Raw genomic sequence first — 57,671 nt, forward strand, 5'->3', positions numbered from 1 at the left:
CCTTCCTGTTTAAACATGAAAAGCTCCCTTGAGACAAGGGAGCTTTTGTTTACAAAGTTCGACAGTCATGGTATACTGTTCCTGCTAGAGGGACGGCACGGTCAGCTCTCAAGGGAGGTGACCGTATGAGTACAAATGATGTTCTAACATTATTATTACTTATTGTTGCGGTTGTCGATCTTGTTTATAAAATAGCAAGAAAATAGCCGCCTCCTACTAGTGTGGAAACGGCAATTTTCAAGTAAACATTGAATTTAAGTTGGCCGTTTCCCGTTGCAGCGGGAAGCCGTCCTTCTGGTTTCTATTATACGCTAAAAGCTCGCTTGGTGTCAAGCGAGCTTTTTTTGTGAGCCTGTGCCAATTTGAGGATGGGCGTTGTTTTATGTATCAAAATTATCGAAACGTATATGAAAGAGAAGGAAGAATGTTCCTATAAAAGATAGAAAAAGATTGAATTTTTCATAATAATCTACAATCAGCGAAATAGAGCGTTGACAAACAACTTTATGGCATTTATAATAAAAACATGCTCGTAATAACGGGTAAATTTAGGCATATTGAACATATTGCGAAGTAAATGAACGATATGCGACAGAAAGAGAGGGGTTTGTCTATGATTAACAATGGATTTGAGGAGAGAAGCGAGGACAGAAGAATCCGCAAGACAAAAAAGGCACTGCGTGCGGCGCTGGTGAGGCTGCTGAGCAAGGAGAGCATTGCCGAAATTACCATCAAGGAACTGACCGATGAGGCAGACGTGCACAGAGGTACCTTTTACCATCATTACCGCGATGCTTTTGATCTGAAAGAGCAGGTGGAAGAGGAAATCGGGCAGGAGCTGGACGAGGTGCTGAGCAGTGTGCCGGAAAGTGACGGCGCATTTGAACTGCTTTTGCGTGTACTGAGATTTTTGGAGGAGAACCGCGACGTTGCCAAGATGCTGGCAAGCGAATCGGGATGCCCAAAACTGATGGAACAGCTTTGCGAAAAGATTAGTGCAAGATGTATGGGCAACGGGCTGTTTGGAGAGCAGCTGCGGTATGGAAGCCGGTTTTGTGCAGCGGGCATTCAGGGCATGATTGTTTCGTGGGTGGAAGATGGAATGCGCATGCCGCCAAAAGAGATGGCAAAGGTGATGGAAACCATGATGATGGGCAGCCAGCAGCAGATTTCCAGCAAGCAACCAGTAATAGTATAGTAGGAAAAAGCGAATCGAAAAATAGGGGGAGCAGAGCAACCGACGGGTATAGTCGGGACTCTGTATTTATTTTACTCTAAAATGAATAATTATAATTTTTAAGTGTATAGTAAAATACAAAATACAGGATAAAAAGACGGATAAGAGACATAGCAAATATAAAATGTTCAATAAATTTAAGGGCGAGAGCGAAAAATATGCGAAAAACCATTTTGTTTCCAATCAGAATTTCTTGTAACTATTATGTAACTTTTAAAGCTAAAAAAGGATGTTGAAACGGTTGAAAACCATAAGTTTTTAACCAAAATGTAAAAATTATCGAGAAGTGCGACAAAAAAGAAACGAAGTGTTGACTAAACTGTATTGCTAGTTTAACCGATTTGAGATACAATAGTGTCAGACGATGAGGGGTTGTGGAGAAGGTCAAACAACTGCAACGCAGTCATTTGCCCTGGAAGTTTTCCTTGTATATTTATAGAATAAATATACTTCGAAAAAACTTCCGAAAATGGGACTCTGATTTGTCAAAATAAAAAAGTTGATAAAAACATCAACAAAAATTTTTAGGAGGAAGAAAGACTATGAAAAAAGTACTTTCCGTAGCTATGGCTTCTGCTATGGTACTTGGCATGGGCGCTAACGCTTTCGCTATCCAGTACAGCACAGGAACCAATGACACAGCTGAATGGCCAAGCAACTTCAAATTTGAAGGTCAGCTGTTTGTAACAGACAAAGATGGCAACATTGTTAAAGAGGCTTCTACAGCTCTCAACACCCAGAAATCTGTAAACTTCGAGCCAGGTGACACAATCTGGATGCCTCTGTACGCTGACAACCAGAAAGTTTATGGCGTAGTTGGCGGCAACACCGACGAGCAGAAAGAAGTTGCAGCTACAACAATTTCCCTGAAAGCAACTGATAAAACTGCACTGGAAGGCGAAGTTGAACTGGATGCATCTGGTAATCCAAAAGCATTTAAGTACACAGACAATGTAAACAAAGTAGTTTACTACTACAACATGGCAGTTCCTTCTGTAGCTGAAGGCTGGAGAACCGCTCAGATTACAACAGCATATACCACTCTGAATGGTGTAAAGAACACTTCTGGTCTTGCTGCTCTGCAGGAAACCAAAAATGTTACTGCACCTGCAAGTGCAGATGTAAGTATTCAGGTAGTTAAAAATGCATCTGGTGTAATTGAATTCCATGTAGGTTCTGGTTATCGTACAGCTGTTCTGCAGAGAGGTCAGTCCTTTACAGGTGCAAACCTCTATTTTGATGCTACAACTGGATACTATGCAGCATCTGATGTAGTTCTGCCACTGACATATGAAATGTGTGAACAGGCAGTAGGTACTGCTAAACTGAACTCTGTTATGGCTGGCACACCAGACAGTGGTGCTAACTACACAATTGCTAATGCTGTTAACAAAACAACATATACCACAGCTCTGAAATCTGGCGTTGCTGTATATGCTGAACTGCCAAAAGTTGCAGGAAAAGATCTGTCTGAAGGTACTGTTGTTGATGGTAAACTGGAAGATTCTATCCAGAGCATCGTTAACACTGTTGCACACGGTCACTACACCGGCAACATCGACAAGAACTGGTCCATCAACCTGATCGAAAAATCCACTGGCGTTGCTGAACTGATCGAAAAAGCTGAGCTGTACAAAGCTACCGCTGCTGACGTTACTTCCTACGGTAAATACAGCAATGAAGTAGTTGCTAACGGCGTATACCTCAAGATCACTCTGGAAGATGAGTGGAAGACCACTTCTTCTGAAACTCTGAAATACTACGTATACATCGCTGACAACAAAGCAAAAGACCACAAGACAAACGAAGTTTGGGTTTCCGGTAAATACGAAAACACCGACTACGAATGGGTAAACTTTGATTGGACAAACGATGCTTCCAGATCTAAACTCTGGAAAGTTCATGACGATGAAAACGGCGTAGCAGTATTCGACTTCGCTGATAAAGCATTCTTCTCCGTTAAAATGTACGGCGGCGAAACAATGTACCTCGATCTCGAGACAGCTTACGACAAAGCTATCGCTGGCGAAATGGATGCAGAAGCTGATTCCTTCTACAAATTCACAGGTTCTAACGCTAACTTCGCAAGAACTGGCGAACTGATCATCGTTTCTGACGATTCTTCCCTGGTTCCATACCAGATTGATGAAGACGGCAACTTCGTTGCAGTTGATGCTGAATACGTTGAGAACTACGCAGTAGCTCACACCAACAAGAAAGTAAACGGTTTTGTATTCAACACAAAACAGCTCGGCAACTACGTTCTCTCCACTGAAGAACTCGGTGAAGAAGAAGAAGTAACTGAAGAACCAACAACAGAAGAACCAGTTGTTGAAGAACCAGTTGTTGAAGAACCAGTTGTTGAAGAAACCAACAAACCAAACCCAAACACTGGTGCTGAAGACTTCGTAGGTCTGGCAGTATCCCTGGCAGTAGTTTCCGTAGCAGCTGCTGGCGCTCTGGCTCTCAAAAAATAAGTTCTAAATGAACTTCATTAACTTGGGAAATCCTGAGTAACAATAATACCGTCGGGTGGAAACCCGACGGTATTTATATATCGGCGAATGGGGGGAGTACCCTTGTTGCCGTCCTAACAATTTTCTTTGTCCGCACACTTGAGGTCCGCACGCTTTAAGTCAGGGCGGGCAGAAATCCTCCGCGCTCCACCGCGGGGGATTTTTTTGTGGGGGCTTTTTGTTGTTTTAAGCTTGTGGGGGGTAAAACAAAAGCTCCCTTGACGCAAGGGAGCTTTCATTGTATAATAAATACCAGAAGGACGGCTTCCGTGGGCTAGACGGCGGTCATTCCGAAATAAAAGTTTTCTTGAGAAAGACCGCTCTGGCTTATGGGGCGGTTATTTCTTTATGTACATTAAAATACCAAAGATAACCGTTGCGAGCAAGTTTAAAAGTGCAATGACTTCTAAAATCGTCATAACAGTCACCCCCTTTTGGGGAATAACCGTGCCGCCCTTCCAGCGTCAAAATTATATCATATTAGTCGAATTTTGTAAACCAAAAGCCCCTTTGAAGAAAAGGGGCTTTTTTATTGGAATTTCTTTTAGGAATGCGAAATCTCTCTTGACCTGTACCCAGTGAACAGGTAAAATAAATGTAATAGATGTTGCAAAGGAGGTCGAGGTTATGGCAGACCCGATCCGCTGGCTGGCTCTGGGTTACAGTGTTCCGGTCAATCCGTCCAAAAACCGTGTTTATGTCTGGCGTAAACTGAAGGAGTACGGCGCAGAATATTTTAAGCAGGGTGTTGCGCTGCTCCCATATAATCGTCAGAGCTACACCAAGTTTAAGTATCTTTCTGCGAAAATTCTGGAGATGGGGGGAGAGGCTTCGATTGTTGAAATGAAGTTTTTGGACCCCAAGGACGAAAGAGAGGTCGTTTCGCGTTTTCGCACGCAGGCGCTGGAGGAATTGTCTCAGCTCAAGCAGGACTGTGCACAGGTGCTGTCCGAGCTAAAAAATGGCGGGGCAATCTTTACCGAGGATCAGTCCGAACAGGTGAAAAAGATGATCCGGCGCTATTCCAAGGCGCGCAGCCGCAACCATTTTGGGCTGAGTACAGCGCAGGATGTGGAGAAGGGCCTGTATGCGATCATCTCGACTGCGCGGCAGGCTTCCAGTGAGCTTTCTGCCCAGCTTGCCAAGGCGATGGACAAGGCGGTCAAATAGGTCTTTTTTCGCGGGCGCGCTCATAAAGATTGTGTAAGGTTACGGAGGTAATCCATGTACGAAAATAAGGAAAAACAACAGACCGCGCTGTTGGCGGCGGTCGACACCGGAGAGTTTGATGTGCAGCGTTCGGTGGATGAGCTGGAGGAACTGGCAAAGTCCGCAGGAGCTGTCGTCAAAGGCAGGGTGATCCAGCGAAAGGAGCGTCCGGACCCGGCTACTCTGATGGGCGCAGGACGTCTGGAAGAGGTCGCTGAATTTGTGCGGGCGAATGAAATCGATCTGGTGATCTTTGACCATGAGCTGGCACCAGCGCAGCAGAAGAATCTGGAAAACGCACTGGATGTTGCGGTCATCGACCGAACCACGCTGATTCTGGATATCTTTGCCCAGCGCGCAAAAACAAGTGAGGGACGCTTACAGGTCGAACTTGCACAGCTTAAATATCGTCTGCCGCGTTTAAGCGGTCTTGGTACCAGCCTTTCCCGTTTGGGCGGCGGTATCGGTACCAGAGGACCTGGTGAGAGCAAACTGGAAAGCGACCGCAGACATATCCGAAGAAGGATTCATTCCCTCGAGGAGGAGCTCAAGGAGCTGGAAAAACGCCGCGGACTTCTGCGTCAGCGCAGAAAGAAAGATGATGTCATCAGCGTAGCGATCGTAGGATATACCAACGTGGGAAAATCCACCCTGCTCAATACCCTGACTGATGCAGGGGTGCTGGCAAAGGATATGCTGTTTGCAACGCTGGACCCGACTTCCCGCGCACTCACTTTGCCGGATGGACGCAAGGTCATGCTGATTGATACGGTAGGTTTGGTTAGCAGGCTTCCACATCAGCTGGTACAGGCGTTCCACTCCACTCTGGAAGAAGCGGTGGATGCTGATTTGATTCTCAACGTGTGCGATGTTTCGTCGCCAGAGTTTGATCAGCAGCTGGAAGTAACCACAGGACTGCTCAGGGAGTTGGGCGCAGAGAATGTTCCGATTCTGACAGTGCTCAACAAGTGTGATAAACTGCCGGAGCTGCCGATGACCCTCAACAAGAGCACAGCTGCGATTTCGGCAAAGACCGGAATGGGTCTGGAAAAGCTGCTGGAGAAGATTGTGCTGAATCTGCCGGAAACACACCGACATCTGCATCTGTTGATCCCATACGACAAGAGCGGATTGATCGGGGAGATTCGCCAAAGCGGCAAGGTGTATACCGAAGAATATCGCGAGGATGGAACCTTCCTGGATGCAAATGTTGATTTGAAAATCTGTCACAGGATACAGGACTATATTCTGTTAAACGAGGAATAGAATCGGAGGAATGCCGATGGAGTTTGAGCGAAAAAGAGCAAAAACGCGAGAGGAACGGCTGAGAGAACGAAGATTAAGCAAGCTAGAGAGAAAAGAAGAGCGCCTTTTGGAAGAAAAACAGCCGTCTTTTCTTTCACGCAAGGCAGCTGAAATGGCATCTCCGGTGATTCATAAAGTAAAGGAAAAACTCCCTTCAAAAGCAGAGCAAACCGCACAAAAGTCAGCAGAGCTTCTGCAAAAAGCCTTTGAAAAGAGCTTTGACGTTGTACTGGAAAAGGGCAGCAGCTGGATTGGGAAAATATGCGGAGAAGAGAAAAAATTGCAGCGGTATGAGGTGTTTTCGCAAAAACCGCTTTCCGGCTGGGAACTTTCCAAGCTAGGATGTGAGGTTGCAGCAAGAGCATCGGCAAACATGGTGTTCTCCTCGGTACAGGGCGGCATGATGGGAGCTTTAGGGATAGGACTGCCGGATGTTCCAATCTTTTTAGCAGCAGTATTTAAGACTCTGTTTGAGATTTCGCTCAGCTTTGGCTATCCCTATGACACCAAGCAGGAACAGACCTATCAGATGCTGTTGATTTGTGCAGCAGTGGGGGAGGAAGCAGAACGAAAACAGGCGGCTGTGGATGCAAATATTGTGGCACAGCAAATCCGAATGGGTACAGGAATTTGTTCTGTGAGCTTTGAAGAAGCGAAACAGCGGGCCTCCACGGCACTTTGCAGTGCCGCTTTGATGGGAAAGATGGTGCAGGGAGCACCGATTATCGGAGTGTATGGCGGTTTTCGGAACGGTGTTTTGCTCAAACAAATTGGCACTGTTGCAGCAGTTAAGTATCAGCAGAGAATGCTGAGAGAACGATAAACAATACAAAATGGATAAAAGAGATGGATTATGACAAAATCCATCTCTTTTTTTAACCTTTGCAGCAATATGCTGAAAAAAGAAGAGATATATTTAGATACAATATATGTTGTATTATAGAATAACAAGTGATATGATATATACAACAACAAAAGATAAGGAGGTCAGACAGAATGAACACACAGTTTAAAAAAGGCGCGCTGGAACTGTGCGTACTATCTCAATTAAAAAACGCGGATAAATATGGTTACGAGCTGACAGAAACTATTTCCCAGGAAATGGAGCTTGCCACTGGAACCTTATATTTGATCCTGAAAAGGCTGAAAGACGAAGATTATGTTGATGTTTATTCGGTAGAGTCGGAAGGAAGGCCGGCAAGAAAGTATTATCATTTGACACAGAAAGGCTTGGAGTATCAACAGGCACTGTGCAAGGAATGGAAGGATTTTACCGCAGCGGTGGACAGATTGATTTGGTAAGGAGGAAAGAATCATGACAAAGGCAGAATATATGCAGCACTTAAAAGAAGCATTACAGGGATATGATCGCAGTTTTGCAGAAGAAATCCTAGAAAGTTATGAAGAGCATTTTGCAGATGGAATCAAAAACGGAAGAACAGAAGAAGAAATCTGTGATGAACTTGGCAAGATTGAAAACTTCATGAAGGATATTGAAGACATGATGGGTGACAAAGACATCCATACTCATGAAGTAGATCACTTTACTGCGATTGAAGAAGCGAAGGAACGCTATTCCGGCATCAACAAAATTGAGCTTGCATTGGTATCCATGAATGTAAAAGTTCGTCCATCTGAGGACAACGAACTGCATGTATATCTGGAAAATGGAAGAGAAAAAAGCAAATACTTGCAGGAGAGTATATCGGGAGACAGCTATTATGCAAGAGAAATTGTAGATAAGAACCATAAAAAAGGTTCTGCACTGAAAGGATTGGGATTTATTTTCCTGATGGGTATTTCCTGCGAAGAAGATCAGACCCTGGTTGTAGAAGTGCCAAGCAGACTGAATTCTCTGAAAATTAAGACCATGAGCGGTGACCTGAAGCTGCAGGAAGTTTGGAGTAAGGCTTTGACACTGGAAACCATGAGCGGCGATATTGAGCAGAATAAAATCTACGCAGAAGAAGCAATCCTGAAAACAGCCAGTGGTGATATTCAGCTTAGAGATGGTAAAGGAAAAGATGCTGTTCTCCAGACCACAAGTGGAGATATCAGCTGGAGAGAAGGAAATGTAGAAGAAGCGCAGATCACAACAATCAGCGGTGACGTTGACTTTATGGGCAGCAAGGCAAGCAGATTAAAGATTAAAACAACCAGTGGAGAAGTGGAACTGCGCAACAGTGAGATAGCAGACCTGAATGCAGCTACCACCAGCGGTGATATTGAGGGAACTTTCTTTGCAGAAAAATTGTCGGTACAGAGCATCAGCGGTGATATTGATATGACATTGGACCGCAGAGGAAGAGAACTTATCGCTAAAACCAAGAGCGTTTCGGGCGATTGTGATGTTTACGGCAGAATCCATTATGATGGTACACCAGATCCAACTCGACATATTGTAGGCTATTTCTCGACAATCTCAGGGGATATTGAAATCCGATAATTAGGGGACGACGAGAAGAAAAAAGAGCGGTCAGATTGGCCGCTCTTTTTCTGTTATATGAAAAGATGTAGATTTTTGGGATTCAGCGAAATAGGCAATAACTTAGATGATAAAAATAAAAAAATTATATAATACATCAATCAATTGATTTTACAAAAATAAATAGAAGGAAATGAAGTTGTATAATATGAATATATATATCCTGCATAATTCTTTTAAAATAGGTAATATAGAATAGTTTTAAACAGGATAGTAGATATTAGAAAAAAGTTTCTTTTCCGAAAAGAAAGGGTTAAAATAAAAAACGGAAAAGTTTAAGATTTGGGAGGAATGAAAATGGCAGTGCCAAAGGTAGCAGCGATCAATGATCTTTCCGGTTTAGGAAAATGTTCGCTGACGGCGGCAATACCAATTTTATCGGTATGCGGAGTGCAGGCGGTTCCAATGCCTACCGCAGTTTTAAGCAATCAAACCGCTTTTGAAAGTTATACAGGGATTGACCTGTCGATGGATATGCCGATGATCGCGGCAGAATGGAAAAAGAGAAAGGTTTCTTTTGATGGAATCTACACAGGATATCTCAGCGGAGTCAGCCAGGTGGAATGGGTTGAACAGTTTATGCAGGAGTTTGCAAATCCGCAGACCAAGATTTTTGTTGACCCGGTGCTTGGCGATGAAGGGGTATATTACCGGGGATTTGGCGACGAGATGTGTCAGGCAATGAAAAAACTGTGTGGGAAAGCGGATGTGATTACGCCGAATCTCACAGAGGTTTTGTTCCTGCTTGGAAAAAAAGCAGATCTTAAGGCGGAAAGTCAGAACCTGGAACAAATCAGAAACTATGCAAAGCAGCTTTCTAAGCTTGGACCGAAAACGGTCATTATTACGGGAGTAAGCCAGGGAGAAAAAATCTGGAATATTGGATATTCTGCAAAGGAAGACAGCTTTTTTGAGGTGAGCACACAAAAAACGGGAGAAGGTTATTCCGGGACAGGAGATATTCTGACTTCGGTGATTTGCGGGTGTATGATAAAAGGAGAAAGCCCGCAAAAAGCATTGAAGAAAGCAGCAGCATTTTTGCAGGCATCGATTGAGGAAGCCGTAGAAGACAAAACAGATCCAAACGAGGGTGTTGCTTTTGAACATCATCTTTCGTTATTATTTGATTGATGGGGGAATGAGCAATGAGAGAACAGTCACATGAGAAGATGAAAAACCTGACCTTAAGCGCAATGTTCGCAGCCGTTATTATGCTGATGATCTTATACCTGTTTCACATTCCGGTAGGTTCGAACGGGGGATATATTCATTTTGGAGATGCCTTTATTTATCTGGCAGGATGTTTTTTGCCAATGCCGTATGCCTGTGCAGCAGCCGCAATCGGCGGTGGTCTGGCAGATATTATGTCCGGGTCAGCGATATGGGCAATTCCAACCATGATTATTAAGCCGCTCACCGTAATCTGGTTTACGAGCAAGGAAGATAAGCTGTTTAACAAAAGAAATATTGTTGCAGTTATACTTGCTGGAGTAGTGTCGATTGTTGGGTATTATCTGGCACAGGTGATTTTAACCGGAAATTGGGTTGCTTCTTTGTTGGGCATCTGGGGAAATATTGTGCAGGCGATTGGAAGCGGAGTTATCTTTTTGATTATGGCAGTGGCAATTGATAAGGTATCGCTCAAAAAAAGATTGAAAGAAATCTAGTGCTATATAATAGGAAAGAAGAAAGAAATATGTCGGATATTTTATATACCTATCATGGTCAGCTCTATGTTAATCTGACAAACCGTTGTCCTTGTGCCTGCACATTTTGTGTGCGTTCTCAGACTAGGTCGGTGGGTTCGGCAGAGGACTTATGGCTGGAGCACGAACCGAGTGTTGAAGAAGTAAAACAGGCATTGGAAAATTACTGTTTGGATGACTTTGATGAGATTGTTTTCTGTGGATATGGAGAACCAATTTGCGCCTTGGATCGTTTAATCGAAGTGGCGGATTATATCCATGGAATCAGAAAAATCTCCATTCGGGTGAATACCAACGGATTGGGTGATCTGATTTATCACAAGAGGGTTGCTCCTTTATTGAAAGGCCATGTGGATGTGGTTTCTATTAGTTTGAATGCACCGGATGCACAGGAATACTATAAAGTGACCCGTCCTAAATTTGGAATAGAGTCTTTTGATGCGATGCTCCAGTTTGCCACAGATTGTAAAGAACAGGGAATAGAGACCCGTTTTACCGTGGTGGATGTAATTGGAGAAGAGGCAATTGCTCGGTCAAAAGCGCTTGCAGAACAAGTTGGAATTCCTCTGAGAGTCAGAGAATATACAGAAGAATAAAAAAATCCCAGGCAGAAAATGCCTGGGATTTTTTATGTGGGTGAAAAGAATGGGTAAGAATAACAAAAGTAAAATCACATAAAATATTGTGAAATATGATAAAATCTAACCTTATAACAAATAAAAAATAGTAAAAATGTAAAATCCTTGAAACGGTTAAAAATTTAGGACAAAATAAACAGAAAAAATATAAAAATTAAGCGATAAAAAGAAATAGTGCACAATTTTTTACAAAAAGTTTTTAAATTCAATGAGGATTTGACAGGATTTTTACAGAGGGGATTTTCTTGACACCTTGCAGGGGGATGAATATAATGGCAAAAGAGTTGCTAAAATACAGAGTGTGGCAGCACATTCATGCAAAAGATTTTTGCAAATCAGAACAAAGGAGAACTTTATGCAAAACTTCAGAAAAAAAGTCCGCAGTTTGGTGGAGACAATTCCAGCAGTTAAAATTGCGGCCTGTATGCTTTCTGTTGCGATGGCAGCGGTAATCTTTTGGGGATTCACCCTCACAGGCAATACAGACACAACAGTACAGGAACTGACGGTAGCAGAATCCATCCGTGCAGCGGGGGATACTTTGACTGCATCGGCAGATCCAACTAAATTTACAGGTGTTAGCAAAAAGGCAGTGCTCAGCAACATTTTCCTGAGTGCATCCGGACAGTCTCCAATTATGAACGAGGCTGAAAATAAAATGGTGCCAGAAGAAGTTTTGGAGGAACCTCAGACAGAGGAAGAAGAACAGCCGCTGGAACAAAACAATGAGGAGCCATCTAGCCAGAGAAAATTTTTGGGATCGACAAAGGAATTTTTAGAGATAGAAAAAGAGACTGTCACAAAAGAAGAAGTGATTGCTCATTCGGTAGAGGAGAGAGAAACTTCTCTGTTAAAGCCGGGAAAGAAAAAGGTGATCCAAGCCGGAGCAGATGGCAAAAAAATGGTAACCTATGAGCAAAAATTTGTGAATGGACAGCTGGAGAGCGAAAAGATTGTCTCAGAGGAAATGACTCAGCAGCCAGTGACAGAGATTGTTCTGGTTGGTGTAAATGGAAAGTCGGCAGCAGTTTCTCCGCTGGATTTTGGCGTTGAGCTGGATGAACAGGGAGTTCCGGTATCATACAGTCAGGTGCTGACCAATCAGGTAGCAACAGGATATCATGTTGGAGATGGTGCGTGGGGAGCTTCCGGACAGAGCCTTTCGGCAGGATATGTCGCAGTACATCCGGGAGAAATTCCATATGGAACTAAGATGTATATTACCAGTCCAGACAATAGTTTTGTTTACGGATTTGCGATTGCAGCCGATACAGGATTGAGCCTGTTGGGAGATCAGATTGATGTGGATTTGTATTATGACACCTATCTGGAAAGCTGTCTGAATGGACGAAGAAATGTAAATATCTATATCTTATAAAAAAGAGCCGCTTTTTTAAGCGGCTTTTTTTATAAGCTTTTTAAGCAGGAAACTCCAAAAAAGAGCCCTGCTTTTTTTATTTTTTTAAAAGAGAGTAATTGTTGCATTTTACAATGCAATTTTTGGGCCCAAAACAGGTATAGGTGAAAAGCATAAGATGCTGAATGCAGAAAGGAGGAATTGATCGCGGGAGTATCGAAGGAAAAGATATTCGCTTACTGGTACTTTTGGAGCAGAGACGTCGATATTGCGGCGAGAAAAGCCGGAGTAGAAAGTATTTGGGAACTGAGTCTGAGAAAAGTACGAACAGAATGGAAAAAGCTTTCCAATCTGTTTGCGCAGCAGTCACCGGTCGAGCTTGCAAAACTGGGACTTTATCAAATTTTGTTTTCAAGGGTATCGCTTGATCCGGAAGGCAGGATTTCTCCAGACAGTTTTCTGACAACGAAGTACAGTGAAGGAAAGGGAGTGGAGTATCAGTTTTATGATAAGCTCAAGGCATGTGAACTACTGATGAGGCTGGAGGAACAGAGCAAATCAGAAAGGAAAGAGGATGGATTTTACAGCATCCTGGAGGCACTGCGTTGTGGTGAAAAAGAGGAGGGCGAACGCAAGGAAGAGTTGACAGAAGGTGAAGATATTTGAACAGGTTTAGTTCAAAGCAGAAAAAGGTACTTAGCTGGTGGTATCCACAGAGCAGCTATGACGGAATTATCTGTGACGGAGCGGTGAGAAGCGGAAAAACGCTTTGCATGACCCTGTCATTTCTGATTTGGAGTATGGCCTGTTTTGACAGGAAAAATTTTGCGATCTGCGGGAAAACAATTTCTTCAGTGCGCAGAAATGTGATTGTTCCGGTACGGGAACTGCTATCGGAAATGGGATTTGAGTGCAGGGAAAAAATATCGCAGAATTATCTGGAATTAAGCTGTGGAGGAAGAACAAACCGGTACTATCTATTTTCGGGAAAAGACAGTGCGAGTGCGGCGTCCATTCAGGGAATAACTCTGGCAGGTGTATTTTTCGATGAGGTTGCACTGCAAAACCGGGATTTTGTGGAACAGGCGGTAGCCAGATGTTCCATAGAAGGAAGTAAGTTCTGGTTTAACTGTAATCCGGAACATCCGGGACACTGGTTTTATACGGATTGGATCTGCAGGAGAAAGGAAAAAAATCTGTGTTATCTTCATTTTCGGATGGAGGATAATCCTTCTCTTTCCGTCAGGATGCGCAGACGATACGAAAATCTTTACAGCGGAAACTTTTATGAGCGCTTCGTGCTGGGGAAATGGGTACAGCCGCAGGGGCTTGTTTATCCGATGTTTTCCAAAGAAAGGCACGTGTTGGACTGTTGTCCGGAGTGTAGGCGATTTTTGGTTTCCTGCGACTATGGAACGGTCAATCCATGTTCGATGGGGCTGTGGGGCGAGGCTGATGGAGTGTGGTATCGTCTGGATGAATACTATTATGATTCCAGAAAAGAAGGAGTCTGTCGGACCGATGAGGAGCATTATGCTCAGCTGGAACATTTGTGTACAGGGAAACAGGTGGAGGCAGTTATTGTAGACCCGAGTGCAGCAAGTTTTATCGAGTGCATCCGCAGACATGGAAAGTTTCGGGTTATCCCCGCAAAAAATCAGGTACTGGAAGGAATTGAATTGGTGTCCATGCTGCTTAATTCAGGGAAGATATTCTTTTGGCAAAATTGCAGGGACAGTATCCGGGAGTTTTCTCTTTATCGGTGGAGCGAAAAGGCGCAGAAAGATCAGCCTGTAAAAGAAAATGATCATGCAATGGATGAGATTCGTTATTTTGCAATGGAAGTATTTCGCCCAAAAAGAAGTGGATTTTGTGCCATTGCACAGGAAAGGGAAAACAGGTCATAACAGAAAGGAGAAGGATTGATTGCAGAGGTGGAAATGGAGCTGGAAAAAGAAAAAAGATTCTGAAGAGATGGGGAGAGGATACACCGCAGCAGTCCAGACGGGACCGATCAAGGGTAGACCATTTTATCAGCTGGAACAAGCAGGCATGATGGATGCAGGAGAAAACCAGCTGTTTGATCAGATCCGGCAGGCGGTACCTTTGGTGGATGCATCGATCAATAAGATTATCCGTCTGGTAGGTGGATTTGAGGTTATCTGTTCCAATAAGGAAGGGCAGCGGGAACTAGATGAGTTTTGTGCGCAAGTTCCGGTGGGAGCTTCTTCTGTGGGGTTGACACAGTTTTTGTATTGCTATCTGGACAATCTGCTGACCTATGGAAATGCGGCGGGAGAAATGATTCCTCTGCGCAATGGAGAGGGAATTGGGGCGTTATACAATGTTCCGCTTTCCTGTCTGAAGGTGAAACAGGGGGAAACACCGGTGGGAGTCGATTTCTTCACCTGTACAGATGGTGTAAAGGAATATCCGATTGCCCATCCGGAGCGAATTTTGTTTACGGCATTAAATCCAAAAGCCGGAGAGATAAAGGGACGTTCTCTGTTGTCAGGACTGCCGTTTATATCGTCCATTTTGCTCAATATCTATCAGGCGATAGGACAGAACTTTGAAAGGATGGGGAATCTGCGATTTGCGGTGACCTACAATCCGCAGGGGAATATTGACGGAGCCTATGCCAGAGAGATTGCGCAGGATATGGCGCGTCAGTGGGCAGACACCATGCATGACAGCGGCAGAGTCAAGGATTTTATCGCTGTTGGGGATGTCAACATCCGGGTGATTGGTGCAGATAATCAAATCATCGATACACAGGTGCCAGTCAGACAGATGCTGGAGCAGATTGTAGCAAAGTTGGGGCTGCCGCCGTTTATCCTGGGACTAAGTTGGTCCACCACCGAGCGAATGAGCCAGCAGCAAGCAGAAATTCTGGCAAGTGAACTGGAAAGCTATCGGGAACTGCTCAATTCGGTGATTCTGCGGATCTGTCGGTATCATCTCAATCAAAAAGGGATTGGCGGAACGATACGGGTGAACTGGAAGCATGTCAGCATTACTGATGAAGTGGAACAGGCAAGGGCACAGCTTTTGAGGATGCAGGCAAAGGAAATTGAGAAAAAACTGGAAAAAGAATACGGAGAAAAGGCAGAAGAGGAGGAACATCACGGTGAACTGTAGTAAGTCGGGAAATTTAATCTGCAATGGCCTTTACATTGGTGAGGAAGATTTGCAGAAAATCAACACACTGACAAGAAGGGAATTTTCAGCAGAAGAACTGTACTGCTTTCGGGTCCTGTTATGTGATAATGACATTGATAGGGATATGGAACAGTTTGATGTCCAGACGCTGACACAGCTTTCCAACCTGTTTTTAGGCAAGACGGGAATCTGCGATCATGAGCCCAAAAGTCAAAACCAGATGGCAAGGATTTATGATGTGAGCGTAGAAAATTTCCCGGGAAAAGTGAATGCCTTAGGAGAACCATATTATGCGCTGATTGCAAAGGCCTATATGGTTCGTACCGAAGCAAACCGCGATCAGATCCTGGAGATCGAGGCGGGAATCAAAAAGGAGGTGAGTGTAGGATGCAGCGTGCGTGAAAGTATCTGCTCGGTGTGCGGAAAAAACAGAAATGTTTTGGAATGCGGGCATGTTCCTGGTCAGGTATATGATGGGAAATTATGCTACACCATTCTGCATGATGCTCAGGATGCCTATGAATGGTCATTTGTTGCAGTACCGGCACAGCGTCAGGCAGGGATTATCAAACAGGCAGGCTGCAGTCGAGAAAAAAACGGAGTACAGAAGCTGTGGGAGGCAGCCAGAACACAAAATGGAGTGTGGATTGACAGGGAAGAGACAGGCCAGCTCAAAGAGCTAATTCAGAATCTTCTGGAGGACTGTGAGCAGGTGCGAAAAGCGGCAAGAAGAGAGCTGATGCAGGAGGTCGTTTCCAGAAAAGGTTTTGATGAGAGAACAAATCAGGAATTTGGTCAGATGCTTGACCATCTTTCTGTGGGACAGATGAAGATGCTGAAAGAGATATTTTGCCCACAGCAGATTTTGGAGGATGCACAGTTTTCACAGGCAGAACCTGCATCAGAACAGCACGACGAAATGTCGAACAGACAATTTATGATTTAAGGAGGACAATCGGATGAAAGATATTTGTTTACAGGGTTACAACAGTCGTTATATCACAATGCTTTGTGATGGGGAAGCAGCACCGGGTGATCTGGTCGTAATGAGTGCAAACAATACCGTAAAGAAGGCAACTTCGGGTAAATTTATGGGTGTGATTCACTCGATGAGAGGAGAATATGCCCTGATTCAGACCGGAGGTTTTACGGTACTGCATTATTCCGGTGAGGATCCGACAGTGGGATTTGTCGGTCTGATGGCGGACAGCAATGCAGATGCGGTCAAAGGAGAAGGCGGCAGAGAGGTGCTGGTGACAGAGGTAGACACTGCTGCAAAAAATGTGGGTATCTTATTTTAAGAAAAACAGGAGGATTTTACTATGAAGTACAATTATCAGAACATTTCTATTTCGAAGGATTTTTATAAAACAGCAGAAGGCTTTTCCAAGTGTCTGGAGCGACTGGACCCGTCCGAGCAGTATCGCGGTACTGAGCTTGCAGGATATGATGCATTCCAGCGTCAGCTCAAGCGTTTTGATATCAAGGTGTCCGGTCACGACAGCGACAGACTTCAGAAATTCTTTGCAACATCGGACAGTGCAGCACTTTTCCCAGAATATGTTTCCAGAGCAGTAAAGCAGGGTGTGGATGACAATCACATTCTGGAAGAGATCTGTGCGGCGCAGACACAGATTGAGGGAATGGATTATCGTGCTATTGTGTCTGATGCAAACTGGGAAGAACAGTCGCCAGCGGTTATTGAGGAGGGCGGTTTTATTCCGGAAACATCCATCCATCTCAAAGACAGCCTGATTAAGCTGAGAAAAAGGGGCCGCATGATGGTGGCTTCTTATGAAGCAATCAAGTTCCAGCGACTGGATCTGTTTACCGTGGCGCTTAAACAGATCGGTTCCTGCATCGGCAAGGCACAGCTTGAAGATGCGGTCAATGTCCTGATTCATGGTGACGGAAATGACAATGCGGCGGAAAAGGTATCGCTATCCAGCGGTGACAGTCTGACCTATCAGGATCTGCTCAATCTGTGGGGCAGCTTTGGAGAATACCAGATGAATGTGATGCTGGCATCTCCTGATATGATGCTCAAGCTTCTGCAGGTTCCAGAGTTGCAGAATCCGGAGACTGGACTGAATTTCCAGGCGACCGGCTGCCTGTCCACCCCTCTGGGCGCAAAGCTGTTTGTTTCCTCCGCAGTTCCGGAAGGAACTATCATCGGTTTGGACAAGCGTTATGCACTGGAAATGGTGACTGCCGGCGGCATTAATGTTGAGTATGACAAACTGATTGACTGTCAGATGGAGCGTGCAGCGGTTACCTCGATTGCAGGATTTTCCAAGATCTTCCCGGATACAGTGAAGATTCTTGCAAAATAAGGAAAGGGACAATATGGATGAAATTTTGTTAATGCAGAATTTCTGCCTCATCAGCGGTTTATCCGCTGATGAGGCAGAGCAATGGGAACCGTTAGTATTGGCATGCTGGGAGGAGTTAAAAGGGAAACTGCGTGCAGGAGTGGACGTAAAAAATCACGAACAGCGTTTAGCTCTTGCATGCGCAGTACTTGCGAACCATCGATTCCAGAGTATTCAGGGAACGGTGTGTGCCAGTGTGAAGGTGGGGGATCTTTCTTTTACCCAGAGCGATGGTCAGGCTGCCCGCAAGGAACTGATGGAGATGGTGGGAGATCTGATCGATTCACAAGGGGTCTGCCTGAAAGGAGTGGAGATATGTCCTGCCAGATAATTGCAAAACGGCTGATTTATCAGTGTGGGAGAAAAGTATATTTTCCGTATGAGCAAGGGGAAAAATGTTTTACTGCTTACTTAAATCCGATTCGGGAACGGACAGAAAAAATTGTGCCCACAGAATCAGGTGTTTTGCACCAGGGAAAATGGTTGATGTTGGCAGCGGCTCAGGATGCAGACTTGGTACAAAGCGGAGCAATTTTCCGTACAGGAGAGGATCGATTCATCGTTGAGCGGGCAGAGAAAGTATTTTTCGGGGAAGAGACTGCCTATCTCTGGGCAATCGTACAGAAGGCGGAAGGAGTGGAATAGATGGGGGAGTTTTCGCAGGTCATGCAGATTGTGGCAGAACAAATTAAGAGTGCCAGTCCGCAGATGGAAGTAGTGAATGCATTTCCCAATGCACCCCGGAATAATCCGCAGAAAGAAAACCTTGCGGTGGTTGGGATTCAAAAAGTTTCCTTGCAGCCAATTAGTTTTGAGGATTTTTGTGGTGAGAGCTTTCAGGTACGAGGCAAAAAAGCTGAAGTCTGGGTCAAGGTCTCCTTTTGCTGCAAGAGTGCCCAGCAGTGCTTGGAAAGCTGGGAGAGCGTACTAAACTCTATGATGTTTTCTAAAAAGCTGAAGGTGGGTCAGGCGGAATGTGGAGAGGCAGTATGGCAGAAGGACTGGGGAGGAATTGTTCTGCCGGTACGGTTTTGTCTGGACTTTATCATCAGCGGAGAAAAAGACCAAGAGGAAACGGAACTCCATCCGGAACAGTTCAGGATTATCAGGAAAGGAGAAAAGATATGAAAAAAAGCTATCGCCCGGGAGTGTATTCCCAGTACGATATTATCAGCAAACCGAAAAGCTATGAGCAGCGGTATGCCTTTTTCTGCGGTGGGGCAAAGGTGAAGGAAGAAAAGAGCATTCCAGCAAATACGGTGGTTCAGCTTCGTTCGGTGGAAGAGCTGAAGGAATACTTTTTGGAAGAAGGTTCCGGAAAGGTTTTTTGCAGTATTGCAAGGATGCTGCTGGAGAGTGGAATCAGCGGACTATATGTGGTGCCGATTACGACGGACGGTTCTGTACCAGCAGCAGAAGATTATGCAGCTGCCATTCAAAAGCTGTGTGAGATAAAAAAGAACGGCGTAATCCTTTGTGACAGCAGTGAGCAGAGTGTTTTGCAGGTGCTCAAAGACAAGACACAGGAAGCATCACAGAATCAGAGGGAAAGGGTTGCGGTTGCGGCAGTACCTAAAAGTAATGCGAAAAGTGTTGCTCAGAGTTTAAACAGTGAGAGAATGGTGCTGTGCTGTCAGGAGAGTGGAAGCAGTTTTGCAGGGGAAGAAAAGTCAGTTTTATTCTCAGCGGCAGCGGTGGCAGCAATGCTGGCAGTGTCCCAGCCAGATGATCGCTTTTATTCCAGAAAGATGGAGGGTTTGGTTTCGACTGAGCAGCTGGAAGAAAGTGAGATTGAGACACTGCTGCAAAGTGGCGTGACCGTTTTAGAGGAAGTAGAGTCAGAAGTTGTATGTATTCGGTGTGTAACAACCAGAACACAGACGGGTGGAGAAGAAGACAGAACTTTTGTTTCGATCAATACAGTGCTGATGATCGATGACATTATTCGGGCAGTGAGAGTGCAGCTGAGTGCGTTGCTGAAAGATAGCAGGATTGGATTTTCCGAGGACAGCATTGCTTCCCAGGTGGCAGTGATTCTGGATGAAAAAGTGCAGCAGGGCTTTGTAACAGAATTTGAACCGCCGGTTGTGTATGAATCGGAGGAAGACCCTACTGCATGTGTTGTGGAGCTGGAGTTCCATCTTGCATCGGTACCAAGTCAGATCTACCTGACTGCCCATATTTCGATTTAAGGGGGGAGAAAAATGGCATTTGTATCGATTCCGACCAGTGCGGATATTTATATTGAAGTCAATGGGAGAAAGATTGCAGCAGCGCAAAGCTACAAGGTCAAATCTTCCAGAGAAAGCAAATATATCGAAGCGTTTGGCAGTCAGGAGCCGGTGGGAACAGTGGGAGGCAGAGTACAGCACTGGATTGAGTTGTCCAGAGTATGTCTGTACCAGACCGAAGGGATTGATTTTTATGATTTGAGCGGATTTAATCTGGTGGTGGTTCGACCGGACTGCAAGATTATCTACTCAGGATGTGAGTGGGCGGACATTACACAGTCGGCCTCTGTAGGTGATGTAATTTTGGAGAAGGTCAGCCTTGTCGCCAGCCGAAGAATGAAGATCTAAGGAGGGAAAGAGGGTGGAGTACAGAAAACTGTCAGCGGTGGAAGAACTTTGCTTGGAAGAGCAGGCAAGAAAAGGATATGATTATCTTTGCTTTCGGGTAGGGCAAGGATTGTCGGCACAGAAAAAGGAAAACTTTTGGGCAATTGCAAATAATGCTGCGCTGATTTTCTTTTTGGAAAGGTCAGAACGAAAATTTTATTCTGTGGAAGAAGTGCTGGAGAAATATAGCTTAGAGGAAATCGCGCAGAAAGCAGAGAGGTATCAGCAAAGGGAATGTGGTGACAAAACAGAGGAAAAAGATGAGGATCGAAGAAAAGATTAAAAAGAACAGGGAAGTTTTTCAGGATAGTCCATTTTTCTCCCACCCAAGAGAAAGTATTTCCAGGGAAATAGCAGAACCTTTTTTAGACTCATACAAAGTAAGCAAAGTGCGGGAAGAGAGCGATGAAATGCTACAGGAACAAAAGAGCGTTTCGGTGGGAAATGCGGTTATGCGGGAAGCGGAAACTGAAAAAACAGAACTTGTTTTTACGGAAGAACCGTTTGTACAAAAGGAGACACCTGTTTTTGAAAGCCTTCCGCTAAGGGAAATGTCAGACGAACTAGAACGGCTCTCCCAGCGATATGGAAGAGGAATGGAGGAATGGCTGGATGACCAATCTCCGATTTAAGGATTATACCTTCCGGCACAATCCGCGGAAAATTGTTGTGGGGTATCTGAAAGAAACAGCACAAAGCCGATGTTATGGATTTGGAGCATCATTACAGGAATTGGGAAGTGGATTAACGATTGTGGAAGGGGAAGGAGAGCTGTTTGGCTCCGATGCACTGGAACAGTTCCTTTCTTTAAAAAAGATGATGGAACAGCAAGGGAGCGGAATTTTAAGTGGTGCAGGAATAGAGCCAATGTATGCTGTGTTTGACAGCTTGCAGATGGTTGGAAAAGGCGGAGACAACACTATCAGCTATACCTTTCGGTTTGTACAGGAAAGGAAGATGGAAGAATGAAGCTGGAACTTTTTGTGGAAACATTAGAAGGAAGTCGAAGAAGAAAGATGTTTCCAGTCCATTTTTCCTGTGTTTCCTCGGTTGATACACCAGCGGACAGCATAAAGGCGACATTTTTGATTTCTCATCCAAAGGAATGGATGAAGGAAATTAAGACATTGGAGTTGCAGGGAGATGGGAACAGGTTGTTTCATGGAATCTGTGACAGACAGATTGTGAGTTTGCAGCAGGATGGATGCAGGATGACTGTGTGGGGAAGATCGGATGCGGCACTCCTGCTCGATAATGAAGCAATTCCGCAGGAATATGTCAGGGTTTCTCTGGATGAGATGTTTGACAAGCATATAAAACCTTATGGCTTTCAAAACGAGCTGGGACTTACAGGAAGCTTGAGCAATTATCGGGTGGGAAAAGGTATAAGTGAGTGGGAGGCTTTTTCTACCTTTTGCAGGAGAACGGTTGGAAGAACACCTCATATTCACTTTGGTAAGGTTTCTTTTTTTCTGCCGGGAAAAGGAAATCATATCATATCCGAAAAAGCACCAGTGATTTCTGTCAGGTGGATCAACCGCCGAAGTGAGATTATCAGTGAAACATTGATTCGGGATGAGATGGGAAGCTATCGGAACTGTGTTCGAAATGAAAAAGCAGAAGGATTGGAGATTGTTCGCCGACGCTGCTTGATCCCTTCTGCACAGTGGGCAAATCCGGCAGTGGACGCAAAATTGCAGATGGAAGAATCAGCTAGAGGGAAAGTTTGCCTGGAAGTGGAAATGCCGCAGATTTTAAGCTGGGAGCTGGGAGAAGAGGTAATAGTGTCTATACCGGAATTTTATTTCCGGGGAAATATTGTAAAACGGGAACTGGAGTTTTCACAGAGTGGGGCAGTCAGCCGTTTTGTTTTGGAATAGAGGTGGGAATATGTGGCTTGCAAAAAATGCGGCAGGAAAAAGAAAGGAAAGTACAGAATACAGCGGAAATGCACCAGCCAGCAGCATCTGTGCCAGAAGCGGGGAGCATTTTGCAGTGGGTGCATGTGAATATCGCAGACTTCCCCACTGCGCCCCGTATGGAATCTATACCAGACCTGCACAGGGAGAAGATTTGATGATTTTATCTGCCCAGAGCGGTGACGTTTGCCTTGGGGTTGTGTCCCAGCAGCAGGAGGAGCTTTTGCCCGGAGAGATTCTGTTGAAGTCGTCGGGTGGAGCAAGTATTCGCCTGTGCAACGATGGGACCATTTTGTTAAACGGGAAAAAGGTGGAGTAGGGAGGTAAGATATGGATACCTGGTTATATCGGGGCGACCACAAGAAAAATGAACAGGGGTTTGTTGAGAAAATCAGTGGTGGAATGGAGAAAATTCAGCGGGCAATCATCCGCTTATCCGTTCCAAAGGGGAGCTTTGCTCTGGACGAAGAGCTGGGGAGCAAACTGAGCATGCTGGGGAAAGTGCCGGGGAATCAGCGGGAAGAACTGGCACTTGAGTATGCAAGAGAAGCCATTTTACCAGTGGAAGGGGTAGAGGTAACATCGGTGCAATGCAGACAGGCTGACTTTGAAAAACTAGTGCTGGAAATGATACTGGAGTATAGCGGCGAAGATGCACCAAAAGAACAGGCAATGTTTTTGTGGCAGCTGAATTTTTAAAAAGGAGGTGGAGAGTGTGACAGATTATGCAAACTTTTTGGAGCAGATGCAGCAAAGCTATGAGCAGCTTGCAGGGATGCGTGCGGATGACGCTTCGGATGTTGGCATCCGATTCAAGATTTTGGCAGAGCAGTTAAGCAAGATAAAAGAAGAGCTGGAGTTTGCAAAACAGCAGTCTTTTCCACAGACAGCGACAGGTGAAAATTTGGAAATGCACGCGTTGGAACGTGGAATTTTTCGCAAGAAGGCAACCTATGCAAAAGGAACGGTTCGATTTTCCCGGGAGTCAGCTGCATCGGAGGATATTTTGATCCCAAAGGGTGTATTCCTGACGTGTTCCCAGACAGAGGGAAATCATGGAACGGATATTCGTTTTGTTACAAGCAGTGAAGTGACTTTGCGGCAGGGCCAAACCAGTGTAGACGCACCGGTAGAGTGTCAGACAGAAGGAAGCAGGGGCAATCTGGCTGCTGGGATACTCAATGTGATGATTACACCGGTGCAGGGCATCACGGCGGTAAGCAATCCGGGGCCAATTCTTTCCGGAGAGGACGCGGAAAGCGATGAAATGCTGCGGCAGAGACTGCTGGACAGCTATCGCATGGTGACTAATGGAAGCAATACAGCGTTTTATTACAATAAGGCAATGAGTTACGAAGGAGTTTCTTCTGTAAAGGTTCTGCCAAGGGTAAATGGAGTTGGAACAGTTGGGATTGTGGTGTATGGACCAGGTGTAGACGAGGATCTGCTGGCAAGAATGAAGGAAGAAATCGGACAGATCAAAGAGATCAATGTGGAACTGACGCTGGAGCAGGCAACGGAAAAACAGACGGAAGTCTCAGTTGAGATTGCGGTCAGTGACGGATACAGTTATGAGGACGTGAGCACTGTTTGCAAAAAAGCGGTGGAGGAGTATATGAAAACACAGAAAATTGGCAAAGCACTTTACCTTGCACTGCTGATGCGAGAAGTTTTAAACTGTGAAGGTGTAGCAAATTGTCGGATTAAGCTGCCGCAGGCCGATGTATACCCATTGGAAAAAGAAATTCTGGTTTTGTCTGAGTGTACTATTTCCCAGATGGAGCGTCAGTAAGGGGGAAAAGCGGATGAATTTGAGAGAGCTGTTCTATTCGAGAATGCGCTCTTTGGGAATTTATGATCTGTCAAAGGGAACTCAGTCTTTGGTATGTTGTGAGATTGAGAGTTATCTGCGTGTACTGGAACCTTTATTTGATGAGATAGAATGGCTGAGAAAAAATGCAGTGGTATCAAGCTGCAGTCCGGAGCGTTTGGCACAGTACGAGAGGATGCTGGCGATTCCGGTAAAACAGCAAATTCCAGAAGAAAAGCGCAGAGAGATTGTACAGAGTAAAATGGCAATTGGCCCCAGTGATTTTCATCGGGAAGGGATTGAACAATCTTTGAGCGCACTGGGAATCAGGGCTAAGGTGGAGGAAATGCCGGAAAAAGGAAGCATTCTGGTGACAGCGTTGGAAATAGCGGACAGTTCCATGACGCTGGATCAGGCAAAGGATGCCTTTCAGGCACTGATGCCGGCACACCTTTTGGCAGAGTTTGTAACAGGGGGCATTAGCTTTATAGAGTTTGATCAGCTGGATAAAAGCTTTGCTCAGCTGGATCAGATGGAGAAAAGCTGGTCACAGCTTGAAATGATGGGAATAGAGGAATGGCAAAAAGGAGGAAAGTAGAATGGCCAGCACATATAAGACCAACTATCTGGGGCTTAACAAGTTTGTGGGAAGCGATAAGCCCAAGATGGACGATTTTAATTTTGACAACGAAACGCTCGATCAGAAGTTTCAGGAGCATGTACAGTCAAGCCTTCATATCACGGAAGAAGAACGGCAGATGCTGGGGAAATCAAATTATGTGATCGGAACCTATACGGGAAATGGAGAATCACCTAGAACAATTGATGTCGGATTTAATGTGGAGTTTGGAATCATTTTTGCACTGGAAGAGCCAATTTCAATGCTGCATGCTTCAGCAGGTGTAACAGGGATTTATGCAGCATTCATCACTCAGCAGGGATGCAGTAAGGGAGTGTACACAACAGAAAACGGTTTTATCGTCCAGCAAACTAGTATTAATCCGCCGGATGGGAAAAAATGCATGCTCAATCAGAGTGGCAGTACCTATATTTACTGGCTTTTTCCAAAGAAGGCATAAAAAAGGTCTGTGGCAATTTGCCACAGACCTTTTTTAGTAGTTTCTTCGGTTGTCTTCTGCACGGGCAGCTGCAATCATTTTCATTTCAATCCAGCGTTCCTTGGTGATTAGAACCTGTCTGGGTTTGCTGCCTTCAAACGGACCAATGATGCCTTTTTCTTCCATGGCATCCATCAATCTGGCTGCACGGGCATAGCCTAATTTGAGCTTTCTCTGCAGCATGGAGGTGGAAGCCTGTCCGGTTTCCACAACAATCTCGATGGCACTTGGGAGCATTTCGTCTTCATCCTCAAAGCCACCACCATCATCCTTGGAGCCTTTTTTCTTATTATCCGAAACAGCGTGTCGGTCGATTTCGGCGAGGATCTGTTCATCGTAGGTCATCTTCTGGGAAGACTGCTTGATAAATTCAATGATGCGCTCTACCTCACCGTCAGTGACAAAACATCCCTGAACACGGGTCGGTTTGGAGGAACCGATTGGAGAGAAGAGCATATCGCCGCGTCCCAACAGTTTTTCAGCGCCGCTGGAATCCAGAATGGTGCGCGAATCGACTTGAGAGGAAACAGCAAAGGCGATACGGGAAGGAATATTTGCCTTGATAACACCGGTGATGACATCGACAGATGGACGCTGGGTCGCGATAACAAGGTGCATTCCGGCAGCACGAGCCATCTGCGCCAGTCGGCAGATAGAATCTTCAACTTCACCTGGAGCTGCCATCATCAGGTCAGCTAGCTCATCGATGATAATAACGATCTGCGGCATTGGCTTAAGTCCGTTTTTCTCGGCAGCCCGGTTAAAGCCTGCCATATCACGCACGCTGTAATCCTTAAACATCTGGTAGCGGTTGAGCATCTCATTTACCGCCCAGGAGAGCGCACCTGCGGCCTTTTTGGGGTCGGTGACAACTGGAATCAGCAGGTGTGGAATGCCGTTATAAATGCCAAGCTCGACCATTTTCGGGTCGATGAGCAGCAGTTTTACTTCCTGTGGGGTGGAGTGATAAAGAATGCTGACAATCAGGGAGTTGATGCAGACCGATTTACCGGAACCGGTGGAACCGGCAATCAGAGTATGCGGCATCTTTGCCAGATCGGCAACCGTGATTTTGCCGGCAATATCGCGCCCCAAAGCAACAGCCAAAGGGCTTTTTGCCTGCTGAAATTCCGGAGAATCAATGATTTCGCGGATGGAGACAGTGCTGACCACCTTGTTTGGAACCTCAATGCCAACGGCAGGTTTGTTTGGAATTGGAGCTTCGATGCGGACACCGGAAGCAGCAAGATTGAGCGCAATGTCGTCGGCAAGGTTGGTGATCTTGCTGATTTTCACACCAGCAGAAGGCTGAAGCTCGTACCGTGTAACAGCCGGGCCGCGGGCAATGTCGATAATCCTAGTCTGAACTCCGAAACTTTGCAGGGTGGAAACCAGTTTTTCTGCGTTGGAACGAAGTTCTTCCTGAAGGTTTTCCTCACTCGGCTTGTCCACTTCATTTAAGATGGAAATTGGAGGTTTGATATATTCCGGCTCTTCCGGTTCTGGTTCCGGTGCATCCATCGAATGAGAAGCTCCCTGTAAATCCATGCCCTGAGCACGAATTTCGTCAGGGGAAACCTCGATGATCTCATGAGAAGAGTCTTTGCGAGTATTTGGCTGCGGTGTAAGGTCGATATTTTCTGTATGGAAAACAGGAATATCTTCCGGTTCCTCAGCTTCTTCTGGCTGCGGCTGAGGGAAATCCAGAGAAAGGTCATCCACAACTGGCTGGAAGAATTCTGCCGGTTCTGCAGACTCTGGCTCTGATACATCATGGTCGGTATCAACATGGTTTTGAGCAGTATAATCCGAAGTATCTTCATCCGGCAGATGAAAGGTAAAGTTTTCGGGCAAAATAAAATCGTCACCAAGTTCTGAGTCATCCGATTCATCAGGGGTGTCTTCCCAGGAAAGGCCGGTTTGCTGTACATTGCCAAGTTCTTCTTCAAAGATACGCATTGCTTTTTGCGCATCTGATGAATCGACAACCGGACGAACCTTTGGATCAACCATATTAGATTTTAAGGTATTGAGTACATCCTGATCTTCCCGGGCAAGGGTAGTTTTTCCGCCGGAGGTGACACGATGAATTAGATCGTCCAGATAAGGAGAAGTGACCGGCTCATCCTCCTGATCCGAAATTGCAGAAGGGTCCCAGAGATCATCCACCTGCTCATTTTGTTCTTCCAGCAAAGCTTCCCGTTCATTGCGCGGCATCGAGAGCAGCTGGGCGCGCTCCATTTCCTGCTGCTTTTGCTGGGCGCGTTCCAGAGAAAGTTTTTCTTTCCAGGCAGCACGATCCTTTTGTGTTTGTTCCTGTGCCTGGCGAAGCTGCTGGAGTTCTTCTTCTTTTTTCTGCTTTGCATTAAAAAAGCTGGAAGCATGTGGAGCAGTATCGTCATAGCCATCCTCGTCAACGGGAAGTTCCTTGTCGGCAACGGGAATATTGATGTTAAAGTGAGGTTTTCGTCCGGAAGTTTCTCCCTCCGATTCCATCTGTTCCTGTCGAAGCAGCCGCTGCTGATTTCGGATTTCGGAGTGAGCAACATAGACTTCCTCCATCTTCTGCATCGGTTTTTTAGCCGACTGGTAAAGACCAATAAGGGTGCCTCCGGTAAGTACCATGATGACCACAAAGATCAGGAGAATCATGGTGACCTTGGCGCCGGTAGAACCAAACCAGTACAGAAGCGGAAGTCCGAAAATACCAGACACAGCGCCGCCGCCATGCCCATCAATTCCGTTTTGGAACAGGAAAAGGAACTTTTCAATCAGATTTCCGTTCGGGATGCCGGTGCCGAACACCTGAGTGGCACCGCTGAGCAAACAGATGAGCAGCATGGTCTGCCATACCTTGTGGCCGACCAGACCGATAGGCTTGTCCAGTGTGGTCATGATGGAGATATAGAAAAGAAGCGGAGCGATCAAATATGCACTCCAGCCAAACATACCCAAAAAGAAGTTATGTATCCAGTTCCAGACATTCTGCCCCTCAATCAGGGTGGTTGCCATGATAAAGATGGCGACAGCAAACACAACAATTGCCCAGAATTGCTGACGGGAATGAAGCTCCCGTTTTTGTCGTTCTTTTTCGCTTGCCGCAGCGCTGGTCTTTGCTTTGCTGCGGGTGGAAGTTTTCTTGGTTGCCATGAGTGTCCTCCTGTCTGTATCAATATGTAATGCGGCAAAATGCCGCGAAGAATCAAAGAAGATGGGGATAATGGAAGAGGTAGTTTTGTCCTTCTTGTTGGTTGGAAGAATATGGGATATTTGCTCCAAGAGACAGCTTGAGGTAATCGCCTGGATTGGTGGAAAGGATACGGTTTATGGTAAACTGACCACCCTGCGCGACACCTTCTACCATGCTGGTGGGGGAAAGACTCAGCACAGACTGAGCTTTTGGGAGCGGAAGGTCTGCCTGATCGGCAAACATCTGCTGCATGATGGGAACGGGCACAATGGAGTGAAGGATCATTTTTTCTTCTTCCCTCCTGCCTTGGAGTGGGTTTTGGACTTTTCGTTTGGCTTGGAAGAACCTTCGATCATCTCATAAAGACAGGCGATTGCTTCGTTTAAACCGCCCAGATGGTCGATCAGTCCGGTTTCTACCGCTTTTTCACCGTCAAGCACAGTGCCCACATCCATCACAAGCTCACCGGTATTCATCATCAGCTGGCGAAAATCCTTGGAAGAAATCTGGGAATTTTCAGTGACAAAGCGCACAATTCGTTCCTGCATCCGGTCAAAGTAAGAAAGGGTCTGCGGAACACCTAAAACCAAACCATTCATGCGGACCGGATGGACGGTCATGGTAGCGGATGGGGCGATGAAGGATTGTTTTGCACTGCATGCAAGCGGTACACCGATGGAATGACCGCCGCCCAGTACCAAGGAAACGGTCGGCTTTTTCATCCCAGAAATCAGCTCAGCAATGGCAAGTCCCGCTTCCACATCACCGCCGACCGTATTGAGAATAATCATCAGTCCCTCGATGGAAGGGTCCTGTTCGATTGCCACCAGCTGTGGAATGACATGTTCATATTTTGTGGTTTTGTTCTGCGGCGGAAGGATATAATGACCCTCGATCTGACCAACAATGGTCAGGCAGTGGATCACATGCTTTGCCTTTGTCATGGTAACAGAACCGCTTTGCAGAATCTGTTCGGACTGGTCGTTTTCTTCTGTTTCTTCATCGGGAGCTTCGGTGCCGTTTGCAGGCTGAGCAGGGGAAGGCATCTCGATGAGGGTGATTTTTTGTCTTTGGCTTTTTTTATTTTTCTGACCCAAGCGTCACACCTCCGAAAATAGTTTTTCAAAGTTAGTGTGCGCATGAGAAAACAGAATATACCCGATTGCCTACTCTTTATTATAGCGTGATTTGATCGCGCAGGCAACCGAAGAAAGGCGGATGGATTCTGCTGGGAAAGAACAGATTTTTGCCGAAATCTTTGAGTTTTACAGGGAAAAGATCATCCAGTGTTTTTGGATATCAGAGAAAAAGTATAGCACAAAAAAAGGCAGTGACTCAAGCAAGGATTGTAAAAAAATAAAAAAGAAAGAGCATCCCGCAATTTTGCAGGATGCTCTGTTTATTGAGCAAAATGAAAAGAATTTTGTTTAGCTGCACGAGAGTAACTAGGAACCATCGCGAAGCAAACACTTTTCTTTTGGTTTTGTCGACAGAATCGAATTTTACTCTTGCTCAAAAGAGCGAGTGTGTTAACACGAGCGAGCGCCGTGTACTGAAACTATCGCCTTACACAAAACCAAAGCGCGATATTGGGACCAGGCTCAGCCAGGTCTAGCTTCAAGCTGGCTTTTCTTTTAGCAAAGAGCAGGCAGAGGAAAGAAAACTTGCCGTATCGCACAAACCAGCGATAGAACTGTGCGAAGCGAACACTTTTCTTTTGGGTCTACCTTTTCTTTTAGCAAAGAAAAGGTAGATTAAGCTTTGTCGATGGAGCCGAACAGTTCCATTTTTTCTTTTACTTTTGCTTTGATTGCTTCAAAACCAGGTTTGAGAACTTTTCTTGGGTCGAAGCCTTTCTTCTGCTGATCGAGATTTTCTTCGAAGTATTTGCGAGTAGCTTCAGTAAATACGATCTGGCATTCGGTGTTTACGTTGATCTTGGAAACACCCTTGGAGATAGCGTCTTTTACCATCTCATCCGGGATACCTGTTCCGCCATGCAGAACCAGTGGCATTTTACCGGTCTTTTCCTGGATCTTAGCCAGAACGTCCAGACGCAGACCAGCCCAGTTTTCTGGATATACGCCATGGATGTTGCCGATACCAGCAGCCAGCATATCAACGCCCAGTTCGCAGATGCTTGCGCATTCGTTTGGATCAGCGATTTCGCCGCCGCCGAGTACGCCGTCTTCTTCACCGCCGATTGCGCCTACCTCAGCTTCAACAGAGATGCCTTTTGCATGAGCCAGAGCAACGATTTCTTTTGTTTTTTCGATATTTTCTTCAATGCCGTATTTGGAACCATCGAACATAACGGAGGAGAAACCTTTTTCGATGCATTCTTTTGCACCTTCATAGGTACCATGATCCAGATGCAGAGCAACTGGAACAGTGATGTTCAGCTCTTTGAGCATACCGTTAACCATGCCGACAACAGTGCTGATACCGCCCATGTATTTACCTGCGCCTTCGGATACACCCAGGATAACAGGGGAGTTGTTTTCCTGTGCAGTCAACAGGATTGCTTTTGTCCATTCGAGATTGTTGATGTTAAAGTGACCTACCGCATATTTGCCGGCTTTTGCTTTGTCCAGCATCTCTTTTGCAGAAACTAACATATGAAATTCCTCCTTATTTTGAAGAGCCTGGTTTCCCGAAATTTCGGGAAACCGCCATTCCTTGTGCTTTTATTATAAACAATTATAGTAGGAAAATCAATTGCTTTTGGTAAACACACAGGTTGATGGCTGTTTAGAACAGAACTGGGAAAGCGTATTCATAAAAAAATTTACGATGTCAGAGGAGCCTTTCGACGGATTTTTTGTTGACTTTTCAGTAAAAAAAGCTTAAAATAAGAATGGAGTATATTAATTTTGTATAGTTTTTGAAAAAAAGGGAAATTCTTAAAACTCCCATTAAGATTAGAAAGGGTGGATTGCGGTGAACTATCTGGAAACTTATGAAATTTGGAAAAAAAGACAGCTGGAAGATCCGGACCTGATCGCAGAAATGATTGAGATCGAGGGAAACGAACAGGAAATCAAAGAACGCTTTATCCGTATGCTGGAATTTGGAACAGCAGGTCTGCGCGGTATTCTGGGTGTGGGAACTAACCGGATGAATATTTATACAGTCGCACTGGCAACTCAGGGTATGGCTGACTATATCAACGAACAGTATGAAAACCCAACCGTTGCGATTGCTTATGACAGCCGTATTAAAAGTGATCTGTTTGCAAGGGTGACCGCACGTGTCTTTGCAGCAAATGGCGTAAAGGCATATCTGTTTAAAGAACTGATGCCAACTCCAACCCTTTCGTTTGCAGTTCGTCAGCTCAAATGCAGTGCTGGTATCGTGATTACTGCCAGCCACAATCCATCTCAGTACAATGGTTACAAGGCTTACGACGAGGAAGGCTGCCAGCTGAATCCGGAAGCCGCTGCAAAGGTGCTGGAATATGCAGCAAAACGTGATATTTTTGATGGTGTCAAGAAGATGTCTCTGGATGAAGGTCTGCGCACCGGTATGATCGAGTACATATCCGATGAACTGGTAGACCAGTATCTGCACAAGGTATTCTCCCTGAGAATCAACAAAACTCCGGTAACCGAGAGCAGCCTTAAGGTAGTATACACTCCGCTTAACGGTACCGGAAATAAACTGGTTCGCCGTATTTTGGGCAAGATGGGCATTGAAGATATCGCAGTTGTACGGGAACAGGAGCGTCCAGATGGCAAATTCCCAACCTGTCCATACCCAAACCCGGAAGAAAAAGCAACCTTGCAGCTTGGTATTGAGCTGTGCAAGAAGATAAACGGTGACCTGGTTCTGGCAACTGACCCGGACGCAGACCGCGTTGGTGTTGCGGTAAATCATCATGGAGAGTATGTGCTTCCAACCGGAAATGAGATCGGTGTGCTGATGCTTGACTATATTGCAAAACAGCGTATTGCACATGGAACCATGCCAAAGAAACCGATTGCAGTTAAATCCATCGTATCCACACCACTGGCTGATGTGGTTGCAAAGAGCTACGGTATCGAGATGGTGAACGTCCTGACTGGATTTAAGTATATCGGTGAGCAGGTCACCATGCTTCAGAAACAGGGCGAGGAAAGCCGCTTCCTGCTGGGCTTTGAGGAAAGCTACGGCTATCTGACCGGCGCACATGTCCGCGATAAGGATGCAGTAAACGGCTCAATGATTATCTGCGAGATGGCAGAGTACTACAAGAAACAGGGCAAGACCCTGATTGACGCGCTGGACGATATTTTTGCTCGCTTTGGCGTTTATGCAGCAAGAGTAAAAGGCTATACCTTCGAAGGCACTGATGGTATGGAAAAGATGGCAAATATCATGAAAAAGCTGCGCTCCAATCCACCAACATCCTTTGCAGGATATGAGGTGCTTTCCTGTGCAGATTACCAGACTTCAATCAGAAAGGATTTCCGTACCGGCGGTGAGACCAAGATTGATCTGCCAACTTCCAACGTACTGGAATACAATCTGGAGAACAATCTGAAGGTGATTATCCGTCCGTCCGGAACTGAACCAAAGATCAAAGTATATCTGACAATCGTGACAAACGATAAGCCACAGATCGATTTGATTGCAGAAAACCTGTTCCACAGCGCACAGGGTTTGATGGCATAATCCCCAAAATATAAAGGCAGGGCATCCTCTTTGGGTGCCTTGCCTTTTTTGTCCCAAAACAGGAAAAACAGAAAATGAGAAAAAAGAGGGACGAATTTTTATACATCAGGACACTTGAATTTCATACGCATCTTGCTATAATAAAAAATATGACTTTGTTAAGGTAAAGTAAAATTTTAGAAAAGGATGGGTGTTATGAAGAAGTCTTATGAAATGGACATGTGCAGCGGACCACTTTTGAGCAAGATTTTGGTGTTTTCGATCCCGCTGATGCTTTCCGGTATTTTGCAGCTGCTGTTTAATGCAGCGGATATCATCGTTGTCGGACGTTTTACAGGAAGTGAAGCTCTGGCGGCGGTTGGTTCCACCTCAGCGCTTATCAACCTGATCATCAACCTGTTTATCGGTATTTCGGTCGGTGCAAACGTTGTGGTTGCACGTTTTTATGGCGCAAGAGATGTGGATGGCGTTCATGAAGCAGTTCACACCTCTATTTTGACCGCAATTATCGGTGGTATTATCCTGATCTTCGTGGGTGTTCTGCTTGCAAAACCGCTTCTGGAACTGATGGGAACTCCGGAAGACGTTATTGATCTTTCGGTTTTGTATATGCGCATTTACTTTGTCGGTATGCCGGCATTTATGCTGTATAACTTTGGTGCAGCGATCCTTCGTGCAATCGGTGATACCAAACGTCCTTTATACTTTTTGACCTTGTCTGGTGTGGTCAATGTTGTTTTGAACCTGTTTTTTGTTATTGTGTTCAAGATGGGTGTTGCCGGTGTTGCACTGGCAACCATTATTTCCCAGGCAATATCTGCAGTGCTGATTGTGCTGTGTCTGATCAAGATGGAGGGACCATGTCATCTGGACTTAAAACATCTTCAGTTTCACGGCAAAACACTGGCAGCGATGCTCCGTATCGGTCTGCCTGCCGGACTTCAGGGTGCAGTATTCAGCATCTCCAACGTGTTGATTCAGTCTTCGGTCAACTCCTTTGGCTCTCTAGTTATGGCGGGAAATACCGCAGCAAGCAACATCGAGGGCTTTGTATACACAGCAATGAACGCAGTATACCAGACCTCTCTGAGCTTTACCAGCCAGAATATGGGTGCAAAACAGTTTAAACGTGTCGATAAGATTCTGATGGAATGTCTGCTGGTTGTTGCAGTGGTTGGCCTGGTACTGGGAAATGGCGCATATTTCCTGGGAAATCAGCTGCTGGGTATTTACTCCTCCGATCCGCAGGTTATTCAGTACGGACTGATTCGTCTGAGCTTTGTTAGTGCGACCTATTTCCTTTGTGGTTTGATGGATGTTATGGTCGGCAGTATTCGTGGTCTGGGCTACTCCATCATGCCAATGCTGGTTTCCCTGACTGGTGCATGCCTGTTCCGCGTAATCTGGATTTTCACCATCTTCCAGTTAGATCGAACATTGGAATGTCTGTATATCTCCTACCCGATTTCCTGGATTCTGACGGCAGGAGTTCACTTTATCTGTTATCTTTGTGTTCGCAAGAAAGCTTTTGCAAGAGCAGAACAAGCTACACTTTAATTCAAAAAGAAAAAGCCCGGGAATTTTCCCGGGCTTTTTTGTTATCTTATGGTGCCTGATAATATTGTGCGTGGCGGGTTTGTCCGCCAAACAGATTATCGTAAGCAAAGGTGCGGTAGTCCTCAATCATCGAGGTGTAGTCATTGGTTTCCAGATGACTGTATGCTTTGCCGTTTGCATCGACATAGCCGACGAAGGTCATGGCAGGAAGCTTCTGCTGGAAATCAGTCAGATAATTTTCATAGGTAGAAGCTTCGATTCCTGCATAGGAAAGCAGGTACTGGCCGAGGAAGTTTAAGCTACTGGTTGGAATCTGGTCATCAGGCAGGTCGTAGTTTGCCCAGATGAGGAATGGGGTCTTGTATTTGTCCATGTACTGCTCCATGGTCATGTTGTCCTGGGTGACGCCATAGGCTTTGTCCAGAAATTCCTGCTCGACAGAAGGCTGGTGGTCACCAAACATCAGGATGATGGTCGGCTCGTCCTGATGGATGAAATAATCCACAAGCAGTTGGAAAGCTTCATCGCTCTTGTTTGCGAGGGTGAGGTACTGTTCTGCCATCGGATATTTTCCGGGCTCATCGGTGAGGGTGACCTCAGCAGGGTAATTTCCTACGGTGTAGCTGCCGTGATTCTGGATGGTGACGTTAAACAAAAACAGGCGTTCTTCCGGAGACTTATGCTCAAATTCGTAGATGATCTGGTTAAAGGAAGATTGGTCGCTGACATAGCCATGCTCCTCGGTCAGTGGAACATCCATATCCTCTACACATTTAAACTGGTCGAATCCCAGCAGCGGATATGCCTGATTGCGCTGCCAGGAGGTTCGTTCGCCTGGATGGATGGCAAGGGTGCGATAGCCATTTTCTTTGAGCAGGGAGGCAAGCGAAGCGGTAGGCTCCAGCACATACTGCTGGTAAGGGATGCTGCCCGACGGCAGAAATGCCATCGAGTTTCCGGTCAGGAATTCAAATTCGCTGGCGCTGGTTCCTGCTCCAAAAACGGAGGTATAGCTGTGACCCTGAATACAGTTGTCCAGTGAGTTTATGTAGTCAGTGACGCTCTCGCTTAAGGAGAGATTGCCGAAATCTTCAAAGTCTGCCCAGGACTCGTTCATGATAGCAACGATGTTGGGGCGGGTATCAGTGGAAACCGCCGGAGTGTGATCGGTGACACCCGAAACGATGCGGTTGAGGTTCTCTTCGGAGCTGTCTTTTGGCTCTTCTACCGACATAAACTGGGTGTTGCGCAGGAATACTGCTAAAGCGCCATCCTGCGAGTAGGATTTGGACTGATCCCAGACATCAGTTTCAATGCCGAGATAGCCCAGCGCGTTTGGCTGCAAAACCGGGTAGGCACAGAGCAGAATCGCACAAAGGTAGGTGACGCGCAGACGCAGACGATTTTTGGATGGACGGAAGCGTCCTGTTTTGAGCTTTTTGCGCAGCAGGAAGATCATTGCCGCAATCAACAGGATGGAAATTGCCATCGGGATGTTGAGGGAGAACTGGTAGCTGTCTGCAACAGCAGCAGCGGTTCCCAGAGCGGTGAAATCCCAAGGGAGAATCGGTGTGCCGCGAAACAGCGAAACATAGTGGTTTGCAATACCCCAGATACAGCACAGGATGTGAGTGAGGATGGAGCAGACCACGATATAGTTTGTGACAGCGCAGAGGGTAAAGTGAACCACACCGATGCACAGATAGTTTGCCAGCAGGACATTGAGGGAATATTCCCAAGGGAGTCCGCCGCTGTAGGCAAACTGCATGAGGTAAAAGGCGGTCAGTGGGGTGACCAGCAGGAGGATGCTCAAAAAGACCTCATCGCGGGAGAGGTGCTTTTTGAGAAAGGTTTTAACTGGATTCATAATAGCACGTTCCTTTGTAGTTGTCATTTGGATAAACGATCTGTCTTTGCGCCGAAGGCGAACAGAAGTTTTTTGTAGTTGAAAACTTGTTTTCAACTGGCTTTTCGTACACAAAAGCTCATGGGGGTAAACAGCACAAGATGTGCTGTGGGAAATGCCCCTGTGACACATAAATAAAAAGAGAAAAACGTTCGGGGCAGGATGTTGGTCAGAGGCTGCCGCACGTCAGTGCGCAAAGACGGAGTCTTTGGATTTGCATAGTAATTTTTGAGCGGTTGACCTCTACCCAAAGACGCAAAATGAATTATAGTATAAAACGGGATAAATGTCAAAAACAAGTCAAAAATGAGTAAAAATTGCGTAAATTACGCAGGTGCGTATACCAAGAAAAGCAGAAGAAAGTATACTCAAACAAAGGGAGATGAGAAGATGGGAACAGTTTTCAGAATACCAAAACCAGAAAAAAGAGTGCTGGTTAGCCTTCGTATGGATAAAAAGAATCTTTGTGAGATCACAAAGAGTGCAAAGAAGATTGGAATATCCAGAAATGAGTGGATTGTGCAGGCAATTGAGTATGCCATAAACAGTATGGAGCAGGAAGAGAATGTAGGAAAAACGGAAAAATGAAAAAGGACTGCGAACAACTGTTCGCAGTCCTTTTTGTTCTCTTATTAAGCTTTGGAAAGCCCGTGTTTTACCCTGTCACGTTCCTCCGCGCGTTTTGCATCGTTAAAATGCTCGAGCGAACCGACCAGATAGCCGGTGATGCGGCGGATACGCTCGATTGGCTGATCTTCCGTTTCTTTGCGGTGGCAGTGTGGGCACTCGTCTCCAATGATGCCGGTATAGCCGCAGACTGGGTCGCGGTCGACCGGATGATTGATCGAGCCGTAACCGATGCCGGATTCTTTCATGCAGCGGATGAGCTGTTCAAAAGCGTCCACGTTCTGGAGCGGGTCGCCGTCCAATTCCACATAGGTGATGTGTCCGCCATTGGTGAGAGCATGATACGGTGCCTCCAGACGGATTTTATCAAAGGCGTTGATGTCAAAGTAGACTGGAATATGGAAGGAGTTGGTGTAGTAGTCGCGGTCGGTGACGCCAGGAATCACACCAAAACGCTCGCGGTCGATTTTGACAAATCGTCCGGACAAGCCTTCTGCCGGGGTGGCGATGAGCGAGAAGTTGAGCTTTCTCTTTTCGCTTTCTGCATCCATTCTGGCGCGCATATGGCCGATGATCTCCAATCCCAGATTCTGCGCGTATTCGCTCTGTCCGTGGTGCTGACCAATCAAAGCAGTGAGTGTTTCGGCAAGTCCGATAAAACCGATGGTGAGGGTACCGTGCTTTAATACTTCGGCAATCTCATCGTTCGGACCGAGTTTTTCCGAGTCTAGCCATACTCCCTGTCCCATCAGGAATGGGAAGTTGAGCACCTTCTTCTGTCCCTGAATGCGGAAACGGTCCAGAAGCTGCTGGATGACAAGATCGATTTTTCGATCGAGCAGGTCAAAGAACAGGTCGATGTTTTTGTTGGACAGGATGGCAAGGCGCGGCAGATTGATCGAGGTGTAGGAAAGATTTCCGCGTCCGGTGGTAATTTCCCGGGTCGGGTCATAAACATTTGCAGCAACGCGGGTGCGGCAGCCCATATAGGCAACCTCGGTTTCCGGATGACCCTCCTTGTAGTACTGGAGGTTAAACGGTGCATCCAGGAAGGAAAAGTTTGGGAAAAGACGTTTTGCCGATACCTTGCAGGCAAGACGGAACAGATCGTAGTTTGGATCACCTGGATTAAAGTTTACCCCTTCCTTTACCTTGAAAATATGGATTGGGAAGATCGGGGTTTCGCCGTGACCCAAGCCGGCCTGTTCTGCCAGCAGCATGTTTTTGATGACCATTCTGCCCTCTGGAGAGGTGTCGGTGCCGTAGTTTAAGGAGCTGAACGGAGTCTGTGCTCCTGCGCGGGAATGCATAGTGTTAAGGTCATCAATCAGGGTCTGCATTGCCTGATAGGTCGCACACTCGGTTTCGGTGTAGGCGTGTTTTGCAGCAAACTGTTGAGCAGAAATAATCTGTGCTTCCGGACAGCCCAGAAGAGCCTGTAAAGCTTCCCGTTCCGCGGCAGTGTAGCTTTCGTTTGATTCGAGAGTTGGCACAAGCTGTTTTTCTTCCAGAGCGGCAAAGACCGGAGAGAGGGCTTCTGAGCTGTTTTCCAGTCCGCACAGAAGCTCACAGGCGTTGCACAGACAGCGGCGATAATGCTTCTGGTAGGTTTTGCGCACACCGGGGGCCATATCAAAATCAAATTTCGGTACACTCTGTCCACCATGCTGGTCATTCTGGTTTGCCTGAATAGCGGTATAAGCCAGAGCAGCATAATCTGCAATGTCCTCCGGTTCCCGCAGATAACCGTAGCCGCAGTTAAAGCCACCGGCAAACAATCGGGTTAGGTCAATCTGACAGCAGGTGGTGGTCAGGGAGAAAAAGTCGAGGTCGTGGATATGGATGTCGCCGCAGTCGTGAGCGCGGGCGTGTTCCGGGTCGAGTACAAACATCTCGTAAAATGCCTTGGCACCTTCAGAGCCATATTTGAGCATAGTTCCCATGGCAGTGTTGCCGTCGATATTGGCATTTTCACGCTTGATGTCGTTTTCCGCAGCACTTTTGAAGGTGAGATCTTCGTAAACCTTCATCAGCTTGGTGTTCATCTCACGCACGCGGGTACGCTGTGCGCGGTAGAGGATGTATTCTTTGGCAGTGCGGGAGTGACCATTTTCGATCAGCACCTTTTCCACCATGTCTTGAATCTGTTCCACCGTAGGTGATACAGTCAGAGACTGTGACGGAGCATATTTTTCCTCCAGACGCTGGCCCACCTGCAAAGCAAGATGATAAGCGGTCTGATAGTCCTTTCCTCCGACCGAAGTTGCTGCGCGGAAAATCGCGTTGGCGATCTTCTCGACGTCGTAAGCCGCAGTGCGGCCATCTCGCTTAATGATGGTGGTAAACATAGAAATTCTCCTTTGATGTAATCTATCCCATAAAAAAAGAATAGTGTACGACAGAGCTTTCTGTGCGCACATATTCTTGCAGCAGATTATTTTATCCTCACTATTGTATCGGGTAGTGAAATTTTCGTCAATTAGCAAAACCCACGAATTTTTGTTGTTTACTCCGAGTATATCACAAGATACAGTATACTAAATTTTAAAATGGACTGATAGACACCAGATATAGAAATCCTGTCAGAAAAGAAGTAAAAAATGGTAGGATATTCGTAGAATATCCTGCGTATTTTTTAGGCAGATTTCCGGAAAGTTAAAAAACGACTTGACAACCTTCATTTTTTAAGCAAATCAAAGCAGGGAAAAGAAAACGGGCGCGCGGCAAAGAAGAATGATAAAAGGAAAACAGGGTAAGAATGGGAAAGGATTATCCGCAGAGGAATGAAAACATAAAAGACAAAAAGAATTTGAAAAAGCAATAGACAATCTGCCGAAATTTTGCAAAAAGAAAAGGCTCCCTAAGTAAGGGAGCCCTGAAAAGATGCAGTAAATTAGTGAAGATTGGAAAGAACATCGGTAACTGCAGCAACGTCAATGTTGTTGTCCTGCTCAAATTTTTCTTTTTCCAGCAATTTCTTAAACTGGTTTACCGTCATGACGATGTTTTCCTTGCCAACATGGCTTAAGTACATTGGAGCGTCTGCCTTGGAGCCGACAATAACAACAGCCGATTCAATCTTAAGGTTATATACCTTCTTTTTCGCCATCAGTCTGCGGAACATATCGAGCTTTTTGTCCATTTCCTTAACTGGGTTTAAGAAGCGAACCTTCTTTTCGTTATCCACAAAGGACCAGTATTCCTCAGTAAAGTCACCATAAAAATCGCCCTTGCCCTGCAAAGCAGAAACAAACAGCAGTCCGAATTCGCCTACCATAACAAAATCGATGGTCTGTGTTTTGCCGTCCAGCTCCATCGAAACGTTTTCCAGTACCTTATATTTTCTAGGAAATGCAAAGCGTTTGAGGATGGATTTTACGGTCTGCTTTCCATAGTTCCCTTTGGTAAAGCGGAGATTTTTCATCAGATACCATGCGATAAAAACTGCGGCACAAAATGCGACAACAGCGATGAGGATGATAACAGAGTTGTTCATAACAAAGTCCCTTCTTCGAAAAAATGATCCTCAGCAAAATGGTGAGGAGAATAGAACTATTGTATCATAAGAGAACAAAACCGTAAAGAGAAAACGGGAAATTTCCCCCTGCATTGTCGGACAGAGTGTAAACTTTTGGCAAAGAAAAAGGCAGAGCAGGGTCAGAGCGCTTGACAGTTTTACGATATCCATTATAATTTGAAGATAGGATTTTTTTAACAGACAAGCCCTTTTGACAGGATGGAGGACATTTTGGGTCCTGCAAAAACAGAAAGGTGGAAACACAAACGAATGAAGCGTTTTTATAAAAAAGCGGTCAGCCTTTTGATGGCGGCAGTGCTATGTACAGGGATTTTTTCGGGCTGTGAAGCACTGGATACCACCCTTCCAGACGAAGAGGAGACGCAGGAGGCAATTGAGACCCGCAAAGCACAGGCAAATCCCCAGAAGGCACTGGAGCAGATCTATTCTGATCTGGGTAAGCGCATCGGGCTGGTGGAACCAACCGAGGAACAGCTGGAATCTGTGGTGGGATTAAATCTGGATGATGTGGAAAAAGCCTATGTGCGCTATGTGGAAATGGACTTTGGTGCAGATGATGTTTATATCATCCTTCCAAAAGATGGGGAAGATGAGAACGGAAACTCTCACCATGAGAACGTTTTGGCAGCACTGCGGGAGCGCAAAGACGACCGGATTCGGGAATTTGTCAATTACGATGTCTACAATTCTTCAGCAATTGCAGAAAATGCAGTCATCTTTGAACGAGGCGGATATGTGGTTATGCTGATGCTGGAGGACAACGATTCGGCAAGACGAATTGTCGAACGTTATATCCCGGAAAAACTGAATCTGTCATAGTGAAAAAGAGGAAGGGTGACCTTCCTCTTTTGTGTATGGAACAGGAATGGAGGGAGAAGAGCAACTGTGTTTTCGGATATTCTATGGATCTTTTTTGATATGGGCTCTACTTTGGTGGATGAACAGCAGGCATTTCGTCATCGGGTAAGGGATGCTATTCAAGGAACCGATATTGGAGAAGAACAGTTTTATCAAACGATGATTTCGTACTACCAGCAGAACAAAAAGGGAGACAAGGAGGCATTTGCTTTTTATAACCTTGCAAAACCGGAGTGGCACTCGGAAGATGAGGTGCTGTATGCAGGGGTAAAAGAATGCTTAAACAGGCTGAAAGGTCGGTATCGGTTGGGAATTATTGCAAATCAACTGCCCGGTGCATATAAGCGCTTGGAACAATGGGGGATTTTGCAGGAGTTTTCTCTGATTGTTACTTCTGACCAGGAAGGTATTGCAAAACCAGACCTGCGCATTTTCGAGGCTGCCCTGCAAAGAGCAGATTGTCCGGCAGAGCGCTGTGTCATGATTGGAGACAGGCTGGATAATGACATTGCGCCGGCAAAAAAGCTGGGCTTTAAGACCATTTGGGTCAGGCAGGGATTGAGCGCGTATACTTCTCCGACCAGTCAATGGGAGCAGGCAGATACAGTGGTGGATAGGATAGAACAGATCGCGGCTCTGTTTGGAGTATAAAAAAGGTCGATGCTTTTAAGCATCGACCTTTTTGTTTCTTTGTTTGTTTTGGCGACATAAGGAGAAGCAACTTCAAGTTAGTACTGCCGAAAACTTCCCACTGGGAACTTTTCGGGGATAGCTACTATTTACAATCGGTTTTCGAGAACCTTTTCTCTTGCAAAAAGGTTCTCGAGCTCTCCCAATAAGCGCCTGAATGATAAAGGTGTTTCGCACTCTGCGGAGTGCGACCAAAGACGCTGTCTTTGGAATCTGTGAGCTTTTTGAAAAAAGCTCAACCAAAAACTTTTCGATTTCGCCAAACGAGCGAGTGTGATAACGCGAGCGCCGCGTGCTGAATCCAAAGCAATACGCAAAGCCGAAGCGCGATACAGCTTTGGTACTTTCTCAGAAAGTACAGGGCTCAGTCTGCCTACTCGTCGAGCTTGAGAACAGCCATGAATGCTTCCTGTGGAACCTCAACAGAACCAAGCTGACGCATACGGCGTTTACCTTCCTTCTGTTTCTCCAGCAGTTTCTTCTTACGGGTGATGTCACCGCCGTAACATTTTGCAAGAACGTCTTTGCGGAACGCCTTAACCGTTTCACGGGCGATGATCTTGCCGCCGATAGCTGCCTGAATCGGTACCTCAAACATCTGACGTGGGATGTTCTCCTTGAGCTTTTCTGCCATCTTGCGTGCGCGGGAATATGCGCGGTCAGCATGAACGATGAAGGAAAGAGCATCGACAACATCGCCGCTAATCATGATGTCCAGCTTAACCAGCTTAGAGGTCTTGTAACCGGACAACTCGTAGTCAAACGAAGCATAACCTTTGGTGCGGGATTTGAGTGCATCAAAGAAGTCATAGACAATCTCGTTGAGCGGCAGCTCGTAGTGGATCTCGACACGGTCAGTATCCAAATACTTGGTGTCCTTGTAAATGCCGCGGCGTTCCTGACACAGTTCCATGATGGTACCGATGTATGCGGAAGGGGAGAAGATGCTCGCCTTGACATACGGCTCCTCCGCAGACTCAATGTCGGATGGGTCAGGGTAGTTTGTCGGGTTGTCGATCATCATGGTGGTGCCGTCGGTCATGTTCAGTTTATAGATAACGCTCGGTGCAGTGGTAATCAGGTCAAGGTTAAACTCACGTTCCAGACGCTCCTGAATGATCTCCATGTGCAGAAGTCCCAAAAATCCGCAGCGGAAACCAAAGCCCAGTGCTTTGGAGGTCTCCGGCTCGAAGGAAAGGGATGCGTCATTGAGCTGCAATTTTTCCAGAGCATCGCGCAGATCCGGATATTTTGCACCATCCGAAGGATAGATACCACAGAATACCATCGGGTTTACCTGACGGTAACCGGCAAGCGGTTTTTCCGCAGGAGCGTCCACATGGGTAACAGTGTCGCCGACAACGGTATCGCGTACGCTCTTGATGCTGGCGGTGATGTAGCCTACCTCGCCAGCAGACAGTCCGCTGGTTGGAACCAGGTTGGTCGCGCCCATATAGCCGACTTCCACGATGTGGAACTGTGCGCCAGTCGCCATCATCAGGATGTCGTCGCCCGGTTTTACAGTACCTTCCATCACACGGATATAAACGATAACGCCCTTGTAGCTGTCATAGTAGGAGTCAAAAATCAACGCCTGAAGCGGAGCATTCGGGTCGCCTTTTGGAGCAGGAATATCGGTTACGATGCGTTCCAGAACTTCCTCTACATTAAGACCGGTTTTAGCGGAAATGCGCGGAGCATCCAGTGCAGGGATACCGATGATGTCCTCGATCTCGTGGCAGACCATCTCTGGGTTTGCGCTTGGCAGGTCAATCTTGTTGACTACCGGAACAACCTCCAGGTCATGCTCGATGGCAAGATAGGTGTTTGCCAGAGTCTGTGCTTCAATACCCTGGGAAGCATCCACAACCAGCAGCGCACCTTCGCAGGCAGCCAGAGAACGGGATACCTCGTAGTTAAAGTCGACATGTCCAGGGGTGTCGATGAGGTTAAATTCATAGGTGTCCCCATCTTTTGCTTTGTATTCAACCTTAACGGCGCGGGCTTTGATGGTGATGCCGCGTTCCCGTTCCAGGTCCATGTTGTCCAGAAGCTGATCTTCCATTTCACGCAGGGAGATCGCCTGTGTCTTTTCCAAAATTCGGTCGGCAAGGGTCGACTTGCCGTGGTCAATGTGGGCAATGATGCAGAAATTTCGAATGTGGTCCTGCCGCTTGTCTGCCATGAAATCTCACCTTTCTATTATAAAAAAAGTTACTTACCAAAAAATCGGGAAATCCCGCATAACAACTTATTATACCATAAATTCTGCATGTGAGAAAAGGGGGGAAGAAGCCAAAAAAGTTGCTTTTCTTTTGAAAAATTGTATCACAGCTACCGCCCTCAGGGCAAGAGGAATCAGAAAAGAGGCAGGCGCACGGGCTCGGTCCCAAACGGCAAAAATCCGACGAAGTATAAAAGCGCTGCAACACAGCTAAAAACCAGAATGGTAACGAGGATAGCAGCTCCTCTTGAAAGGTAGCGGCGGAGATTTTGCCAGAACAGGGAATAGAGCCAGCAGTTTGCTGCAAACAGCAGAATGGAAACAGGACTTTTGGAAAAGGAAAAGTCAGCACAGCCCAAAAGATAGGTGATGGTGACAAATCCTGCTATATCACACAGACAGCTGAGGATAGTTCCAATCCAATTTGTTTTGGCAGTTTTCATTTGAGAATCCCTCCTGACAGAAGTTTCTTTTATGATACCATAAAGTTTTCTGTACAGGCTAGATAGGACAGCAGATTTTTAAGAAAAGCTTTCCATATCGTGGAGAAATTCCTGATAGAAAATGCCGAGTTTTCCGTGATAACCTTCTTTCCAAGGCTTGTTTCTTCCATAGTAGTGCACAACGGCAGTGTGATTGCGGACCCAGTCGATTCCAAGTTTCTCTTCCTTTGGAAGGTGCAGATTTTTTAGCCGCAGATATTTTTCTCCAAGATTATAGATCAGGGGGTCCAAAAAGATGGTGCGGTCAGCGTACAGGGCATTGAGAATGTCCTGATCCGGGAGCAGCAGAGAGGTTTTGTGTTCGTTGATAAAATCATAGATTTCCTGCGGGTGCTGCTCTTTTCGCAACAAGGAGAGATTGAGCATCATGACACCGGAATTGATATAGCGGGCTTCTTTGGAAAGATGGAGGCGGTGACGGTTAAAGTTCTTAAAAAAGGTGCTTTCGATGTGGGAGGAAGCGGCAAACAGATGATTTTGAAAGTCGATGGAATAAAGCCCGCGCAGATCGTTGAGGATAACAAGGTCCGGGTCAAGATAGAGGATGCGGTCCAGTTCTTGCGGCAGATACTGTGCAGCAAAGAGTCTGAAGTACATTTCCTTCGGGTAACGGTCGGAGATCGGCGCACCCAAAAGAAGTTTATCACAGACGCGGACGTCCACAAACTCGGTACGGGGGATGAGGGTGCGCAGAGAGGAAAAATCATCCTCGGTCAGACTGTTGTTTGCGACATAGACAGTAAAAACTGCGTCCGGATCGGACTGGGACAGCGAATAGAGCATGACACTTAAAACCTTGAGGTAGTTGCGGTCAAGGGTGACCAGAATGTTGTAGTGAAAAATGTTTGACATAAAAACTCTCCTAGACGATAAGATAGTGATTTCCCGTGAATGCATTTCTGTGAAAAGCTGGGGAACAAAAGGGAAATATATTTATTTAAGACAAAATATGCTATAATCATATCATGTCAGATTATTAAGATACAACGGAGGAAATGAGAATAGAATGTTAAAGTTTGCAAAATATCTCAAAAGCTTTCAAAAAGAGGTTTTTCTTGGCCCTGTTTTTAAGCTGATCGAGGCAATTTTTGAGCTGATTGTTCCTTTGGTTATGGCAAGAATGATTGATGTGGGAATTGCAAATGGGGACAGGTTTTATGTGATCAAGATGGGCTGCGTGATGATTTTGCTGGGACTGGTTGGTCTTGGATGCGCGCTGATCTGTCAGTATTTTGCGGCAAAGGCAAGCCAGGGCTTCGGAACGGTTGTGCGCTCGGAAATGTTTGCGCATATCAACAGCCTTTCTCACGGGGAGATCGATCAGATCGGTACTCCTTCCCTGATTACCCGAATCACCAACGATGTAAACCAGCTGCAGCTGGCAGTTGCCATGCTGATTCGACTGGTAGTGCGTGCACCGTTTCTGGTAATCGGCGCGACGGTGATGGCAGTTATCATTGACTGGAAGCTGGCGTTGATCTTTTTCCTGGCAGCACCGCTGGTGGCTGTTGTTTTATATTTTATTATGAGCCGCTCGGTTCCTTATTACCGCATTATTCAGAGGAAGCTGGACCGTATCTCGCTGATTACCCGGGAAAATCTTTCGGGTGTCCGCGTTATCCGCGCTTTTTCCCGTCAGGAGCAGGAGAAGAGTCGATTTTCTGCTGCAAGCGACGATCAGATGGAGACCTCCATCCGGGTTGGAAAGATTTCTGCCCTATTAAATCCCCTGACTAGCACCATCATCAATCTGGCAATTGCTGCTGTGGTGTGGTTTGGAGGTGTCAGGGTAAATGCAGGCGGTATGACACAGGGCGAAGTGATTGCCTTTGTCAATTACTTAAACCAGATCCTTTTAGCGATGATTGTGGTGGCAAACCTGGTCGTGATTTTTACCAAAGCATCTGCTTCGGCTGCCAGAGTGAATGAGGTAATGGAACTGGCCCCTTCTATTGTAAACCGTACGCTCAAAGAAGTGGAGCCCCCAAAACAGGATGTAAGCAAGATTTCATTTGAAGATGTGAGCTTTGTTTATCCGGATGCGGGAGACTATGCGATCCATGACCTGTCACTGGAAGTCGGCAGAGGACAGACACTGGGTATTATTGGTGGTACCGGCTGTGGTAAATCGACCATGATAAACCTTATCCCTCGGTTTTACGAAGTATCCAAGGGATGTGTTAAGGTAGATGGCACCGATGTGCGGGATTTTCCGGTGCGTCAGCTGCGAAAGAAAATCAGTATGGTGCCGCAAAAGGCGGTGCTGTTTTCTGGTACGCTCAGAAAGAACATGCAGTGGCGCGATGAAGATGCCAGTGATGAGGAGATATGGAAAGCACTGGAAGTGGCACAGGCAGCGGAATTTGTACGCAAACTGCCGGATGGACTGGACACGATGATTTTGCAGGGAGGCAAAAACCTTTCGGGTGGACAAAAGCAGCGTCTGACCATTGCCCGCGCGCTGGTGGGTTCTCCGGAAATTTTGATTTTAGATGACAGCGCAAGTGCTCTGGATTTTGCGACCGATGCCGCACTGCGCCAGTCGATTGCAGCACTTTCCAAAGAATCGGGCAATAACATGACCGTTATCTTGGTTTCGCAGCGCGCCAATACGGTTCGATATTCGGATAAAATTATTGTGCTGGATGACGGCAGGGCAGTTGGAATTGGAACACATGAACAGCTGCTTGCAGGCTGTGAGCAGTACAGAGAGATCTACTGGTCGCAGAATGAAGAAAATGAAAAAGGAGGTCAGGAATAATGGATATGGAAAAAAGAACCGATCTTTTCAAGAGAATCCTGACCTTTGCAAAACCGTATTGGCTGTATTTAGCTGGTGCGGTGGTCAGTGCACTACTGAGTGTATCAATGGTGCTGTATGCTCCGATTCTGATTGGACAGGGCATCGACCAGATTGTTGCACCGGGAAAGGTTGCATTTGATCAGCTGCTCCCGATTTTGGGAGAACTGATTGCCGTTGCACTGCTGGGAGCGTTGTTTCAGTGGTTGATGACGCTGTGCACCAATATGGTAACCTATAAGACAGTGCGTGACCTGCGTGTTTGTGTTTTTAATAAGCTGGAAGAAATTCCGCTGAGCAAGATAGACAGCCGCTCTCATGGAGATATCATCAGCCGAATCATCAATGATATTGACTCGATTTCGGACGGACTGCTTCAGGGATTTTCTCAGTTGTTTACCGGAATCATCACGATTGTGATTACGCTGGGATATATGCTTGCTATTAATTTTAAGGTAGGGCTGGTTGTGGTCGTCATCACACCGCTTTCGCTGTTTGTGGCATCCTTTATTGCAAAACATTCCTTTTCGATGTTCCGCAGGCAGAGCGCCATCAAGGGACAGCTCAGCGGCTGTATTGAGGAGCTGGTTGGGAACCAGAAGGTGGTTAAGGCGTTTTGCTATGAGGAGCGCGCACAAAAGGAATTTGACCGCATCAACCACGAGCTGTACGATGCAGGTGTCAAGGCACAGTTTTATTCCTCGCTGACTAATCCCTGCACGCGATTTGTCAACAGCGTGGTGTACGCGGCGGTTGCTCTGGTGGGAGCGCTCTCCTGCATTGGCGGCGGATTTACCGTCGGTGCATTATCCAGCTTTTTGACCTACGCAAACCAGTACACCAAGCCATTTAACGAGATTTCGGGGGTTGTTACCGAACTTCAGACCGCTCTTGCCAGCGCAAAGAGGGTGTTTGCGGTGATGGATGAGCCGGCAGAAACACCGGATGACCCGGATGCTGCACATCCTTCCCGTGCAGAAGGCAGAGTGGAGATTGACCACGTTTCGTTTTCTTATCATAAGGAGCATCCGTTGATTCAGGATTTTAACCTTAAGGTGCAGCCGGGACAGAGAATCGCACTGGTCGGTCCAACCGGCTGCGGAAAGACCACCATGATCAACCTCCTGATGCGCTTTTATGATACCGATGAGGGGGAAATCCGGGTGGATGGCGTTCCTTCCCAGAAGATTGCGCGGGATGCACTGCGCTCCCTGTACGGCATGGTGCTTCAAGATACTTGGATGTTCAAAGGCTCGGTTCGGGATAATATTGCCTACGGAAAACCGGATGCAACTGATGAAGAGGTAGTTGCAGCGGCAAAGGCCGCCTTTGCACACAGCTTTATCATGCGTCTGCCGCAGGGATATGACACCATCCTTTCGGAGGACGGGGGAAATATCTCACAGGGTCAAAAACAGCTTTTGTGCATTGCCCGCGCCATGCTGACCAAGCCTTCTATCCTGATTCTGGATGAGGCAACCTCCAGCATCGATACTCGAACAGAAGTAAAGATTCAAAAGGCATTTGCCGAGATGATGAAGGGACACACCAGCTTTGTGGTGGCGCACCGTCTTTCCACCATCCGCGAGGCAGACTGTATTCTGGTGATGCGTGACGGGAAGGTAATTGAACAGGGTACCCATACAGAATTGCTTGAGAAAAACGGATTTTATCATGAGCTGTATTACAGCCAGTTTGTTCGGACAGAATAAAGATAATTAAAAAACGCTCCCATCTTGGGAGCGTTTTTTGCTGATATCCTTTTTGTATTGTTTTTGTTGAAGATGTTTCACTCGCTGCAACGAGCGACCAAAGGCAAAGCCTTTGAAAACCGCGAGCTTTTTGTAGAAAAGCAAGTTGAAAACAAATGTTCAACTACCGAAACTTCATTTTTTTACCCAACTACCCGTCTTTGCGCTATAGGCGAATGGGTAATGTTTTACTCTTTGCTCAAAGCTGGCTTTGCATTCATTGCCCCCAAGAATATCGTTTCACTCCATTCTCTGAAAGATTGCGGCGAAGCCGAACAGGGTCCAGGCTCAGCCTGGGATTTGTTTTTACTTTAACAAACTAAATTCTTGTACTGAGGCCGAAAGTATGGTATAGTTTTTGCAGATGAAAGCAGTATTTAACCGACATAAAATAGAAATGTAAGAAAAACGAGAGGAGAAAAGACAGTGAATCAGGAAAAGGAAATCATCGTCATCGGACATAAAAATCCTGATACCGATTCCATCTGTTCCGCAATTGCCTACGCAAACTTAAAACGAAAGATGACCGGCAAGACCTATACTCCAAAACGTGCGGGCGAAGTGAGCAAGGAAACTGCTTTTGCTCTGTCCTATTTTGGAGTGGACTGTCCACAGTACCTTTCCAATGTCCGTACCCGTGTTTCGGATATGGAAATCAAGGAAGTTCCGGGTGTGGACCGCAAAATTTCCATCAAGCAGGCGTACAGCACCATGAAGGAAAACGAAGCCAGCACCCTGTGTATCACCAATCAGGAGGGTGTGCTGGAAGGTATCATCACCATTTCCAACATCGCAGCATCCGATATGGATGTGTACGACAACCGAATCGTATCCAAAGCAAAGACTCCGTATGAAAATATCGTCAAGGTGCTGGAAGCAAAGGTAATCTGCGGAGATGTCAGCGGTACTTTTGACAAAGGACGCGTTACCATCGCGGCAAATACACCGGAGCGAATGGTGGACTATGTGGCAGAGCACGACATGGTTATCATTGGAAACCGATTTGAGTCGCAGTTTTTCTCGATTGAGATCGGAGCATCCTGCATTATTCTGTGCACCAATGCAGAACCAAACGAGACCATCATCGAGCGGGCAAAAAATAAGGGATGCATCATTCTATCCAGCCCATATGATTCCTATACAGTAGCAAGACTGATTAACCAGAGCATGCCGGTTGATTTCTTTATGACCCAGCACGGTATCTTGTCCTTCTCGATGGATGATTATACCGACGATGTCAAGGAAGTTATGGCAAAGGAACGTCACCGTTATTTCCCAGTTCTGGGCGAAAACAACCACTATATCGGTCAGCTGTCCAAGCGTTCCTTCCTTGCAACCGAGAAAAAACAGGTCATCTTAGTCGACCATAACGAGAAGAATCAGGCTGTGGACGGGGTAGAGTGTGCAGATATTCTGGAAATCATTGACCATCACCGTCTGGGAGGACTGGAGAGCATCAATCCGGTTTATTTCCGCAACCAGCCGCTTGGCTGCACTGCAACCATCATCTACCAGATGTATTGCGAAAACGGCATTGAGATTGAACAGAGCATCGCAGGACTGCTCTGCTCGGCAATTTTGTCCGATACCCTGATGTTCCGTTCTCCAACCTGTACCGAAGTGGACCGTGCAGCAGCGCAGGAGCTTGCAAAGATCGCAAAGATCGACATTCCGACCTACGCACAGCAGATGTTTGAGGCAGGAAGCGACCTGTCCTCTCGTTCCACCGAGGAGATCTTCTATCAGGACTACAAGACCTTCTGCACCGCAGGGGCAAACTTTGGTGTGGGACAGATCACTTCGGTGAGCGAAGCAGGTCTGCGCGCGCAGATTCCGGCATTGCAGCAGCTGATGAAGGAAAAGACCGAAAAAGATCCTTCCACCATGCTCTTCTTCCTGCTGACCAACATCATCGAGGAAAACAGCATCGTTTTGTGTAGCGGAGCAAAAGCAGAGGAGATCCTTAAGCAATCCAATCACATTGAGGAAATCCCAAGCGATGGGTTGTTGGTTCCAGGTATGGTATCGCGCAAAAAGCAGTTTTTGCCATCCATCATTGCAACCTTGCAGCAGTAATGCATAACTGAACTAATTTTATAAAAAGAAGCGGCAGCAGGATTCCCTGTTGCCGCTTTGTAATTTTGGGGGATAGAGTTAGAGAGTGGAATCAGAAAGGCTTTCCTTTCGACTTTTTCGGCTGGAAAGGCAGACAAACAAAAGTAGTCCCAAGACAGAAAATAGTGCAATGTATTTGGTATAGATTCCTCTGATTGAGTAATGCAGATGCTCTGCGATATCAAACGGCAGAAAGGCAGTAAAAACATGAACCGTTAACAGGACGGCGATTGCCAGATATACAATAAGGAAGCCAAGATTCAGGATGAGAAGAACCTTTTCCATGGTCGGAGACATAAAAATGAGGCTTCTATGCAAGAGCAACTGTCCCAACAGATATCCGCCGAAGAAATAGGCAGCAGGAAAGAAATAATACCAGTAAAAACCAACCCGGTAATAGGTGTAAGTTGCGCGTGTTTCCTCCTGCGCCTGCCCGTATCCCAACAGAACAACTAGGTCAATCACAAACAGAATCAGGAAAAGTCGGTTTATTTTTTTCATGTTATCCCTCTTTTCGTCAAAAGCTTCCCGATAAGTTTAGTTTAGCATATCAGGAGAAAATTGTCGATTTCCTTCAGGAAGAGAACAGGTGGATTTTGCAGCAGCACTTGACAGAACAAAGCTGAATTGCTATACTGGCAAAGGATTTTAATTTTAAGATTTGAGGTGAAAATATGCGCAAATTTTCCTGCTAATCAAGTAAGGGTAAAATGCAGATTACGAAAAGGCGGACAGAGATTCTTTAAAATTTCTGTGCCCAAATTGCGTTTGCCCGCCAGCAGGAAACAAAGCTTGTGCATATTTTCAGAATATAGAAAAAGGTGTCGGGATTTTATGTTCACAGACGGATGTTCTGCGGGATAAGATTTCTGTTTGACCTTTTGTTCCCTTCTGAAAAAGCGGCAGCAGGATTTCCTGCTGCCATTTTTGTTGCCTGAGTTTTGGGAGGGAAACGCCATGTCAATCATTTTGTTATCGAATGTTAGTTTTTGTTATGAAGGAAGTTATGAGCCAGTTTTTGAAAATCTCTCGGCAAACCTGGACACCGACTGGCATCTGGGTTTGACCGGACGTAATGGACGGGGAAAAACCACTCTTCTGCGCCTGATGCTTGGCTCCCAGCAGCATCCTTATGGACTGACCGGGTTTGGAGGAAGCATTGGAGCAAAGGTCTCTTTTGTTTATTTTCCACTTCCGGTCAAACACCCGGAGTGGCTTGCAATGGAAGTGATGGAAGAGCTTTGTTCAGGATGTCCGGAATGGAAAATCCGGCGGGAGCTTTCTCTTCTGGGTGTGGAGGAGGACGCTTTGTGGCGGCCATTTGAAACGCTTTCCGGAGGAGAAAAAACGAAGCTGCAGCTGGCCGCACTGTTTTTGCAGGAGGGCTCCTTTCCACTCATTGATGAGCCGACCAATCACCTTGATATTGAATCAAGAAAGATCGTTTCGGAGTATTTAAGGCGACAGAAGGGATTTTTGCTGGTATCGCACGACCGAGCCTTTCTGGACGGATGTGTCGATCATATCCTTTCCATCGGACGCAATGATATTGAGGTTAGAAAAGGAGATTTCAGCGGCTGGTACCACGATTATCAGACCCGTATTCAGTCTGAGCGGGAGCAGAACGAAAAGCTCAAAAAGGAAATCAGCCGACTGCATGAAGCAGCAAAGCGCACCGCCGAATGGTCGGACCGGGTGGAGGCGACCAAGATAGGAGAAGGTCCCTGTGACCGGGGATATATTGGACACAAAGCTGCCAAGATGATGAAGCGCTCCAAGTCGATCGAGATGAGGAAACTGGATGCTGCACAGGAAAAATCCAAATTGCTCAAAAACGTGGAGAATGTCGGAAAGTTAAAGATTCAGCCGGAGAAGCATTTTGCAAAGAAACTTGTGGAGGTCGGAGAACTGTCTGTCTGTTTTGGTGGAGAACCTTTGTTTTCTCCGGTGAGCTTTTCAGTTGGAACAGGAGAAAAGGTTTGTTTACAGGGCAAAAACGGCTGCGGAAAAACAAGCCTTTTGAAATTGATTGCTGGAGAAAAACTTGATTATCAGGGAACACTTCGGATTGCTTCGGGACTTACCTTTTCTGTAGTCTCACAGGACACCTCAGGACTGCAGGGCAGTTTACAGGAGGAACTTTTGAAAAGCGGAGTGGACCAGAGCTTGTGTATGACCATCCTGCGCAATCTTGGGTTTGAGCGAACCCAGTTTGAGATTCCGCTCGAGCAGTACAGCATGGGTCAGAAGAAAAAGGTGTTGATTGCAAAAAGTCTGTGTCAGAAGGCGCACCTGTACCTCTGGGATGAGCCGCTTAACTACATCGATATTTTTTCCAGAATGCAGATTGAAAAACTGCTTTTGGAGCAGGAAGCGGCAATGCTGTTTGTCGAGCACGATGCAGCATTCTGCGAAAATATTGCGGATAAGATTGTAAGCATCCAAAGAATTTAAAAGGACAGGAGGAGTGGAATGATTTTCACAAAATGGCTGACTTTTCATATTCTGAAAAGGAGAAGAAATGGATTCTCTGAATGAATTTCCCGGGAAATAGAGAAGCCGGTTCTTGTATCCTTTGAGAAAAGGTGGTCTGAAACCATGAGTGAAAATCAAAACAACCTGCGGCAGATGTCCGCTGCGGATATTCCACAGACTTTGCCAAGCTTTCCCAGTGAAGATGGTTCGGGAAGTGCGGTAGTAGTGCCGGATGACATTCCGCAGACCCTGCCAAGTTTCCCGAGTGTTGACGGCTCGGGAAATCCAATCCCAGATACTCCACAGACGCTCCCAAGTTTTCCGCAGCCGATTCCGCCTTCCAACAATACGCCAAACCAGCCAACAACACGCTGCTGCCGGGTAAGGTTTTTCCATGCAGCTGCACAGGCAGGAGCAGTCAATGTGAATGTCGGTTCCCAGAGGGTAGCTACCAACCTTGCTTTCGGTAATTTTTCTACATATTACTGCTTTGGGCAGGGCTTCCGCACCGTTACCGTTTTAAATGCAAGTTCGAACCGAACGGTGCTTCTGCGAAAAACAGTTCCGATGCAGGCGGGAGAGACGATTACTTTTGTGCTGCTTAACAATGCATCGACCGGAACACTGGAACTAAGCCGAATTGATGATACCTCCTGCTCCGGACAGATGGGTGGGTTTGCCTGCCTGCGGATGGCAAATTTCCTGCTGGGAAGTACCGCATTGGATATGATGACCTCGGATGGCAGAGTGGTATTCTCGGATGTCCGTTATAAAGAGAATACTCTTTCCAGACGTCTGCGCCCGGGAAGCTACAGCTTTTATGTGGTCAACACACCACTGCGGATTGAACCTCGCATTGAAGATGTGGAACTCGATGACAGCGATTACCGCGTCAGCGGACGTTATCTGCCGGGCTACGGGGAACTCAGTCCAGTTATTTCCTTTTCCCTGCAGGCGCGAAGAGGAGTTATGTATACCGCTTATATTATCGGGCAGGCAAATACGGACGAAATTCAGGTCGTCATTGCTGCAAACAGTTAGCGAAAAACTGCTAAGAGAGAGGAGAGTTCCTCTCTCTTTTTTTACTAAAAACACAATTTTCTTTTTGGTCACAACTTCCAGTCTTTTCCAGAGGCTTATTGACAGATGTTCATTTTTGTGTCACCCTAATAATGGAGTAATATCAGATTATAACAAAATATATTGGAGGGAAACAGAACATGTCTCATGAGAAAAAGGACTCAGCGTTACAAAAGATGCAGCTGATCCTGCTTTCAGCGGCAATTATGATTGTGCTGGCTCAGCTGAACATCAACCTTATCATCAATGGATTTAAGATATCTCTGGCGGTTATCTGTCTGCCGCTGTTTGCTTTCTTGTTTGAGCATTTTCCGGTTTTCCCGGTTACGCTCATTACAGCACCGGGTATTTTGCTGGTGCGGTGCATTGTGGAGTGGCTGCATAGCGGCGAGATAGCAGAGGCGTTCTGGTCCTATTCGCCGGAGATGTTTTTCCATTTGATGTACGGCGGACTGTTTGCCATTTATGTGCGATTTTTCCCGATCCGGCATTTTCGTCTGGAACAGTTCCTGCCTATTCTGGGAATTGACGTAATCTCCAACCTGACTGAAATCTTTGTTCGTCTGGGAACCGATGCACTGACCACGGCGGTTTTGCTGCGGTTGGTGATTGTGGGAATTGGCAGAACGGTTCTGGCAGTTGTGTTGCTGGCATCCTTTGATGCGTATGGACTATCCATCCTGCGCAAAGATGACCGGATTCGTTACCGAAAGCTTTTGCTGTTGACCTCACAGCTCAAGAGCGAAGTGATCTGGATGAACAAGAATACTTCACGCATTGAGGAAACAATGGCAGTTTCTTATAGCCTGTTCAATGAACTTAATGCAAAAGAAGGAATGGGTGAGATTGCCCAGAAGGCACTGACCGTCGCGAAAGATATCCATGAGGTGAAAAAGGAATACTATCTGATTATGAACGGGATTTCCGATGCGCTCAACACCGACCAGGAAGAGAGCGGCATGTGGATGAAGAATATCTTTGGTATCATGCAGGAAAGTGTTCGCCATGTGTTTGGGGACTATGGGCAAAACATGCGGCTGGATGTGGTTTTGGAAAAAAACTTTTATACCGATAAGCATTACTATCTGATGTCAGTTTTGAGAAACCTGATCAACAACGCAGCAGAAGCAGCGGGAAACAGACATGCCCGGGTAGTGCTTTCCGGCAAGGAAGATGGGGAAGATTATGTGATCGGGGTGCATGACGACTGCGGCGGTATTGATGAGGAATATCTTCCAACGATCTTTATGCCGGGATTTTCGACCAAGATTAACTATGAAACCGGACAGGTCAGTCGAGGATTGGGGCTTTCGCTGGTCAAGGATATTGTGGAATCCGAGCTTGGGGGAAGCATCAGTGTAACTTCGGAAGATGGATGTACCGACTTTACCATCCGGATTCCAAAAGAAAATTTGGAGGTGGAAGCATGATGAAAATTTATCTGATAGATGATGACGCGAGTGTATGTAACATTTTGAAAATTATCATTCAGCAGAAAAAGCTGGGTGAGGTTTGTGGAACCGCCTCAAATGGTATGGACGCGCTGGAGGATCTGGCGTATGTTTCACCGGATATCGTGGTGGTAGATCTGCTTATGCCGATTATGGACGGCATCAACTTTGTGCGCAAAGCAAAAGAACAGTATCCGGATATCAGCTATGTCATGCTCTCCCAGGTGAGCAGCAAGGAAATGATCAGCCAGGCGTATGAGTGTGGCGTAACCTTCTTTATTCAAAAGCCGGTCAACGGTATGGAAGTAGTGCGTGTTCTGACTAATGTAATCGACTCCATTCAGATGCGCCGAACCTTCAATCAGATGCAGTCTTTGTTCTTAAAAGATACGCCTCCGAATGCCGCAGCTGCACCGATTCCGGAAATTCGCCTTGCTTCTGAGCAGCCTGCAGAAGAAAAGCCGCACATCAAACGGCTGCGCTCTATCCTGCAAAAGTTGGGCATCATCGGAGAAAGCGGCAGTGCGGATATTATCACGCTGGTCGATTATATGATTGAGCAGGGACCAGAATCGGGCAAATTTACTGTATCCGAATTGTGCAGCAAATTTAGTCCCAACAATTCCAAGTCGATGGAACAGCGTATTCGCCGTACCGTCAATGCAGGGCTTACGAATCTTGCCAACATGGGAATTGAAGATTATTCCAATGATACCTTCCATGATTTTGCAGGTTCCATTTACAGTTTTGAGCAGATTCGCAAAGAGATGGATTATATCCGAGGAAAATCGGACAGCCATG

Annotated in this window: 55 protein-coding genes (1 of these 55 cut by a window edge); 44 read left to right on the forward strand and 11 right to left on the reverse strand. The window is 46.2% G+C overall.

The window, feature by feature from the left end; all coding sequences use genetic code 11:
* The first annotated feature begins 613 nt into the window (after nucleotides 1-613).
* The 31 genes from BQ5375_RS03245 (at nucleotide 614) to BQ5375_RS03395 (ending at nucleotide 25,413) form a co-directional block, all read left to right on the forward strand.
* Entirely contained in the window at nucleotides 614-1,198 is a 585-nt protein-coding gene (locus BQ5375_RS03245; RefSeq protein WP_076917405.1) for a TetR/AcrR family transcriptional regulator, read from the forward strand.
* Between the two features lie 581 nt (nucleotides 1,199-1,779).
* Complete coding sequence (locus tag BQ5375_RS03250; RefSeq protein WP_076917406.1) at nucleotides 1,780-3,714, forward strand: hypothetical protein; 1,935 nt, start codon at nucleotides 1,780-1,782, stop codon at nucleotides 3,712-3,714.
* A gap of 666 nt (nucleotides 3,715-4,380) precedes the next feature.
* The gene (locus BQ5375_RS03255; RefSeq protein WP_022131489.1) at nucleotides 4,381-4,923 is read left to right on the forward strand and encodes a Chromate resistance protein ChrB; all 543 of its coding nucleotides are present in this window, start codon (nucleotides 4,381-4,383) and stop codon (nucleotides 4,921-4,923) included.
* 54 nt (nucleotides 4,924-4,977) lie between these two features.
* Complete coding sequence (hflX, locus tag BQ5375_RS03260) at nucleotides 4,978-6,228, forward strand: GTPase HflX (protein ID WP_076917407.1); 1,251 nt, start codon at nucleotides 4,978-4,980, stop codon at nucleotides 6,226-6,228.
* A 16-nt stretch (nucleotides 6,229-6,244) separates the two neighbouring features.
* Complete coding sequence (locus BQ5375_RS03265) at nucleotides 6,245-7,090, forward strand: EcsC family protein (protein WP_076917408.1); 846 nt, start codon at nucleotides 6,245-6,247, stop codon at nucleotides 7,088-7,090.
* 173 nt (nucleotides 7,091-7,263) lie between these two features.
* Nucleotides 7,264-7,569, forward strand: coding sequence for a PadR family transcriptional regulator (locus BQ5375_RS03270; RefSeq protein WP_022131640.1), 306 nt, complete (start codon nucleotides 7,264-7,266; stop codon nucleotides 7,567-7,569).
* A 13-nt stretch (nucleotides 7,570-7,582) separates the two neighbouring features.
* Entirely contained in the window at nucleotides 7,583-8,713 is a 1,131-nt protein-coding gene (locus tag BQ5375_RS03275; RefSeq protein WP_022131639.1) for a DUF4097 family beta strand repeat-containing protein, read from the forward strand.
* A 336-nt stretch (nucleotides 8,714-9,049) separates the two neighbouring features.
* Nucleotides 9,050-9,883, forward strand: a complete 834-nt coding sequence (locus BQ5375_RS03280; protein WP_022131638.1) for a pyridoxamine kinase — start codon at nucleotides 9,050-9,052, stop codon at nucleotides 9,881-9,883.
* A 14-nt stretch (nucleotides 9,884-9,897) separates the two neighbouring features.
* Nucleotides 9,898-10,419, forward strand: coding sequence for a TIGR04002 family protein (locus BQ5375_RS03285; protein ID WP_022131637.1), 522 nt, complete (start codon nucleotides 9,898-9,900; stop codon nucleotides 10,417-10,419).
* 29 nt (nucleotides 10,420-10,448) lie between these two features.
* Nucleotides 10,449-11,054: a TIGR04100 family radical SAM protein gene (locus tag BQ5375_RS03290; RefSeq protein ID WP_022131636.1), complete on the forward strand. Its 606-nt coding sequence runs from the start codon at nucleotides 10,449-10,451 to the stop codon at nucleotides 11,052-11,054.
* A 397-nt stretch (nucleotides 11,055-11,451) separates the two neighbouring features.
* Nucleotides 11,452-12,474, forward strand: a complete 1,023-nt coding sequence (locus BQ5375_RS03295) for a G5 domain-containing protein (protein WP_022131635.1) — start codon at nucleotides 11,452-11,454, stop codon at nucleotides 12,472-12,474.
* 180 nt (nucleotides 12,475-12,654) lie between these two features.
* Nucleotides 12,655-13,119: a hypothetical protein gene (locus tag BQ5375_RS03300; RefSeq protein WP_022131634.1), complete on the forward strand. Its 465-nt coding sequence runs from the start codon at nucleotides 12,655-12,657 to the stop codon at nucleotides 13,117-13,119.
* Nucleotides 13,116-14,360 carry a PBSX family phage terminase large subunit gene (locus tag BQ5375_RS03305; RefSeq protein ID WP_022131633.1) on the forward strand — a complete coding sequence of 415 codons (1,245 nt, stop codon included), beginning with the start codon at nucleotides 13,116-13,118 and terminating at the stop codon, nucleotides 14,358-14,360. The genes BQ5375_RS03300 and BQ5375_RS03305 overlap by 4 nt, the downstream gene beginning before the upstream one ends.
* 19 nt (nucleotides 14,361-14,379) lie before the next feature.
* On the forward strand, nucleotides 14,380-15,594 hold the full coding sequence (locus tag BQ5375_RS03310) for a hypothetical protein (RefSeq protein ID WP_022131632.1): 1,215 nt from the start codon (nucleotides 14,380-14,382) through the stop codon (nucleotides 15,592-15,594).
* Complete coding sequence (locus BQ5375_RS03315; protein WP_022131631.1) at nucleotides 15,584-16,561, forward strand: hypothetical protein; 978 nt, start codon at nucleotides 15,584-15,586, stop codon at nucleotides 16,559-16,561. Before BQ5375_RS03310 ends, BQ5375_RS03315 begins: the two co-directional genes overlap by 11 nt.
* A gap of 13 nt (nucleotides 16,562-16,574) precedes the next feature.
* Nucleotides 16,575-16,916 (forward strand): hypothetical protein, encoded by a 342-nt coding sequence (locus BQ5375_RS03320; protein WP_022131630.1) that lies wholly within the window; start codon nucleotides 16,575-16,577, stop codon nucleotides 16,914-16,916.
* A gap of 21 nt (nucleotides 16,917-16,937) precedes the next feature.
* Nucleotides 16,938-17,948, forward strand: coding sequence for a phage major capsid protein (locus BQ5375_RS03325; protein ID WP_076917409.1), 1,011 nt, complete (start codon nucleotides 16,938-16,940; stop codon nucleotides 17,946-17,948).
* A 13-nt stretch (nucleotides 17,949-17,961) separates the two neighbouring features.
* The gene (locus tag BQ5375_RS03330; protein WP_022131628.1) at nucleotides 17,962-18,318 is read left to right on the forward strand and encodes a hypothetical protein; all 357 of its coding nucleotides are present in this window, start codon (nucleotides 17,962-17,964) and stop codon (nucleotides 18,316-18,318) included.
* Nucleotides 18,303-18,632, forward strand: a complete 330-nt coding sequence (locus BQ5375_RS03335) for a hypothetical protein (protein ID WP_022131627.1) — start codon at nucleotides 18,303-18,305, stop codon at nucleotides 18,630-18,632. The genes BQ5375_RS03330 and BQ5375_RS03335 overlap by 16 nt, the downstream gene beginning before the upstream one ends.
* Nucleotides 18,633-19,115, forward strand: coding sequence for a hypothetical protein (locus BQ5375_RS14320; protein ID WP_022131626.1), 483 nt, complete (start codon nucleotides 18,633-18,635; stop codon nucleotides 19,113-19,115).
* Complete coding sequence (locus BQ5375_RS03345) at nucleotides 19,112-20,179, forward strand: hypothetical protein (RefSeq protein ID WP_022131625.1); 1,068 nt, start codon at nucleotides 19,112-19,114, stop codon at nucleotides 20,177-20,179. The genes BQ5375_RS14320 and BQ5375_RS03345 overlap by 4 nt, the downstream gene beginning before the upstream one ends.
* 12 nt (nucleotides 20,180-20,191) lie before the next feature.
* Complete coding sequence (locus BQ5375_RS03350; protein WP_022131624.1) at nucleotides 20,192-20,566, forward strand: hypothetical protein; 375 nt, start codon at nucleotides 20,192-20,194, stop codon at nucleotides 20,564-20,566.
* Nucleotides 20,567-20,579: 13 nt separating this feature from the next.
* Nucleotides 20,580-20,888 (forward strand): hypothetical protein, encoded by a 309-nt coding sequence (locus BQ5375_RS03355; protein WP_076917410.1) that lies wholly within the window; start codon nucleotides 20,580-20,582, stop codon nucleotides 20,886-20,888.
* A gap of 127 nt (nucleotides 20,889-21,015) precedes the next feature.
* Nucleotides 21,016-21,237, forward strand: a complete 222-nt coding sequence (locus BQ5375_RS14175) for a hypothetical protein (RefSeq protein WP_143529419.1) — start codon at nucleotides 21,016-21,018, stop codon at nucleotides 21,235-21,237.
* Nucleotides 21,218-21,574, forward strand: a complete 357-nt coding sequence (locus BQ5375_RS03365) for a hypothetical protein (RefSeq protein ID WP_022133372.1) — start codon at nucleotides 21,218-21,220, stop codon at nucleotides 21,572-21,574. The genes BQ5375_RS14175 and BQ5375_RS03365 overlap by 20 nt, the downstream gene beginning before the upstream one ends.
* Complete coding sequence (locus BQ5375_RS03370) at nucleotides 21,571-22,485, forward strand: hypothetical protein (RefSeq protein WP_022133373.1); 915 nt, start codon at nucleotides 21,571-21,573, stop codon at nucleotides 22,483-22,485. The genes BQ5375_RS03365 and BQ5375_RS03370 overlap by 4 nt, the downstream gene beginning before the upstream one ends.
* Nucleotides 22,486-22,495: 10 nt before the next feature.
* Nucleotides 22,496-22,843 carry a hypothetical protein gene (locus tag BQ5375_RS03375; RefSeq protein WP_022133374.1) on the forward strand — a complete coding sequence of 116 codons (348 nt, stop codon included), beginning with the start codon at nucleotides 22,496-22,498 and terminating at the stop codon, nucleotides 22,841-22,843.
* Nucleotides 22,844-22,854: 11 nt separating this feature from the next.
* On the forward strand, nucleotides 22,855-23,223 hold the full coding sequence (locus BQ5375_RS03380) for a hypothetical protein (protein ID WP_022133375.1): 369 nt from the start codon (nucleotides 22,855-22,857) through the stop codon (nucleotides 23,221-23,223).
* A 16-nt stretch (nucleotides 23,224-23,239) separates the two neighbouring features.
* The gene (locus BQ5375_RS03385) at nucleotides 23,240-24,316 is read left to right on the forward strand and encodes a baseplate J/gp47 family protein (RefSeq protein ID WP_022133376.1); all 1,077 of its coding nucleotides are present in this window, start codon (nucleotides 23,240-23,242) and stop codon (nucleotides 24,314-24,316) included.
* Between the two features lie 13 nt (nucleotides 24,317-24,329).
* A complete protein-coding gene (locus tag BQ5375_RS03390; protein ID WP_022133377.1) occupies nucleotides 24,330-24,932 on the forward strand; it encodes a hypothetical protein in 603 nt (200 codons plus the stop codon).
* A 1-nt stretch (nucleotide 24,933) separates the two neighbouring features.
* Nucleotides 24,934-25,413 (forward strand): hypothetical protein, encoded by a 480-nt coding sequence (locus tag BQ5375_RS03395; protein ID WP_022133378.1) that lies wholly within the window; start codon nucleotides 24,934-24,936, stop codon nucleotides 25,411-25,413.
* Nucleotides 25,414-25,446: 33 nt separating this feature from the next.
* On the opposite strand, the gene BQ5375_RS14105 is transcribed toward BQ5375_RS03395, so the two are convergent.
* The 4 genes from BQ5375_RS14105 to fba form a co-directional block, all read right to left on the reverse strand.
* Entirely contained in the window at nucleotides 25,447-28,602 is a 3,156-nt protein-coding gene (locus tag BQ5375_RS14105; RefSeq protein ID WP_235849973.1) for an FtsK/SpoIIIE family DNA translocase, read from the reverse strand.
* 52 nt (nucleotides 28,603-28,654) lie between these two features.
* Nucleotides 28,655-28,927 (reverse strand): hypothetical protein, encoded by a 273-nt coding sequence (locus BQ5375_RS03405; protein WP_022133380.1) that lies wholly within the window; start codon nucleotides 28,925-28,927, stop codon nucleotides 28,655-28,657.
* On the reverse strand, nucleotides 28,924-29,688 hold the full coding sequence (locus BQ5375_RS03410) for a ClpP family protease (protein WP_076917575.1): 765 nt from the start codon (nucleotides 29,686-29,688) through the stop codon (nucleotides 28,924-28,926). The genes BQ5375_RS03405 and BQ5375_RS03410 overlap by 4 nt, the downstream gene beginning before the upstream one ends.
* Before the next feature lie 708 nt (nucleotides 29,689-30,396).
* Nucleotides 30,397-31,260, reverse strand: coding sequence for a class II fructose-1,6-bisphosphate aldolase (gene fba / locus BQ5375_RS03420; protein ID WP_022133382.1), 864 nt, complete (start codon nucleotides 31,258-31,260; stop codon nucleotides 30,397-30,399).
* Between the two features lie 322 nt (nucleotides 31,261-31,582).
* Between fba and BQ5375_RS03425 the strand changes: the two genes are divergently transcribed.
* Nucleotides 31,583-33,295 carry a phospho-sugar mutase gene (locus BQ5375_RS03425; RefSeq protein WP_022133383.1) on the forward strand — a complete coding sequence of 571 codons (1,713 nt, stop codon included), beginning with the start codon at nucleotides 31,583-31,585 and terminating at the stop codon, nucleotides 33,293-33,295.
* Nucleotides 33,296-33,490: 195 nt separating this feature from the next.
* Entirely contained in the window at nucleotides 33,491-34,852 is a 1,362-nt protein-coding gene (locus BQ5375_RS03430; RefSeq protein ID WP_022133384.1) for an MATE family efflux transporter, read from the forward strand.
* Nucleotides 34,853-34,898: 46 nt separating this feature from the next.
* Here the strand turns inward: BQ5375_RS03430 and BQ5375_RS03435 are convergent, their stop codons facing one another.
* On the reverse strand, nucleotides 34,899-36,719 hold the full coding sequence (locus tag BQ5375_RS03435) for an LTA synthase family protein (RefSeq protein WP_022133385.1): 1,821 nt from the start codon (nucleotides 36,717-36,719) through the stop codon (nucleotides 34,899-34,901).
* A 429-nt stretch (nucleotides 36,720-37,148) separates the two neighbouring features.
* On the opposite strand from BQ5375_RS03435, the gene BQ5375_RS03440 reads away from it, so the two are divergent.
* The gene (locus BQ5375_RS03440) at nucleotides 37,149-37,346 is read left to right on the forward strand and encodes a hypothetical protein (RefSeq protein WP_022132023.1); all 198 of its coding nucleotides are present in this window, start codon (nucleotides 37,149-37,151) and stop codon (nucleotides 37,344-37,346) included.
* A gap of 44 nt (nucleotides 37,347-37,390) precedes the next feature.
* On the opposite strand, the gene BQ5375_RS03445 is transcribed toward BQ5375_RS03440, so the two are convergent.
* Nucleotides 37,391-39,733 carry an anaerobic ribonucleoside triphosphate reductase gene (locus BQ5375_RS03445; protein ID WP_022132022.1) on the reverse strand — a complete coding sequence of 781 codons (2,343 nt, stop codon included), beginning with the start codon at nucleotides 39,731-39,733 and terminating at the stop codon, nucleotides 37,391-37,393.
* Between the two features lie 545 nt (nucleotides 39,734-40,278).
* The gene (locus tag BQ5375_RS03450) at nucleotides 40,279-40,881 is read right to left on the reverse strand and encodes a nuclease-related domain-containing protein (protein ID WP_022132021.1); all 603 of its coding nucleotides are present in this window, start codon (nucleotides 40,879-40,881) and stop codon (nucleotides 40,279-40,281) included.
* Nucleotides 40,882-41,172: 291 nt separating this feature from the next.
* Between BQ5375_RS03450 and BQ5375_RS03455 the strand changes: the two genes are divergently transcribed.
* Both BQ5375_RS03455 and BQ5375_RS03460 read left to right on the forward strand, forming a co-directional pair.
* Entirely contained in the window at nucleotides 41,173-41,742 is a 570-nt protein-coding gene (locus BQ5375_RS03455; RefSeq protein WP_022132020.1) for a DUF4358 domain-containing protein, read from the forward strand.
* Between the two features lie 66 nt (nucleotides 41,743-41,808).
* Entirely contained in the window at nucleotides 41,809-42,432 is a 624-nt protein-coding gene (locus BQ5375_RS03460; RefSeq protein WP_022132019.1) for an HAD family hydrolase, read from the forward strand.
* Nucleotides 42,433-42,844: 412 nt separating this feature from the next.
* Here BQ5375_RS03460 and lepA read toward each other — a convergent pair whose 3' ends face one another.
* The 3 genes from lepA to BQ5375_RS03475 all read right to left on the reverse strand — a co-directional run bounded on the left by lepA (nucleotide 42,845) and on the right by BQ5375_RS03475 (nucleotide 46,050).
* Nucleotides 42,845-44,656, reverse strand: coding sequence for a translation elongation factor 4 (gene lepA / locus BQ5375_RS03465; protein WP_022131411.1), 1,812 nt, complete (start codon nucleotides 44,654-44,656; stop codon nucleotides 42,845-42,847).
* Nucleotides 44,657-44,829: 173 nt separating this feature from the next.
* A complete protein-coding gene (locus BQ5375_RS03470; protein ID WP_022131410.1) occupies nucleotides 44,830-45,138 on the reverse strand; it encodes a hypothetical protein in 309 nt (102 codons plus the stop codon).
* Nucleotides 45,139-45,216: 78 nt separating this feature from the next.
* Nucleotides 45,217-46,050 (reverse strand): glycosyltransferase family 8 protein, encoded by an 834-nt coding sequence (locus BQ5375_RS03475; protein WP_022131409.1) that lies wholly within the window; start codon nucleotides 46,048-46,050, stop codon nucleotides 45,217-45,219.
* Between the two features lie 154 nt (nucleotides 46,051-46,204).
* Here BQ5375_RS03475 and BQ5375_RS03480 point away from each other — a divergent pair, with 154 nt between their 5' ends.
* The 4 genes from BQ5375_RS03480 to BQ5375_RS03495 all read left to right on the forward strand — a co-directional run bounded on the left by BQ5375_RS03480 (nucleotide 46,205) and on the right by BQ5375_RS03495 (nucleotide 51,825).
* Entirely contained in the window at nucleotides 46,205-47,959 is a 1,755-nt protein-coding gene (locus BQ5375_RS03480) for an ABC transporter ATP-binding protein (protein WP_022131408.1), read from the forward strand.
* Nucleotides 47,959-49,710, forward strand: a complete 1,752-nt coding sequence (locus BQ5375_RS03485) for an ABC transporter ATP-binding protein (protein WP_022131407.1) — start codon at nucleotides 47,959-47,961, stop codon at nucleotides 49,708-49,710. The genes BQ5375_RS03480 and BQ5375_RS03485 overlap by 1 nt, the downstream gene beginning before the upstream one ends.
* Before the next feature lie 24 nt (nucleotides 49,711-49,734).
* The gene (locus BQ5375_RS03490) at nucleotides 49,735-50,064 is read left to right on the forward strand and encodes a hypothetical protein (protein ID WP_076917413.1); all 330 of its coding nucleotides are present in this window, start codon (nucleotides 49,735-49,737) and stop codon (nucleotides 50,062-50,064) included.
* A 111-nt stretch (nucleotides 50,065-50,175) separates the two neighbouring features.
* The gene (locus tag BQ5375_RS03495; protein ID WP_022131406.1) at nucleotides 50,176-51,825 is read left to right on the forward strand and encodes a putative manganese-dependent inorganic diphosphatase; all 1,650 of its coding nucleotides are present in this window, start codon (nucleotides 50,176-50,178) and stop codon (nucleotides 51,823-51,825) included.
* Nucleotides 51,826-51,903: 78 nt separating this feature from the next.
* Here the strand turns inward: BQ5375_RS03495 and BQ5375_RS03500 are convergent, their stop codons facing one another.
* A complete protein-coding gene (locus BQ5375_RS03500; RefSeq protein WP_022131405.1) occupies nucleotides 51,904-52,365 on the reverse strand; it encodes a hypothetical protein in 462 nt (153 codons plus the stop codon).
* Between the two features lie 456 nt (nucleotides 52,366-52,821).
* Here BQ5375_RS03500 and abc-f point away from each other — a divergent pair, with 456 nt between their 5' ends.
* From abc-f to BQ5375_RS03520, 4 genes are all read left to right on the forward strand, one after another.
* On the forward strand, nucleotides 52,822-54,318 hold the full coding sequence (gene abc-f, locus BQ5375_RS03505) for a ribosomal protection-like ABC-F family protein (protein WP_022131404.1): 1,497 nt from the start codon (nucleotides 52,822-52,824) through the stop codon (nucleotides 54,316-54,318).
* A 144-nt stretch (nucleotides 54,319-54,462) separates the two neighbouring features.
* Nucleotides 54,463-55,380, forward strand: a complete 918-nt coding sequence (locus BQ5375_RS03510) for a DUF4397 domain-containing protein (protein WP_022131403.1) — start codon at nucleotides 54,463-54,465, stop codon at nucleotides 55,378-55,380.
* 179 nt (nucleotides 55,381-55,559) lie between these two features.
* A complete protein-coding gene (locus BQ5375_RS03515; protein WP_022131402.1) occupies nucleotides 55,560-56,849 on the forward strand; it encodes a sensor histidine kinase in 1,290 nt (429 codons plus the stop codon).
* Nucleotides 56,846-57,671: the 5' portion of a response regulator gene (locus BQ5375_RS03520; protein WP_022131401.1), read on the forward strand. 56 nt of this gene lie beyond the right edge of the window; 826 of the gene's 882 nt are visible here — the first part of the coding sequence; it begins with the start codon at nucleotides 56,846-56,848; the stop codon falls past the right edge of the window. Before BQ5375_RS03515 ends, BQ5375_RS03520 begins: the two co-directional genes overlap by 4 nt.

The organism is Negativibacillus massiliensis (assembly GCF_900148495.1).
GTDB classification, from domain to species: Bacteria; Bacillota; Clostridia; order Oscillospirales; family Ruminococcaceae; genus Negativibacillus; species Negativibacillus massiliensis.

What these genes read in the sequence shown, in the direction of transcription:
- BQ5375_RS03245 (WP_076917405.1), top strand. Translation starts at nt 614, where the DNA reads ATGATTAACAATGGATTTGAGGAGAGAAGCGAGGACAGAAGAATCCGC.
- BQ5375_RS03250 (WP_076917406.1), top strand. Translation starts at nt 1,780, where the DNA reads ATGAAAAAAGTACTTTCCGTAGCTATGGCTTCTGCTATGGTACTTGGC.
- BQ5375_RS03255 (WP_022131489.1), top strand. Translation starts at nt 4,381, where the DNA reads ATGGCAGACCCGATCCGCTGGCTGGCTCTGGGTTACAGTGTTCCGGTC.
- hflX (WP_076917407.1), top strand. Translation starts at nt 4,978, where the DNA reads ATGTACGAAAATAAGGAAAAACAACAGACCGCGCTGTTGGCGGCGGTC.
- BQ5375_RS03265 (WP_076917408.1), top strand. Translation starts at nt 6,245, where the DNA reads ATGGAGTTTGAGCGAAAAAGAGCAAAAACGCGAGAGGAACGGCTGAGA.
- BQ5375_RS03270 (WP_022131640.1), top strand. Translation starts at nt 7,264, where the DNA reads ATGAACACACAGTTTAAAAAAGGCGCGCTGGAACTGTGCGTACTATCT.
- BQ5375_RS03275 (WP_022131639.1), top strand. Translation starts at nt 7,583, where the DNA reads ATGACAAAGGCAGAATATATGCAGCACTTAAAAGAAGCATTACAGGGA.
- BQ5375_RS03280 (WP_022131638.1), top strand. Translation starts at nt 9,050, where the DNA reads ATGGCAGTGCCAAAGGTAGCAGCGATCAATGATCTTTCCGGTTTAGGA.
- BQ5375_RS03285 (WP_022131637.1), top strand. Translation starts at nt 9,898, where the DNA reads ATGAGAGAACAGTCACATGAGAAGATGAAAAACCTGACCTTAAGCGCA.
- BQ5375_RS03290 (WP_022131636.1), top strand. Translation starts at nt 10,449, where the DNA reads ATGTCGGATATTTTATATACCTATCATGGTCAGCTCTATGTTAATCTG.
- BQ5375_RS03295 (WP_022131635.1), top strand. Translation starts at nt 11,452, where the DNA reads ATGCAAAACTTCAGAAAAAAAGTCCGCAGTTTGGTGGAGACAATTCCA.
- BQ5375_RS03320 (WP_022131630.1), top strand. Translation starts at nt 16,575, where the DNA reads ATGAAAGATATTTGTTTACAGGGTTACAACAGTCGTTATATCACAATG.
- BQ5375_RS03325 (WP_076917409.1), top strand. Translation starts at nt 16,938, where the DNA reads ATGAAGTACAATTATCAGAACATTTCTATTTCGAAGGATTTTTATAAA.
- BQ5375_RS03330 (WP_022131628.1), top strand. Translation starts at nt 17,962, where the DNA reads ATGGATGAAATTTTGTTAATGCAGAATTTCTGCCTCATCAGCGGTTTA.
- BQ5375_RS03335 (WP_022131627.1), top strand. Translation starts at nt 18,303, where the DNA reads ATGTCCTGCCAGATAATTGCAAAACGGCTGATTTATCAGTGTGGGAGA.
- BQ5375_RS14320 (WP_022131626.1), top strand. Translation starts at nt 18,633, where the DNA reads ATGGGGGAGTTTTCGCAGGTCATGCAGATTGTGGCAGAACAAATTAAG.
- BQ5375_RS03345 (WP_022131625.1), top strand. Translation starts at nt 19,112, where the DNA reads ATGAAAAAAAGCTATCGCCCGGGAGTGTATTCCCAGTACGATATTATC.
- BQ5375_RS03350 (WP_022131624.1), top strand. Translation starts at nt 20,192, where the DNA reads ATGGCATTTGTATCGATTCCGACCAGTGCGGATATTTATATTGAAGTC.
- BQ5375_RS14175 (WP_143529419.1), top strand. Translation starts at nt 21,016, where the DNA reads ATGCTACAGGAACAAAAGAGCGTTTCGGTGGGAAATGCGGTTATGCGG.
- BQ5375_RS03365 (WP_022133372.1), top strand. Translation starts at nt 21,218, where the DNA reads ATGACCAATCTCCGATTTAAGGATTATACCTTCCGGCACAATCCGCGG.
- BQ5375_RS03370 (WP_022133373.1), top strand. Translation starts at nt 21,571, where the DNA reads ATGAAGCTGGAACTTTTTGTGGAAACATTAGAAGGAAGTCGAAGAAGA.
- BQ5375_RS03375 (WP_022133374.1), top strand. Translation starts at nt 22,496, where the DNA reads ATGTGGCTTGCAAAAAATGCGGCAGGAAAAAGAAAGGAAAGTACAGAA.
- BQ5375_RS03380 (WP_022133375.1), top strand. Translation starts at nt 22,855, where the DNA reads ATGGATACCTGGTTATATCGGGGCGACCACAAGAAAAATGAACAGGGG.
- BQ5375_RS03390 (WP_022133377.1), top strand. Translation starts at nt 24,330, where the DNA reads ATGAATTTGAGAGAGCTGTTCTATTCGAGAATGCGCTCTTTGGGAATT.
- BQ5375_RS03395 (WP_022133378.1), top strand. Translation starts at nt 24,934, where the DNA reads ATGGCCAGCACATATAAGACCAACTATCTGGGGCTTAACAAGTTTGTG.
- BQ5375_RS14105 (WP_235849973.1), bottom strand. Translation starts at nt 28,602, where the DNA reads ATGGCAACCAAGAAAACTTCCACCCGCAGCAAAGCAAAGACCAGCGCT.
- BQ5375_RS03405 (WP_022133380.1), bottom strand. Translation starts at nt 28,927, where the DNA reads ATGATCCTTCACTCCATTGTGCCCGTTCCCATCATGCAGCAGATGTTT.
- BQ5375_RS03410 (WP_076917575.1), bottom strand. Translation starts at nt 29,688, where the DNA reads ATGCCTTCCCCTGCTCAGCCTGCAAACGGCACCGAAGCTCCCGATGAA.
- fba (WP_022133382.1), bottom strand. Translation starts at nt 31,260, where the DNA reads ATGTTAGTTTCTGCAAAAGAGATGCTGGACAAAGCAAAAGCCGGCAAA.
- BQ5375_RS03430 (WP_022133384.1), top strand. Translation starts at nt 33,491, where the DNA reads ATGAAGAAGTCTTATGAAATGGACATGTGCAGCGGACCACTTTTGAGC.
- BQ5375_RS03435 (WP_022133385.1), bottom strand. Translation starts at nt 36,719, where the DNA reads ATGAATCCAGTTAAAACCTTTCTCAAAAAGCACCTCTCCCGCGATGAG.
- BQ5375_RS03440 (WP_022132023.1), top strand. Translation starts at nt 37,149, where the DNA reads ATGGGAACAGTTTTCAGAATACCAAAACCAGAAAAAAGAGTGCTGGTT.
- BQ5375_RS03445 (WP_022132022.1), bottom strand. Translation starts at nt 39,733, where the DNA reads ATGTTTACCACCATCATTAAGCGAGATGGCCGCACTGCGGCTTACGAC.
- BQ5375_RS03450 (WP_022132021.1), bottom strand. Translation starts at nt 40,881, where the DNA reads ATGAACAACTCTGTTATCATCCTCATCGCTGTTGTCGCATTTTGTGCC.
- BQ5375_RS03455 (WP_022132020.1), top strand. Translation starts at nt 41,173, where the DNA reads ATGAAGCGTTTTTATAAAAAAGCGGTCAGCCTTTTGATGGCGGCAGTG.
- lepA (WP_022131411.1), bottom strand. Translation starts at nt 44,656, where the DNA reads ATGGCAGACAAGCGGCAGGACCACATTCGAAATTTCTGCATCATTGCC.
- BQ5375_RS03470 (WP_022131410.1), bottom strand. Translation starts at nt 45,138, where the DNA reads ATGAAAACTGCCAAAACAAATTGGATTGGAACTATCCTCAGCTGTCTG.
- BQ5375_RS03475 (WP_022131409.1), bottom strand. Translation starts at nt 46,050, where the DNA reads ATGTCAAACATTTTTCACTACAACATTCTGGTCACCCTTGACCGCAAC.
- BQ5375_RS03480 (WP_022131408.1), top strand. Translation starts at nt 46,205, where the DNA reads ATGTTAAAGTTTGCAAAATATCTCAAAAGCTTTCAAAAAGAGGTTTTT.
- BQ5375_RS03485 (WP_022131407.1), top strand. Translation starts at nt 47,959, where the DNA reads ATGGATATGGAAAAAAGAACCGATCTTTTCAAGAGAATCCTGACCTTT.
- BQ5375_RS03500 (WP_022131405.1), bottom strand. Translation starts at nt 52,365, where the DNA reads ATGAAAAAAATAAACCGACTTTTCCTGATTCTGTTTGTGATTGACCTA.
- abc-f (WP_022131404.1), top strand. Translation starts at nt 52,822, where the DNA reads ATGTCAATCATTTTGTTATCGAATGTTAGTTTTTGTTATGAAGGAAGT.
- BQ5375_RS03510 (WP_022131403.1), top strand. Translation starts at nt 54,463, where the DNA reads ATGAGTGAAAATCAAAACAACCTGCGGCAGATGTCCGCTGCGGATATT.
- BQ5375_RS03515 (WP_022131402.1), top strand. Translation starts at nt 55,560, where the DNA reads ATGTCTCATGAGAAAAAGGACTCAGCGTTACAAAAGATGCAGCTGATC.